At 69.6% G+C, this 47255-nt stretch carries 35 protein-coding genes and 1 pseudogene (1 of these 36 only partly in view); 18 read left to right on the top strand and 18 right to left on the bottom strand.

Annotated elements, in window-relative coordinates:
• The 4 genes and pseudogenes from ACFWV8_RS12090 to ACFWV8_RS12075 all read left to right on the top strand — a co-directional run.
• Positions 1 to 339 (top strand): annotated as a pseudogene (locus ACFWV8_RS12090) (hypothetical protein); the annotation flags it as partial.
• Between the two features lie 3 nt (positions 340 to 342).
• Complete coding sequence (locus tag ACFWV8_RS12085) at positions 343 to 1680, top strand: FtsX-like permease family protein (protein ID WP_384200136.1); 1338 nt, start codon at positions 343 to 345, stop codon at positions 1678 to 1680.
• Positions 1681 to 1915: 235 nt separating this feature from the next.
• Positions 1916 to 4531 carry a bifunctional FO biosynthesis protein CofGH gene (locus tag ACFWV8_RS12080; protein WP_384200134.1) on the top strand — a complete coding sequence of 872 codons (2616 nt, stop codon included), beginning with the start codon at positions 1916 to 1918 and terminating at the stop codon, positions 4529 to 4531.
• 153 nt (positions 4532 to 4684) lie between these two features.
• Positions 4685 to 5800 (top strand): ADP-ribosylglycohydrolase family protein, encoded by a 1116-nt coding sequence (locus ACFWV8_RS12075; protein ID WP_384200132.1) that lies wholly within the window; start codon positions 4685 to 4687, stop codon positions 5798 to 5800.
• A 196-nt stretch (positions 5801 to 5996) separates the two neighbouring features.
• Here the strand turns inward: ACFWV8_RS12075 and ACFWV8_RS12070 are convergent, their stop codons facing one another.
• A complete protein-coding gene (locus ACFWV8_RS12070) occupies positions 5997 to 7571 on the bottom strand; it encodes a sodium:solute symporter family protein (protein ID WP_384200130.1) in 1575 nt (524 codons plus the stop codon).
• Between the two features lie 821 nt (positions 7572 to 8392).
• Here ACFWV8_RS12070 and ACFWV8_RS12065 point away from each other — a divergent pair.
• Together ACFWV8_RS12065 and ACFWV8_RS12060 are read left to right on the top strand one after the other, a co-directional pair.
• Positions 8393 to 9199, top strand: a complete 807-nt coding sequence (locus tag ACFWV8_RS12065; protein ID WP_384200128.1) for an SDR family oxidoreductase — start codon at positions 8393 to 8395, stop codon at positions 9197 to 9199.
• Between the two features lie 36 nt (positions 9200 to 9235).
• Positions 9236 to 10120: a helix-turn-helix transcriptional regulator gene (locus ACFWV8_RS12060; protein ID WP_384200126.1), complete on the top strand. Its 885-nt coding sequence runs from the start codon at positions 9236 to 9238 to the stop codon at positions 10118 to 10120.
• 186 nt (positions 10121 to 10306) lie between these two features.
• Here ACFWV8_RS12060 and ACFWV8_RS12055 read toward each other — a convergent pair whose 3' ends face one another.
• From ACFWV8_RS12055 to ACFWV8_RS12045, 3 genes are all read right to left on the bottom strand, one after another.
• On the bottom strand, positions 10307 to 10498 hold the full coding sequence (locus ACFWV8_RS12055; RefSeq protein ID WP_384200124.1) for a DUF397 domain-containing protein: 192 nt from the start codon (positions 10496 to 10498) through the stop codon (positions 10307 to 10309).
• Between the two features lie 197 nt (positions 10499 to 10695).
• Complete coding sequence (locus tag ACFWV8_RS12050) at positions 10696 to 11553, bottom strand: helix-turn-helix transcriptional regulator (RefSeq protein WP_329386356.1); 858 nt, start codon at positions 11551 to 11553, stop codon at positions 10696 to 10698.
• A gap of 297 nt (positions 11554 to 11850) precedes the next feature.
• On the bottom strand, positions 11851 to 12570 hold the full coding sequence (locus tag ACFWV8_RS12045) for a GPP34 family phosphoprotein (RefSeq protein WP_329386358.1): 720 nt from the start codon (positions 12568 to 12570) through the stop codon (positions 11851 to 11853).
• A gap of 1269 nt (positions 12571 to 13839) precedes the next feature.
• Between ACFWV8_RS12045 and ACFWV8_RS12040 the strand changes: the two genes are divergently transcribed.
• Both ACFWV8_RS12040 and ACFWV8_RS12035 read left to right on the top strand, forming a co-directional pair.
• On the top strand, positions 13840 to 16134 hold the full coding sequence (locus ACFWV8_RS12040; RefSeq protein ID WP_384200121.1) for a hypothetical protein: 2295 nt from the start codon (positions 13840 to 13842) through the stop codon (positions 16132 to 16134).
• Positions 16135 to 16508: 374 nt separating this feature from the next.
• A complete protein-coding gene (locus ACFWV8_RS12035; RefSeq protein ID WP_384200119.1) occupies positions 16509 to 18335 on the top strand; it encodes an MFS transporter in 1827 nt (608 codons plus the stop codon).
• 42 nt (positions 18336 to 18377) lie between these two features.
• Here the strand turns inward: ACFWV8_RS12035 and ACFWV8_RS12030 are convergent, their stop codons facing one another.
• The 5 genes from ACFWV8_RS12030 to ACFWV8_RS12010 form a co-directional block, all read right to left on the bottom strand.
• Positions 18378 to 19460, bottom strand: coding sequence for a C40 family peptidase (locus ACFWV8_RS12030; protein ID WP_384200117.1), 1083 nt, complete (start codon positions 19458 to 19460; stop codon positions 18378 to 18380).
• Between the two features lie 73 nt (positions 19461 to 19533).
• Positions 19534 to 20016 (bottom strand): poly-gamma-glutamate biosynthesis protein PgsC/CapC, encoded by a 483-nt coding sequence (locus ACFWV8_RS12025; protein ID WP_329386365.1) that lies wholly within the window; start codon positions 20014 to 20016, stop codon positions 19534 to 19536.
• The gene (pgsB, locus tag ACFWV8_RS12020; protein ID WP_384200115.1) at positions 20013 to 21719 is read right to left on the bottom strand and encodes a poly-gamma-glutamate synthase PgsB; all 1707 of its coding nucleotides are present in this window, start codon (positions 21717 to 21719) and stop codon (positions 20013 to 20015) included. Before pgsB ends, ACFWV8_RS12025 begins: the two co-directional genes overlap by 4 nt.
• A 6-nt stretch (positions 21720 to 21725) precedes the next feature.
• The gene (locus ACFWV8_RS12015) at positions 21726 to 24152 is read right to left on the bottom strand and encodes a cache and HAMP domain-containing protein (protein WP_384200113.1); all 2427 of its coding nucleotides are present in this window, start codon (positions 24150 to 24152) and stop codon (positions 21726 to 21728) included.
• Between the two features lie 308 nt (positions 24153 to 24460).
• Positions 24461 to 25744: a CapA family protein gene (locus tag ACFWV8_RS12010; protein WP_384200146.1), complete on the bottom strand. Its 1284-nt coding sequence runs from the start codon at positions 25742 to 25744 to the stop codon at positions 24461 to 24463.
• A 38-nt stretch (positions 25745 to 25782) separates the two neighbouring features.
• Between ACFWV8_RS12010 and ACFWV8_RS12005 the strand changes: the two genes are divergently transcribed.
• The 9 genes from ACFWV8_RS12005 (at position 25783) to ACFWV8_RS11965 (ending at position 34072) form a co-directional block, all read left to right on the top strand.
• Entirely contained in the window at positions 25783 to 26775 is a 993-nt protein-coding gene (locus ACFWV8_RS12005) for a hypothetical protein (RefSeq protein ID WP_384200111.1), read from the top strand.
• Between the two features lie 322 nt (positions 26776 to 27097).
• Complete coding sequence (locus ACFWV8_RS12000) at positions 27098 to 27544, top strand: DUF6879 family protein (RefSeq protein WP_384200144.1); 447 nt, start codon at positions 27098 to 27100, stop codon at positions 27542 to 27544.
• Positions 27545 to 27575: 31 nt separating this feature from the next.
• A complete protein-coding gene (locus tag ACFWV8_RS11995; RefSeq protein WP_384200109.1) occupies positions 27576 to 28448 on the top strand; it encodes a helix-turn-helix domain-containing protein in 873 nt (290 codons plus the stop codon).
• Between the two features lie 84 nt (positions 28449 to 28532).
• On the top strand, positions 28533 to 28946 hold the full coding sequence (locus tag ACFWV8_RS11990; protein WP_384200107.1) for a hypothetical protein: 414 nt from the start codon (positions 28533 to 28535) through the stop codon (positions 28944 to 28946).
• A 475-nt stretch (positions 28947 to 29421) separates the two neighbouring features.
• The gene (locus ACFWV8_RS11985) at positions 29422 to 29595 is read left to right on the top strand and encodes a hypothetical protein (protein WP_384200105.1); all 174 of its coding nucleotides are present in this window, start codon (positions 29422 to 29424) and stop codon (positions 29593 to 29595) included.
• Positions 29559 to 30425, top strand: coding sequence for a hypothetical protein (locus tag ACFWV8_RS11980; RefSeq protein WP_384200103.1), 867 nt, complete (start codon positions 29559 to 29561; stop codon positions 30423 to 30425). The genes ACFWV8_RS11985 and ACFWV8_RS11980 overlap by 37 nt, the downstream gene beginning before the upstream one ends.
• Positions 30425 to 30961 carry a GNAT family N-acetyltransferase gene (locus tag ACFWV8_RS11975; RefSeq protein ID WP_384200101.1) on the top strand — a complete coding sequence of 179 codons (537 nt, stop codon included), beginning with the start codon at positions 30425 to 30427 and terminating at the stop codon, positions 30959 to 30961. The genes ACFWV8_RS11980 and ACFWV8_RS11975 overlap by 1 nt, the downstream gene beginning before the upstream one ends.
• 78 nt (positions 30962 to 31039) lie before the next feature.
• A complete protein-coding gene (locus ACFWV8_RS11970) occupies positions 31040 to 32269 on the top strand; it encodes a PQQ-binding-like beta-propeller repeat protein (RefSeq protein ID WP_384200099.1) in 1230 nt (409 codons plus the stop codon).
• Positions 32270 to 32869: 600 nt separating this feature from the next.
• On the top strand, positions 32870 to 34072 hold the full coding sequence (locus tag ACFWV8_RS11965) for an acyl-CoA dehydrogenase family protein (RefSeq protein ID WP_384200097.1): 1203 nt from the start codon (positions 32870 to 32872) through the stop codon (positions 34070 to 34072).
• A gap of 142 nt (positions 34073 to 34214) precedes the next feature.
• On the opposite strand, the gene ACFWV8_RS11960 is transcribed toward ACFWV8_RS11965, so the two are convergent.
• The 8 genes from ACFWV8_RS11960 to ACFWV8_RS11925 form a co-directional block, all read right to left on the bottom strand.
• On the bottom strand, positions 34215 to 34793 hold the full coding sequence (locus ACFWV8_RS11960) for a GAF domain-containing protein (protein ID WP_384200095.1): 579 nt from the start codon (positions 34791 to 34793) through the stop codon (positions 34215 to 34217).
• Positions 34790 to 35440, bottom strand: coding sequence for an ATP/GTP-binding protein (locus tag ACFWV8_RS11955; protein ID WP_329386409.1), 651 nt, complete (start codon positions 35438 to 35440; stop codon positions 34790 to 34792). The genes ACFWV8_RS11960 and ACFWV8_RS11955 overlap by 4 nt, the downstream gene beginning before the upstream one ends.
• Positions 35430 to 35804, bottom strand: a complete 375-nt coding sequence (locus ACFWV8_RS11950; protein WP_189109796.1) for a DUF742 domain-containing protein — start codon at positions 35802 to 35804, stop codon at positions 35430 to 35432. Before ACFWV8_RS11950 ends, ACFWV8_RS11955 begins: the two co-directional genes overlap by 11 nt.
• A gap of 1 nt (position 35805) precedes the next feature.
• Positions 35806 to 36195: a roadblock/LC7 domain-containing protein gene (locus ACFWV8_RS11945; protein WP_329386411.1), complete on the bottom strand. Its 390-nt coding sequence runs from the start codon at positions 36193 to 36195 to the stop codon at positions 35806 to 35808.
• 91 nt (positions 36196 to 36286) lie between these two features.
• On the bottom strand, positions 36287 to 38416 hold the full coding sequence (locus ACFWV8_RS11940; protein WP_384200093.1) for an ATP-binding protein: 2130 nt from the start codon (positions 38414 to 38416) through the stop codon (positions 36287 to 36289).
• Positions 38417 to 39203: 787 nt separating this feature from the next.
• On the bottom strand, positions 39204 to 40892 hold the full coding sequence (locus ACFWV8_RS11935) for a PT domain-containing protein (protein ID WP_384200091.1): 1689 nt from the start codon (positions 40890 to 40892) through the stop codon (positions 39204 to 39206).
• Between the two features lie 593 nt (positions 40893 to 41485).
• A complete protein-coding gene (locus tag ACFWV8_RS11930; protein WP_384200089.1) occupies positions 41486 to 42820 on the bottom strand; it encodes a phosphoribosyltransferase family protein in 1335 nt (444 codons plus the stop codon).
• A 176-nt stretch (positions 42821 to 42996) separates the two neighbouring features.
• Entirely contained in the window at positions 42997 to 45507 is a 2511-nt protein-coding gene (locus tag ACFWV8_RS11925; RefSeq protein WP_384200087.1) for an SdrD B-like domain-containing protein, read from the bottom strand.
• Positions 45508 to 45758: 251 nt separating this feature from the next.
• On the opposite strand from ACFWV8_RS11925, the gene ACFWV8_RS11920 reads away from it, so the two are divergent.
• On the top strand, positions 45759 to 46493 hold the full coding sequence (locus tag ACFWV8_RS11920; protein ID WP_384200085.1) for a hypothetical protein: 735 nt from the start codon (positions 45759 to 45761) through the stop codon (positions 46491 to 46493).
• A 41-nt stretch (positions 46494 to 46534) separates the two neighbouring features.
• On the opposite strand, the gene ACFWV8_RS11915 is transcribed toward ACFWV8_RS11920, so the two are convergent.
• Positions 46535 to 47255: the 3' portion of a nitrous oxide reductase family maturation protein NosD gene (locus ACFWV8_RS11915; protein WP_384200083.1), read on the bottom strand. Its footprint extends 623 nt past the window's final position; 721 of the gene's 1344 nt are visible here — the last part of the coding sequence; its start codon lies beyond the right edge, outside the window; it ends in the stop codon at positions 46535 to 46537.

Here is a 47255-nt window from a genome sequence, read left to right as displayed (position 1 = left end):
AGCGTGATCTTCGCCGACGAGCCCACCGGCGCGCTCGACATCCGCAGCGCACGAGGCGTGCTGCGGCTCCTCCAGGAGAGCGTACGGATCCACGGACGCACCGTCGTCATGGTCACCCACGACCCGGTCGCCGCCTCCTTCGCGGACTCCGTGATCTTCCTCGCCGACGGCCGTCTGGCCGGGCAGATCGACCGCCCGACCGTCGACGCGGTCGCCGAGCGCCTCGCGCACCTCGGGGACACCGTCAACCCGGCGGCACACCTGGGAGCCCACTCGGGAGCCCACTCCGCCGGCCGGCTCGCCGACCGGTCCGCCGACAACGCGTTCGCGGGGGTCTGACACATGTTCACTCTCGCCATGAGCTCGATCCGCCGGCGCCCCGGGCGCTTCATCGCCACCCTGCTCTCGACCTTCCTGGGCGCGGCGATCATCATGACCTTCAGCTCGATGCACGACACCGCGGCGACTCCGGGCATCGACAGTCTCAGCAAGGAGTCCATCACCACGGCGGCGAACGTGGTCGGCGGCTACGGCGCCCTTCTCGTCTTCTTCGCCATCGCCTCCACCCTCACCGTCAACGTCCGCCAGCGCGGCGAGGAGATCGCACTCCTGCGCCGGAGCGGCGCGACTCCCGCGCAGATCAAGCGGATGGTGGTCTTCGAGGCCGCCGTGGTCGGGATCGCCGGAACGCTGCTGGCCATCGTGCCCGCGATGATCGGCGGCGCGCAGCTGCTCGAAGTCTTCAAGGACACCGACCAGGTCGCCGCCGGTGTGGACCATGTCTTCGGCCCGATCGCGCTGACCTTCGGCGCGACGGTCACCCTGCTGACGTCCGTCGGCGCCGCGTTCCTCGCGGTCCGCCGGGCGACCAAGGAAGCGGCCGGCGGCCGTAAGTCCCGCGGCCGGGCGAAGACCTTCGCCGGCGTCGCCGCCCTGTTCCTGGGCGCCGGCACCGTCGGCTCCACCTTCGCCATGGACAAGACGGACGTCGCGCTGATGGCAGCCCCCGGTTACGGTGCCATCCTGCTCGCCGCGGGCTTCGCGATCCTCTCGCCCGCACTGCTGCGGATCCTGCTCGGTGCCCTGACCAAGCCGCTGACCCTGGTCTTCGGCGCGAGCGGTTACCTGACCATCCACAACATGCGGCAGCGCGCCGCGCAGCTCTCCAGCGTGCTCATGCCGCTCATCCTCTTCATCAGCATCGCCACGGCCATCTTCTACATGCAGGTCATCGAGAACGACGCGGCCGAGGCCGCCGGCCTCACCCGGTCCGGCGAGGACATGAGCGTCCAGACCCTCAACTTCGTGATCGCCGGCATCATCGTGGTCTTCGCCTGCATCATGCTGGTCAACAGCCTCTACGCGGCGACCACTTACCGCACCAGGGAGTTCGGCCAGCAGCGTCTCACCGGCGCCACGCCGGGTCAGGTCCTGGGCATGATCAGTCTCGAATCGCTGATCCTGACGGTCTTCGGGGTGTTCTTCGCGACGCTGTCGGCGCTCGCCGGGATCGTCTCGTTCAGCATCGTCCGCACCGACACGGCCGTCCCGGACCAGAGCCTCGGGATCTGGCTGGCCGTCGTGGGCATCGGCGCCGCCGCGACGATCGTCACCAGCGTGGGTACGGCCTACCGGGGCCTGCGCACCCCGGCTGTCGAGGCGGTGGCACTGGCCGCCTGACATGACGCACCGGACAGCACGGGCGCCGCGCCGGACGGCACCAGACCGGACAGCACCGCACCGACAGGAAAAGCCGCCGAGGGGCAGTCGCACACAGCGACTGCCCCTCCGGGCTTTCCGGCCCGGCCGGTTGGTGCCGTCGGCCGTTATTCCCCGTCGTCACCCGAATGTGGGCATCCGCTCACCTGCCCCTCGCCACCCCGGAATCGTCGGACCCCGCTCGTATGCTCGGAACATGACGACGAGCGCCACGTCCCCCTCCGGCTCCCCCTCCCCATCCGCCAACGCCATGCGCCGCGCCCTCAAACGCGCCAGGGACGGTGTCGCGCTCGACGTCGGTGAGGCCGCCGTTCTGCTCCAGGCGCGCGGCGACGACCTGAAGGACCTGGCCGCGTCCGCCGCGCGGGTCCGCGACGCCGGGCTCGAAGCCGTCGGACGCCCCGGGATCATCACGTACTCCCGCAAGGTCTTCATCCCGCTGACCCGCCTCTGCCGCGACAAGTGCCACTACTGCACGTTCGTCACCGTCCCCGGCAAGCTCCGCCGCGCCGGCCACGGCATGTTCCTGTCGCCCGACGAAGTCCTCGCCATCGCCCGCGAGGGCGCCGAAATGGGCTGCAAGGAGGCGCTGTTCACGCTCGGCGACCGCCCCGAGGACCGCTGGCCCGAGGCGAGGGAGTGGCTGGCGGCGGAGGGGTACGACGACACGCTCGCGTACGTACGGGCCATGGCCATCCGCGTACTGGAGGAGACCGGTCTTCTCCCGCACCTCAACCCCGGCGTGCTCGGCTGGACCGACTTCCAGCGGCTCAAGCCCGTCGCGCCCAGCATGGGCATGATGCTGGAGACCACCGCCACCCGGCTCTGGTCCGAGCCCGGCGGCCCGCACCACGGCTCGCCGGACAAGGAGCCGGCCGTACGGCTGCGGGTGCTCGAAGACGCGGGCCGGTCCAACGTTCCCTTCACCACCGGCATTCTGATCGGCATCGGCGAGAACCACGAGGAGCGCGCCGACTCCCTCTTCGAACTGCGCCGCACCGCCCGCGCCTACCACGGCATCCAGGAAGTCATCGTCCAGAACTTCCGCGCCAAGCCCGACACCGCGATGCGCGCCATGCCCGACGCCGAGTTGGAGGAGCTGGCCGCGACCATCGCCGTCGCCCGGCATCTCCTCGGCCCGGCCGCCCGGATCCAGGCCCCGCCGAACCTCGTCGACGAGGAGTACGCGCTCCTCATCGGCGCCGGCATCGACGACTGGGGCGGCGTCTCGCCGCTGACCCCCGACCATGTGAACCCCGAGCGCCCCTGGCCGCACATCGACCAACTCGCGGAGCGCACCGCAGCGGCCGGGTTCGAGCTGCGTGAACGGCTCACGATCTACCCGGAGTTCATCCGGCGTGGCGAGCCCTGGCTCGACCCGCGCGTGATGCCGCACGTACGCGCGCTCGCCGACCCGGCGACCGGGCTCGCCCGCGAAGACGTCAAGCCGGCCGGGCTGCCGTGGCAGGAGCCCGACGAGGGGTTCACCGCCACCGGCCGTACGGACCTGCACCGCACCATCGACACCGAGGGCCGCACCGGCGACCGGCGCGACGACTTCGACCATGTGTACGGCGACTGGGACGCGTTGAGGGAGGCCGCAGCGCCCGGCATGGTGCCCGAGCGCATCGACACCGATGTCAAGCAGGCGCTGAAGCAGGCCGCCGCGGACCCGACGAAGCTCACCGACGACGAGGCGCTCGCGCTGCTGCACGCGGACGGTCCCGCGCTCGACGCGCTGACCCGGATCGCCGACGAACTGCGCCGCGAGGTGGTCGGCGACGACGTCACGTACATCGTCACGCGCAACATCAACTTCACCAACGTCTGCTACACCGGCTGCCGTTTCTGCGCCTTCGCCCAGCGCCGTACGGACGCCGACGCGTACACCCTCTCCCTCGACCAGGTCGCCGACCGCGCCGAGCAGGCGTGGGACCTCGGCGCCGTCGAGGTGTGCATGCAGGGCGGTATCCACCCCGACCTGCCCGGGACGGCGTACTTCGACATCGCGCGCGCCGTGAAGAAGCGCGTGCCCGGTATGCATGTGCACGCCTTCTCACCCATGGAGGTCGTCAACGGGGCCTCGCGCACCGGGATGTCGATCCGCGAATGGCTCACGGCCGCGAAGGAGGCCGGGCTCGACTCGATCCCGGGCACCGCCGCCGAGATCCTGGACGACGAGGTGCGCTGGATCCTGACCAAGGGCAAGCTGCCGACGGCGACTTGGATCGAGGTCGTGGAGACCGCGCACTCGCTGGGCATCCGCTCCAGCTCGACGATGATGTACGGCCATGTGGACCAGCCCCGCCACTGGTTGGGGCACTTCCGCACGCTGGCCGGTATGCAGCGCAAGGCGCTGGAGGCGGGGCGCGAGGGCTTCACCGAGTTCGTCACGCTGCCCTTCATCCACACCAACGCGCCGGTCTATCTGGCCGGCATCGCCCGCCCGGGGCCGACGGCCCGGGACAACCGCGCGGTGATGGCGATGGCCCGCCTCCTCCTCCACCCGTACATCACCAACATCCAGACCAGTTGGGTCAAGCTCGGCACGGAAGGCGCCGCCGAGATGCTGCGCTCCGGCGCGAACGACGTCGGCGGCACGCTGATGGAGGAGACCATCTCCCGTATGGCGGGCTCCAGTTACGGCTCGTACCGCTCGGTCAAGGACCTGATCGCCATCGCCGAGGCCGCGGGCAGGCCGGCCAGGCCGCGGACCACGCTGTACGGGGAGGTGCCCGAGGAGCGTGTACGGGCGGCGACGGCGTCCGACGGGCACCTGCCGGAGCTGCTGCCGCTGCTGCCCGCGGAGTGACGGGGGCGGGTGACCGGGGCCGGTGTCCTGCCAGTCACCGGCCACTCGCCGGCCTGTCACCAGCCACCTGCCGCCCGTGCTCAACCGTCCGTTCCCGTTCGATTACAGTGCTGCGCCAGACGTGCGTTCCGTGGAACGGGAGGGAGGGGACGCGTGAACAGGCCGGCCACCGCCATATGGGGACGGGCGGAACAGCAGGACTTCCGCAGCCGCGTCCGTGGCTGCCTCCTCGGGGGAGCGATCGGCGACGCGCTGGGCGCGGGGGTCGACACGCTCACCCTCGACGAGACCCGCACGGCGCACGGCGCCGAGGGCGTCACCGACTTCGCCCCCGCGTACGGCAGACGCGGCGCGGTCGCCGCCGCCACCCAGCTGACCCTCTTCACCGTCGACGGCCTCATCCGCGCCCAGGTCCGGCGCGACACGGGCGCCTGGCACCCGCCGACCGACGTGCACCGCGCGTATCTGCGCTGGGCGGCCACCCAGAGCGACTGGGGACCCGACGAGCGCCGCAAGGACAACGGCTGGCTCGCGCAGGAGGAGTGGCTGTACGCGCGCCGGGACCCCACGCGGCCCTGTCTGACCGGGCTGGCGGACGACGTGATGGGCACGCTGGAGAAGCCCAAGAACCCGACGGCGCGCGACGCGGGCGCGCTCGTGCGCTCGGCGCCGTTCGGGCTGCTGGTGGGCTGGGAGCCACAGTTGGTGTGCCAGCTCGCCGTGGAGTGCGCGGCGCAGACGCACGGCCATCCCACCGCGTATCTGTCGGCCGGCGCGTTCGCGGTGATCGTGCACGCCGTCGCCCGCGGCGACAGCGTCGACGCGGCCGTGCAGCGGGCCCTGGCGCTGCTGACCCAGCGGCCCGGCCATCAGCCCGTCACCGACGCGCTGGGGCAGGCGCTCGGAGCCGTACGGCAGGGGATCCCGACCCCGGGCCGGGTGGCGGTGCTCGGGGAGGGCGGGGCGGCGGAGGACTCGCTGGCGGTGGCCGTGTACTGCGCGCTGGTCGGCGAGGACGTACGCCACGGTCTGCGGCTGGCGGTGAACCACGACGGGCCGTCGTCGGCGACGGGGGCGCTGTGCGGGGCCCTGCTCGGCGCGATGCACGGGGAGACGGCGCTGCCGCCCGCGTGGCTGGCCGAGCTGGAGGGACGGCCGACGCTGCTGGAGATCGCGGACGACTTCGCGATGGAGATGACGCAGGGGCCGGCGCTGCACAGCCCGGCGGTCACGGCGTCGGGCTGGCTGACGAGGTATCCGCGGGGCTGAGGGGTGTCCTGGGGCCAGGCCCGTTGGCGGGGTTGCGCCACTCGTGGCCCGCGTATGTCCTCGATCGCCGGACGGGCTTGATGCGCGGCCCGTCCGGCGGGCATCTCAAGCCGGTCCGGCGATCGAGGACGAACCGGCCACCGGCCGGGCCCGGTGGAGCGAGTCCGGGCCCGGCACCGCGCCGGACGCGGGTCCGTCAGCCGGACGCGCCCTCGCGGCCGGGCTGCTTCGCGTCGCCCGGCTCCGCCGGCACCGGCACCGCCGCGACGGCGTCCGAACCGTCGTCGTCGTTGTTGATCTTCTGGAGTACGGCGTCGCGCTCCGGTGTGTCCTCCGGCTTGACGAAGCCGATCAGGACGTAGAGGACGAGCGAGACGGCGAGCGGGATCGACACCTGGTACTGGAGCGGCACTCCGCCGTCCACGTTCCAGCTGATCGGATAGTTGACCAGCCAGAAGGTGACCAGACCGACGGCCCAGCTGATCAGCGCGGCCGTGGGACCGCTCCTGCGGAACCAGGGCAGCAGACCCAGCATCAGCGGGATCGCGATCGGCCCCATGAGTCCGGCGACCCACTTGATGACGACGGTGATGATGTCGCCGAAGAAGGGCGAGTTGACCTGCGTCGCGATGGCCATCGACAGACCGAGGAAGAGCAGCGTCGTCCAGCGGGCCGCGAGCAGCCCGACCCGGGTGTCCCACTCCCGTACGCGACGGGAGACGGCCGGCATGATGTCGCGGGTCACGACCGCGGCGATGGCGTTCGCGTCCGAGGAGCACATGGCCATCGTGTGCGAGAAGAAGCCGACGATGACCAGGCCCAACAGGCCGTGGGGCAGGAGCTGTTCGGCCATCAGCGCGTAGCTGTCGGCCGGTACGTCGGTGTCGATGAGCACCGGCGCGACCCACATGGGGAAGAACAGCACCAGCGGCCAGATCAGCCACAGCACGGCCGACAGGGCGGCGGAACGCGTCGCGGACTTGGCGGAGTCGGTCGCCATGTAGCGCTGTGCCTGGTTCCACATGCCGCCGTTGTACTCGAAGGTCTTGATGAAGAGATACGCGATCAGGAAGACCATCATGTACGGCCCGGCCAACGGCTCCGTGTGGCCCTGGAGTTCGGGCTCGTCCCAGACGTTCCACAGGCTGCTGAACCCGCCCAGCTCCGCCAGGACGGCGACGAGCATCGCGATACCGGCGACGAACTGGATGATGAACTGCCCCAGTTCGGTCAGCGCGTCGGCCCACAGTCCGCCCACCGTGCAGTAGACGGCGGTGACCGCGCCAGTGATCAGGATGCCCATGTTGAGCGAGACACCGGTGAAGACGGACAACAGGGTCGCGATGGCGGCCCACTTGGCGCCGACGTCCACGATCTTCAGCAGCACACCGGACCAGGCGAGCGCCTGCTGGGTCGGCAGGTTGTAGCGGTTCTTGAGATATTCGAGCGGCGAGGACACCCGCAACCGCGACCGCACTCGGTTGAGCCGGGGAGCGAAGAGCCTGGCCCCGATCGCGATGCCGATGGCGATGGGGAAGGACCAGGTGACGTACGACGTGACGCCGTAGGTGTACGCGATGGCCGCGTACCCGGTGAACATCACCGCGCTGTACCCGGACATGTGGTGCGAGATACCGGAGAGCCACCACGGCATCTTGCCGCCGGCGGTGAAGTAGTCATGGACGTCGCCCACGCGCCTGTGGGACCAGACGCCGATCGCCACCATCACACCGAAGTATCCGATGAGCACGGTCCAGTCGAGACTGTTCATGTGCCCCCTCCAGGGGTCCGCCTTGTGAACGTGGGTGCGCTTCGCCAGTACGTCCGATCAGCGGCGCCCCCGTGCGGGAGCGGGGACTTCGGGGATTGAACCGCTACTCGCGGTAGCGGGTCAAGAGTTTCTACGGTCAGAGATGTGAACGCAGATCAGAAAGCCGAACCATTTTGCCAGTTCTTGACCATGTGAGCCGTTGTCGTGCACGTGACATGGGCCACACGATGGGCTGGCACTTCGTCAGACTCCGGCCATCAGTGGAGAAGGCTGTACGGGATGCGGGTTCCGTACCGGCCGGAAGAGGGGGATGCACCGGACTCACGCCATGACCTTGCGAACCGCTTCTGGGGCTCAAGCAGGCGGACTCTTCCACTCTGTCCACAGGTCTCGGGCCCTTTCGGGCAGGTCGGTCAGGGAGCGTCAGAGGGCCGGCGCCCGCGGCCATGCCGCCCACCGGCGACATCACTTTCTCCGCAGGGAAGGCGCCGGTGCCGTCCTTCGAGGCGGGCCTGATGTGGTCCTAGAAAAACCCGATCATCGCAGGTCGCAAGGCACTTCTTCGTTTCTGGGTGAACCATCCACGGGCATCAAGCCGGGGTGATCCGGGCTCGGCGCACCAGGCAAGGGGGGGTTCTGACAGTACCTGTATCACCAGGGTCTCCCCGACGTCCCAAACGCCTGTCAACCTGCTTGAGTCGAAAGCGCCGACAACACTCCATGGAAACGCGCTGCAGCTTTACCTCCATCAGTTCAATTCAGCTGCCCAGAACGCGCGACCGTGTCGGCGCATTCTTTTACGACAGAAGGGACGGAGATCAATGGCGGACAACCAGTTCACCACTCACACAGAACTTTTCGATCTGAGGGGAAAGTACGCCCTTGTCACTGGAGGCACCAGAGGTATTGGGATGATGATAGCGCGCGGCCTTCTCCAGGCGGGCGCCCGCGTCGTCATCAGCTCACGCAACGCGGACACGTGCGCGGAGGCACAGCGTCTACTGTCCGAATTCGGCGACGTTCGAGCAATCCCCGCCGACCTGTCCAGGCACGACGAGTGTCAGCGCCTCGCTGATCTTGTCCAGGCCGACTCGGAACGCCTGGACATCCTTGTCAACAACGCGGGAGCGATGTGGCGCGAGCCGCTGGAGACGTTCCCGGACGAGGCCTGGGACGCAGTGCTCGACCTCAACCTCAAGTCGCCGTTCTGGCTGGTGCAGGCAGTGCTCCCGGCACTTCGTAAGGCGGGCACCGCCGATGATCCCGCACGGATCATCAACATCGGCAGCATCGCCGCCATCCACGTCGCCCCGTCGCCCAACTACTCGTACGCCAGCAGCAAAGCGGCACTCCATCAACTCACCAGGGTACTTGCCAGAGAGCTGGGCCCACAGCACATCACGGTGAACGCGGTAGCACCGGGAGTGTTCCCGTCGCAGATGATGGCGACCACTCTCGATGCCATCGGCGACACGATCGCGGCGGCGGCCCCTCTGCGCCGGCTCGGCCGCGACGACGACATGGCGGGTGCCGCCGTGTTTCTCGCCAGCCGGGCTGGGTCCTACCTCACGGGCGCCATCATCCCGGTGGACGGCGGCACCGCAACGACCGCAACGGGTATCCATTAGGCTGCGGGACGGGCTTACGGTGAGGAGATAACCGCGATGGATCTACGCACCGAGATCCGGGAGTTTCTCAGCTCACGTCGCGCCCGCATCGCACCCGAGCAGGCGGGCCTGCCCGCTTACGGCGGCAACCGCCGGGTCAAAGGTCTGCGCCGCGAGGAGGTAGCGCTCCTGGCGGGGGTATCCGTCGACTACTACGTGCGCATGGAGCGCGGCAGCCTCGCCGGTGCCTCCGACGGTGTGCTCGACGGGTTGGCCTCTGCCTTGCAACTCGACGAAGCCGAGCGCGACCACCTGTTCCACCTCGCGCGCCAATCCAGGGTGCCCCGCAGCCCACGCCGGCGCAGGCCTGCCGTGACGGTGCGCTCGACACTGCAGCAGGTGCTCGACGCCATCTCCGATGCGCCGGCCTGGATCGGTAACGGCCGCTATGACGTGCTCGCCATGAATCAACTCGCTCGCGCGCTGTATTCACCGGTGCTGGCCGACCCGCGACGGCCCGCGAACACAGCGCGGTTCGTCTATCTGAACGCCGAGGCGGCCAGAGATCTTTTTGTCGACTATGACCAGGTTGCCGGTGACGCGGCCGCGAAGCTGCGCATGGCAGCCGGCCGCAATCCGCACGACGAGGAACTGATCGCCCTGGTCGGCGAACTGTCAACGTGCAGTGAACTGTTCCGGCAGCGGTGGGCGTCTCAGGACGTGCGGCTGCACCGGTCCGGCCGCAAGCGGGTGCGCCACCCGATCGTGGGCCAGCTCGACTTGGACGTCGAGTCCATGGAACTGCCCGCCGAACCCGGCCTGCACCTCAACGTCTACACCGCACCCGCGGGCACACCGACCGCCGACAATTTGGCGCTCCTGGCGTCGTGGGCGGCCACCCAAAAGGCACTGGCGACCGAGCTCGAACCACACGACGGATAGTCCAACCCCTTCAGCCGTACTAGGGTCCGTCTTTGCATCTCGGGCATCAAGCCGGTGGATCCGGGCTCAGTGGCAATCGCTGTGCCTGAAAGCGAGGGGCCCCCTCGGCCGGGACGGCGAACCAGACGAGAGGGCTGGGCTCGGAATCACTCGGGCCGCTCACCAAAGGTGTTCGGAAATTGTGGCTTACAGATTGCCTGGATCGGCCACGAAGGCCTCCCAGGCTTTCGAGTCGAAATTCAGGACGGGGCCGCTGGGATTCTTGGAATCACGGACAGAGATGGCTGTTGCCGGATCTGTGCGCACCTCCACGCAATCCCCGTTCGCCGAGTACGTGGACTTCGTCCACTCGGCCAAAGAACCTCGCTGATGAACCATGATCACTCCGGTGGTCGTGCCATTTCGGCGCGGGTCGAATCGCTCGCGCGCCGCATTGCGCGCTGACTTGATCGACGCTACGCCGTGAGATCATGGGTTTCATTGCGTGTTCACTCAACAGGGTGGAAATTGCCCAAGTGAGCTACCCACTTCATCATTGCGTGTGTAGAATCCGCGCCACTTCTTCTGATGATCCGTCAGCCGCCGTAGTCCGCAGCGATTTTGTCGATGAACGCCCTTGAATGCTCGGCACTGAGGGCTTTTGCCCGAAGATGCTCATACATGACGGTGTAACTCTGCACGTCATTCGCCTTCTCCAGGTAGAGGTCGCTGGTCACTCCTTCCAGGTAGACGACGGTCGCGTCCGACGCCTCCTGGAACTCAAGAATCGCGAACTTGCCGTACATACCCGGATGAGCGCCGGCGTCGTAGGGAACCACCTGCAAGGTCACGTGGGGTTGGGCACTCAATTGCGAAAGGTGCTTCAACTGGTCGGCCATGATCTGGGGACCGCCCACCACGCGCCGCAGAAGCGCCTCGTCGATGACCGCCCAGAAGCGCAGCGGGTCGTGGGGGTCCGTGAGCCGGTCCTGGCGCTTGAGCCGGATCTGGATCCGCTTCTCGACATCACCGGCCGATTCCTCGGGCCACATGCCTTCGATGACCGCCTGGGCGTACTCGCGTGTCTGGAGCAGGCCGGGGACGATGAGTGACTCGTACACGCGCAGCGAGGCCGCGTCCGTCTCCAGGCCGATGTAGACGCTGTACGGGATATCGCCGAAGGCGTGCCACCAGCCCTGCTGGCGCGAGTCCTTGGCCATTTGCATCAGCGACTCGACAATGCGTTTGTCTTCGACCTCGTACACACCGCACAGGTCGCGGACATCGCGCTGACTGATGGAACGGCGACCGTTCTCCAGACGGCTGATCTTCGACTGGGAGACCAGCAGGCGCTCCGCCACCTCCTCGGCCGTCATGCCTTTGACCTCGCGGAGCCGGCGCAACTCCTGGCCCAACCGGCGTCGCCTGACGGTGGGATTGACACTGGACGCCACGGAACGGCACCTCCTGCTGAGAAACTGCGTAGCTCTGAGTGTCTACGTCTCAGCAGACTGCCACCGATAGGGCCAATCGCGCTGGAAAACAGGCACACAGGAGAAAGCGCGGTCGATTAAGTGGACACACCGCCGCCGGACCTGTATCAGGGCGCGCGCGACGCGCGGGGGCAGCCGTTTGTACGGCTGGACCCCGCGCGTCTCTTGCGGCTCCCGAACCGGGTCTCTGGGGACGTCGGCGCGGCGGATTCGGATACCCGCGTGCTGTCGTGTCCGTGCTTTGTCGTCCGTGTTGTCTCAGTGCGCCGCGACGCGGGCCATGCCGCCGCGCTGCGGTTGCATCGGTACGGCCGGCGGTCGGCCTCCCGGTGCGGGGTTACGGCGCGGCTGAGCGGCCACACCGTTCTGGACGTCCATCACGGCATGCGCCACGAGACCGCCCATGGGGTCGTGTCTGATCAGATCCCGGAGCCGGGAGCGCGACGAGCGCCCCTCGTTACCGGGGTACAGGTGCTTGCCCAGTCCGACCGCGTGGGCCAGGGCGGCGAGCGCCGCGGTCCGCGGGTCCGGCGGTACGCCGGTGCGGATCGCACTGTCCAGCCGTGACCTGATGTCGCGGCTGATCGCCGTCTCCGTCGCCTGGTAGCGCGTCGTCGGCAGCACGCCGCACATCTGGCCCGCCACGGCATGAACCATGCCGCACCGCTCCAGATGCGCGAGGTAAATCTGACGGAGCCCCAATCGGGGCCCGCCGATCCAGTGAACTGCGCGAACCGGACTGCCACGTCTGCGCAGCAGTTCCAGCGCGGAGTCCAGAGTCGGATCTCCGGTCGGCCGTGGCATCACCACGGCGATACGATCCCCGTCAGGGGCTATCCGTCCTGCCAGAGCCAGCTCCACTAGCTGTGCTCCGGCCAGGCCGAGGTCGAGCGACTGCGGCTGCGCTGTGGTACCCGTGGCCGGGTCCAGAGCGAGCAACAGAAGCTCCTCCGGAATTGTTCTGCGGCTCCTGCCCATCCATGCCTCCCCGCGTGGATGAATGACAGGGTGACCCCTCTCACATTGGTCTGTCGAGAGTGCCTGGTTGCTTTGTGCGGGAACCGTTATGTATGTCGTTCTCGTCTTGCGCTTGGGCTGTGGTTTCCCACAGGACACTGATAATCGGTTCGGAGAGTGCGGCGGAGTGCGCGACGCGCCGCACACGCATGAGGAGGCACGGTGGCGGGCGAGTCCCCCGACAAGTCGGAGCAGCGGAAGTCGTCGGGGGAGGCGACGGCGGAACAGGACCCGAGGTTCGCGGTCTTCCGGGAGTCGGCCGCGGACGCCACTGCCGGGGAGGCGAAGGACGGCGCCGACACGTCCAAGGACGCGACACCGGCCCGCGACGGTTCCGCGGCGGACACGACGAAGCCCTCTGTCGACCCTGCGAAGGCCGTTTCCCCGGCCCGGGGCGAGAGGGGGGCCTCTGGGGCTCCTGAGGCTGCTGGGGCGCCTGTGACGGCTTCTGAGGGCCCTTCGGCGGAGGCGGAGTTGGTGGGTGGCGGGGCGCCTGCCGCGCCTGGGGCCGATTCGGCCGAGCCCGGCACCGACCGGGGGACGGCCGTTTTCCGGGTACCGGCCGAACTGGAATCCACGGCTGAACGCAAGTCAGTCGCGGATACGGGGTCGGAGGCTGGCGTTGCCCCGGCGAAGCCGGAAACGCGGGGTGGCGCGGCGTCTGAGGCGGAGGTCGACCGGGGGACTGCCGTCTTCCGGGTGCCGGAGGCCGAACGGGGCGCGTCTGCCCCGCCGAAGGCGAGGTCCGAGTCGGCGGCTGATGCCACGGCCGGCAAGCCGGATGCCGGCGGCGCGGAGCCGAAGGCCGGGGCCGGGCTGGGTGCTGGCGGTGCCGTGACGCCTCAGGCCGCGTCGGCCGACGCCGAGCCGGAGGCTGCAAAGCCGGGTGGTGCGGTGTCTGCCTCACCGAAGGTGACGTCCGAGTTGGCGGCTGATGCCGCGTCTGGCAAGCCGGAAGCCGGCGGTGCCGAGCCGAAGGCGGGGCCCGGCCCGGCCGCCGGGCCGGGGGTCGATGCCGGGGCCGTCAGGCCTGGAGCTGGCGGTGCCGTGACGCCTCGGGCTGCGTCCGCCGAGCCGAAGACCGAAGTCGGCTCGGCAGATGGGCCCCCGTCCGCTGGGCCGGCGTCCGATGCCAAGGCCGGAGTCGGCGGTGGTGCGACGCCGCAGACTGCGTCTGCCGAGCCGAAGGCCGGGGCCGACCCGGCCGCAAAGCCTGGAGCCGCGCCTACCGTGCCTGGGCCGACGCCCCACCCCACGGCCGCCAGGCCCGGGGCCGAGCCGGAAACCGGCGGGGGCCCGAAGCCCTACCCGACGGCCTCCAACGCCGAAACGAGCGGCGCCGTAAGGCCCGCAGCCGGGCGGGAAGGCAGTGGCGGCGCGCAGACCGCTGCCGCGTCTGCCGCATCGGCGCCTGCTCCTACGGGCGCCAGGCCCGGGGCCGAGCGGGAAACCGGCCTCGCGAAGGCCACCGCCGGGCCGGCGGGCGCCAGGCCCGACGGCCAGTCGGACGCCGGCGGCGCCGTAAAGCCCGCAGCCGCGTCTGCCAAGACCGACGCTCAGTCGGACCCCAGCAGCGCCGTAAAGCCCGCTGCCGGGCGGGAAGGTGGCCACGGCGCGAAGGCCGCCGCCGCGCCCGCCGGGCCGACGTCCGCCAAGCCCGACAGCCAGTCGGACGCCGGCGGTGCCGCAAAGCCCGCTGCCGCGCGGGAAGGCGGTGGCGGCGCGCAAACCGCTGCCGCGTCTGCCGCATCGACGCCTCCCCCTACGGGCGCCAGGCCTGGTGCCGAGCCGGAAACCGGAGGTGCGAAGGCCGCCGCCGGGGCCGCCAGGCCCGGCGCTCAGCCGGACACCAGCAGCGCCGCAAAGCCCGCAGCCGGGCGAGAAGGTGGCGACGGCGCCAAGGCCGCAGCCGCGCCCGACAGCCAGTCGGACGCAGGCGGCGGCTCGAAGCCCGCAGCTGCTCAGTCGGACACCGGCACCGCCGTAAAACCCGCCGCCGCCCAGCCGGGCGCCGGTACCGACCACGAGCCCGGCGTCGATCGGAAGACCGCCGTCTTCAGAGCCGTCAAGCGGCCCGAGGTCGATCAGCCCACCGCCATGCTCAAGCTTCCGCCGCAGGCGCCGGGTGAGCTTCCCTCCGAGCGCGGCAGCACATTCGTGCCCCTGCGGGGCGAAGACCAGCGGGCGCCAGGCGCGCAGGCCGTCGCCGAGGCCGAGCGGACGCGGCAGCAGCCCCTGCCGCCCCTGCCGCCGCTCGATCTGCTCGCCGAGCTCACCAACAAGCCCGCGCCGCCCGAGACCCCCGCCCGTACCGTCGTACGGCGGGTCAAGATCTGGACGCCGTTGCTGGTGCTCGTGCTGATCATCTTTGCGGTCGTACAGGCCGTGCGTCCGCTCCCCGCGCCCACGTTGAACCTGACCGCCAAGTCCACGTACACCTTCGAGGGTGACAAGCCCTCGCTCCCGTGGCCCGGCGAGGGGCAGGGCTACATGGCCGCGACCGGGCTCGGGACCGTCGGGTCGTTCGGGGAGCAGAAGGCCGTTCCCATCGGCAGTGTCGCCAAGGCGATGACCGCGTACGTCGTTCTCAAGGACAAGCCCCTGAAGCGGGGCGACGAGGGCCCGTCGATCGAGGTCGACGCCAAGGCCGAGGAGGACGGCGGGCTCGACGCACAGGGTGAGTCGACCCTCAACACCGTCAAGGAGGGCGACACCCTCACCCAGCACGACGCGCTCGCCGCCATCATGATCCCGTCCGCGAACAACATCGCGCGCCTGCTTGCCCGTTGGGACGCGAACGGCTCCGAGGAGGCGTTCGTCAAGAAGATGAACGACACCGCCGAGGAGCTCGGCATGAAGAACACCACGTACACCGACCCGTCAGGGCTGGACGCGACCACGGTGAGCTCCGCCGAGGACCAGGTGAAGCTCGGGCAGAAGCTCGTCGAGATCCCCGCCCTGATGGACATCACCAAGCTGCCCGAGTGGACGGACCCGTCGGGCAAGAGCTGGCGGAACTACAACACCCTCGTCCCGTACGACGGCGCCCTCGGCATCAAGACCGGCTCCACCACCAAGGCCGGCGGCAATCTCCTCTTCGCCGCGCACAAGATGGTCGGTGACACCGACCAGTTGATCGTCGGAGCCGTCCTCGGTCAGCACGAGGCGCCCATCATCGACACCGTCAACGCCGTGAGCAAGGACGTCATGCTCGCGACGCAGGACGAGCTGGAGGGCGCGACGATAGTGAAGAAGGGCGACGTCGTCGGCGAGGTCGACAACGGCATGGGCACGACGACCCCGGTCGTCGCCACCGAGGACGTGAAGGCCGTCGGCTGGTCCGGCCTCACCGTCAAGCTCGAACTGACCGACGGCGGCAAGACCCTGCCGCACTCGGCAGCCGCCGGAACCCACGTCGGCACGCTCACCGTGGGCGAGGGCAGAAGCCAGGTCGAGGTGGCCGTCGCCCTTCAGAGCGACGTTTCCGAGCCGACGTTCACCGACAAGCTGACGCGGGTGAGCTGACCCGGTCGGCCGATTCCGGCCACGACCGCACGGGAGGGCGCCGGTTCCGGCGCCCTCCCCCCGGCCTGACGCGTGCTAGCGTCCGAGAAAGGGCAGCCAGGCAACTCAGGACGCGGGGACGGCGTCCTTACACCTGGGGCGCGTTCGCGAAGTGGCGTCGTCCGCCCTCAGGGCGGGGCTCACGGCGTCTGGTGCGTGCGATCGCAAGGCGGAGGATCGCTCTTGTACTGGACGTACTTGAGCGACTCCGACAACGCGGCGAGCGTGCGTGCCAGACGCCGTGAGCCAGACGGGACTTCGCGGACACGCCCCAGGGCCGGACGAAACCCGGAGGGCCGGCACACCGGGCCGACGGTGAGACGGGGAGAGTCGCAGTGACCACCGCTGAGCCGACGCGCGCCGACGGCAACTCCACCACGCCCGAGGGGGCGGAGGGGGAGCGGACAGGGGCCTCGGGCCAGGCCGCACCGGACCCCGCACCCGCCAAAGACCTCCGCAGCCGCCTGCTCCGCCACCCCGTCCTGCTCACCGGTTCCGTCGCCGGAATCGTCCACCTGCTCTGGTTCTTCTTCCTCGCCAACAGCGGCGGCGACATCGCCGCGCAGGACGCCTGGGCCGAGTTCGTCGGCCGCCACCCGGACTCCGCGTACAACCTCGCCTGGTACGGCGGGATGCACCCCGTCTCGTACAGCGTCGTCTCGCCCTACCTGATGTCGCTGTTCGGCGTCCGTACGACGATGATGATCGTCGGCACGGTCTCGGCCGCCCTCACCTCGCTGATCCTCTACCGCGTCAAGGCCGTCCGGAATCCGCTCGCCTGCTCCTTCGCCGGCGTCTTCGCCTTTTTCTGCAACGCGCTCTCCGGCCGCGTGACGTTCGGTCTCGGCACGATGTTCGCGCTCGGCGCCGTCGCCGCCGTCTTCTGCTGGCCGCACCGCTGGCGCTACAAGCGCTGGGCCAAGGCCGTGGTCGCCGCGCCGCTCGCCGGTCTCGCCACGGCGGCGAGCCCGGTGGCCGGGCTCTTCCTCGGTGTGGTCGCCGCCGCGCTCTTCCTCAACAAGCGGCGTCCGGGGGCGTACGCGGTCGGCCTCGCCCCGGTCGCGGTCGTCGCGCTCTCCGCCTGGCTGTTCCCGTTCTCCGGCACCCAGCCGATGTCGCTGGGGACCGCGTCGCTGCCCTTCCTCTTCTCCGTCGTCGCCTTCTTCCTGGTCCCGCGCGACTGGCACACGGTCCGCACCGCAGCCGCCGTCTACGGCATCGGAACGCTCCTGACCTGGGCGATCGACTCGCAGATCGGCTCCAACGTGTCGCGGCTCGCGATGATCGTCGGCGGTGTGGTGCTGCTGGCCGCGCTGCCGTACACGGCGCCGCGCACACGCAAGTGGTACGCGCTCCTGCTCGCGTTCGCCGCGGTCAACTTCTGGGTCGGCTTCAAGGGCGTCGACGACATCATCCGTACCGCGCCCACCGCGTCCTGGGCCCGGGAACTGGCGCCGCTGGTGAACGAGTTGCAGGAGGTCGGCGCCGAGCGCGGCCGGGTGGAGGTCGTCCCGGCCAGCAGCCACCGCGAGGCCTCCGCGCTCGCGCCGTACGTCAACCTGGCCCGCGGCTGGAACCGCCAGGCCGACATGGAGCGCAACCCGCTCTTCTACGACGACAGCCTCACCGACGACACCTACCGTGCCTGGCTGGACCGCTGGGCCGTCCGTTACGTGGTGCTGCCCAAGGGCCGTCCCGACAACGGCGCGGACCAGGAGGCGGAGCTCGTACAGCGCGGTCTGCCCTATCTCAACCACCTGTGGGGCGACGCCAACTGGCAGCTCTACGAGGTCCAGGACCCGATGCCGCTGGCCGACCCGCCCGCGGACGTGCGGCGGGCGTCCCCCGACGAGCTGACGATAGAGGTGAAGTCCGCCGGGCGGGTGCTGATCCGTATCCCGTACTCGCGCTGGCTCGCCGTCGTGGACGAGAAGGGCGAGAGCCTGGACCGGCCGGAGGAGACGGCGGCGTCCAAGGCTGACGAGGACGGTCCGAAGAAGTACACCAACCCCAACGGCTGTCTGTTCCGGGCCGAGAAGAACACCGACGGCGACGAGTGGACGGAGCTGCTGGCCCCGCGCCCGGGGACGTATCGCATCGCGGCGCCGTACCAGCTCCGTCCGGGCACGCCCTGCCCGGAGGAGCTGCGCGACGAGCTCTGACGGCGCGACGAGGGCCGACAGCGCCCGCCCACGAGAACCGGGTCAGAGGCGCTTCGCGCTGCGCATCGTCTTCGCGTAGTAGCCGTTGCCGTCCAGGCGTGACGTGCCGCCCGTGTCGCCGATCGTCGGCCCGTTGACCTCCTCGCGGCTGGAGACGAACATCTGGTGCCCGTCGGTGTCCACACCCATGTAGATGCCGACATGGTCCAGCCGCTCCTTGGTCCGCGCGTCGAGCTTGAAGAAGACCAGGTCGCCCGGCTGGAGCACGCTGATCGACTTCGGCCGCTCGTACGGCGCGTTCCCCGTCAGCTTGATGATGTCCGTGCCGGTACCCGAGCGGGCCATGCCGTTCGCCGTACGCGGCAGTCCGTCACCGGTCTTGTCGTCGGCCATCAGCGGGAAGCGGCCCCGGTAGCCGAAGACCGTCCGGATGAAGCCCGAGCAGTCGATGGAGCGGTAGCGCATCTGCTCCGGCTGGATGGTGGTGCCGTCGCGGAAGGTGTACGGAATGCCCAGGTAGTCGTAGAAGTCCGACTCTTCCAGCCGGTAGTCGGCGCCCAGGCTGCCCTCGGGGTTGATCGGGCCGAAGTCCGCGTCACCCGCGTACGGGGTGCCCTCGCCGTCCTCCTTGACCGGGGCGCCCTGGACGTACTGGAAGGCGTACGCGAACAGGTCGTCCTCCTCGCTGCCGTAGAACTCCTCGAACCAGTCCTTGAACCACTGCTCCTTCTCGGCGTCCTTCTTCCACGGCTCGGGCATCAGCCGCACCCAGTTCTCGGTCACCACCCGGGACTTGGTGCTCGTGGGCTCGGAGAACGTACGGCTCGGCCCGGTCAGCGTCGCGGTGCGCGCCCCGTCGGTGAAGGTGGCGAGCACGGCTCCCTTGCCGGAGCGCAGCACCGAGCGCTCCGGGTTCTTCAGCCGCTCCCACTTCTGTTCGCCGTTGCGCGCGTCCCCGGCCGACGTCAGGTCCGGGGTGTCCGTGATCGCCTGGACGGCGGGGGCCTTCGCCTGCTCGTCCTTGCGCAGTTCGACGGTGAGGTACGCGCTGCCGGCGAGCAGCGCGATGACGGTGGCGGCGTGCAGGAAACGGCGGGTACCGCGTTTGTTGGCCTTGGCACTCATGAGAGGTCAGCTCCGGAGGGTCCAGGTATCTCGGGCACGTGGGCGGTCCTGGGGGGTGTCATTCCAGGGCCGCTCATGTGGTGGGCAGGGCGCCGAGCAGGATGCCGGCGGTGAGGACGACGTACGCCATGAGCGTGACCGTGCCGGTCGCGAGGATGGTCGCGCCCTTGGGCTGGCGGACGAGCTGGTACGCGATGAGGCCCGGCACGATGAAGCCGAGCGTCTGGTTCGCGTACAGCAGGGGGAACTCCAGCGACAGCACGATCATCACGGTCGCCTGGAGGAGCACACCGATGAGGACGACGGCGGAAAAGAGCCGCTTTCCGTAGAGGATCACGAAGCGCTGGACGAGGAGCGTGGTCACGTACGTCAGCACGGTCACACCGACGACCATGGCGGCACGCTGGAGGTCCTCGACGAGGGTCAGCGCGAGCCAGCCCGGCGTGATCATGCCGCCGGGGGAGAGATTGGTCGTCAGGTAGCAGATCAGGGAGAACATCAGGCCCAGGCCGATGCCTATGGCGGCGATCTCGGGCGTGAGGACTGCGGGGATCAACGGGGTTCTCCAGGATTCTGCGGGGTCTGCGGCGGCTGCGGACCGTGGCCGTACGGGGGCTGCTGGGGCTGCCGACCGGGGTCGGGCTCACGGTCGTCCGCCGCGTCGGCCGGCAGCCGTACCGGCTCGAAGGGGCCGCGGGGACGGGCCGGCCGCTGGTAGCGCTGTTCGTAGGCCTCGGGGTAGGGCTGGAACGGGTCGATGTGGGGTGAGTAGCGGGGGAGCGCCAACGTGTCCTCGTGGCGCGGGTGCTGAGCTCCCGCGGCGGGTGCGGGAGCTGGTGCGGCGGGTGCGGGCGGCTGCTGACCGGTCAGGCGGGCCACCAGCTCGGTGGCAGGCTCGGCCGACCGCGGGGGGGCCTGCGTGGGTACGACCACCGGCAGCGCGGCCGTCGCGGCGGGGTCACCGGCCGGGTCCGCCGCCGAAGCCACCGACGCCGATGAAGGTACGGGGGCGGGGGCGGGCGCGGACGCTGCCGCAGGGACGGCGCCCTGCCCCGGAACCGGGTCCGGGTCCGGCGTCTCGTCCGCCGGCAGCTCCGCCAGGTGCTCAAGCAGCAGCTCGCCCTGCCCGTGGATGTTGCCGATCGCGACCAGCGACGAGTCCGGCCCGAGCCGCTCCAGCAGCTCCCGCATGAACTCCTCCGGGTCGCGCTTGTCACCGCCCAGGTCCACTGCGCGCGAGCGCCACTCCGCCGGGATCGCGTCGATCGCGCTCTTCGCCGGGTGCCCGATCACGAACACCTGGTCCGGCTGGAGGTCGGGGACGATCTCGCCCATCTGGCCGTTGCGCTCGACGCGGTCGGGGCGGCAGTTGATGACGACGTTCAGCGGGCGGGCGATCGCGCCCAGGTCGAGGAGCTGGTTGATGTTCATCAGCGTCGACTCGGGGTCGTTCGCCGCGAAGACGTTCGCGAACCGCAGCCGCTTCCCGTCCGGCGTGAGATACCGCTCGACCGACAGGACACCCGGGTCCGGCGGGGCGTCGTACATGCCCTGGAGCGCCGTCTCGCGCTCCACGCCCATCAGTTCGGCGACCTTGAGCGCGATCGACACGTTCTCCTTGAACGTGAACCAGCTGAAACCGCGCAGCTCCTCGTCGCTGACCGTCTCCGGATCCGCGTAGATCAGTTGGCAGTTCCGCGCGTCCGCCTCCTCCTTGAGGATGTCGAAGCGCTCCTTCTCCGCCGTCACACAGATGCCGTCCTCCGGCATCGAGCGCGACAGCGAGCGCGCCACGTCGTCCAGCGTCGGGCCCATTTCGGCGAGATGGTCCTCACGGACGTTGCACAGCACGCCGATCGTGGAGCGGATCAGCTTGGACTGGTTGATCTCCTGGAGAGCAGGCATGACGGCCATGCACTCGATGACCAGCGCGTCCGGGTTGTACGCCGCGGCGCGCCGTACGATCCCGATCTGCTCCACCACGTTCGCGATGCCGAACTTCCGGTAGACCGGCTCCTCGGTCGCGTCCGGGTGGATGAACCGGGCCGCGGTGCCGGTGGTCTTGGCGACCGTGATCAGGTCGCCGCCGCGCAGCGCGCCCGCGCAGAGGCGGGTGATGGAGGACTTGCCGCGGATGCCGTTGACCAGCACCCGGGCGGGGATGCGGTTGAGGTTGGTGAAGTGGCGGCGCTGCTCCACGACGCCGGCGACCAGCAGGATCGCGCCGCACACCAGCAGCACGGTGTAAAGGAAGAGCACGGTCGGTCAGTTCCTTCCGGCGGGTGCCTGCGCGGGGGCCGCGGCGGGGGCCGTCGCCCCCGCGCTGTCCCGCTTGCGTTGTTCGAGCACCTGCTGGCGCAGCAGTTCCAGGGAGCGGGCGATGGCGCCGACCTCGTCGTGGTGGCGCGGGTAGAGCACGGTGCGGCGGTCGCCGCCCGCGAGCGATTCGGCCTGCTTGGCCACCTCGCGCAGCGGCCGTACGACGATGATGTGCAGCCAGCCCAGACACGCGGCGGCGGCGGTGATGCCGAGGAGGCCAGCGAGCACGGTGCGGTTCTGAAGGCTGTACTCGGGGATCGCGAGGCCCGCGGCCGGCTGCCAGCTCACCACGCTCCAGTTGAGCGAACTGGCGGCGCCGCCGCCGACGAACGGGGCCGCGCCGGCCACCTGTACGCCGCCGCCGTCGCGGTAGACGACGGCGCCCGCGCGGGCGCTGACGCCGGTCTTCTGGCTGGTGCCCGCGACGAGTTCCGTCAGGCGTGCCGACGGCAGGTCCTCGAAGGCGAGATAGCCCGAATTGCCGCCCAGGACGCGCCTTTCGGCGTCGACGACACGGATCTCGCCGAGGCCGGGCCGCTTGAGGAGCGAGTTGATGAAGTCGATGCGGAACTCGCCGATGACCGAACTGCCGTCACGGCCGGGCAGTTCGGCGTAGCTCGCGATGACCGGTTCGGTGCCGGAGTCGTTGAGGACGGTGATCGGGTCGGCGAACGGCCTGCCGTCGGCGGCGGCGTCCTTCGCCCCGTCCTTGCTTCCTTCCCCGTCCCCGTTCTTGCCCGCGCCCTCGCTCCCGCTCTCGTCCTTCGGGTTGTCGGGCAGCCGGGGGGACTCGCCGGACCGCGCCACGATGGTGCCGTCGGCGTCGCGTACGTACAGCGAGCGGTAGCGCGAGTGGTCGGTACGCGTGCGCTCCAGGACCTTCGTCATGTCCTCGGGCGAGGTGCGCTCGCCGAGCAGACCGGCGACGGACAGCAGGTCGGCGTGGCCCTCGTTGAGCGAACGGCGGACGCGGTCGGAGAGGGTGTCGGTGCGCTCGCGCTGGTCGTTGGTGATCTGTTCCGGTACGACGGCGGTGGCGTCGGCCCGGTTGAGCAGGAGCAGCATCGGGGCGGACCAGACGAGCAGCAGGATGCCGCAGACCGCGAGCAGGGCGCGGGCGCCGAACCGACCCCGGCGCGGCCGTGCGGCGGAGCCGCCGGACGTACCGTCCGCGGCCCCGTCCGCCTCGGAGCGCTCCCCGAGCAGCTGGCGGCGCAGCCGCTCCAGCGCGTCGCCGATCCGGGCGGCTTCGCCGAAGCGGGGCGCGAGGACAGGACGGGTCAGATCGCCGCGGGTCAGGCGCCGGCTCTCCAGGAAGAGCCGCAGCAGCGGCCGTTGGACCGTACCGAGCAGGACGCCCACGGCGAGCGCGCCGATCAGCAGCAGTGCGCCGGCGGCGAGCAGCCCGAACAGCGGGTCGGTCACCCGGGTCGGGTCCTCGGCGACGTCCACCATGGCGACGACCGTCAGTCCGAGCGAGGTGGCGACCGTGCCCTTGCCGGGCTCCGGGCCGGTGAGGGCCGCGTAACCGGCGATGGCGCGGTCGCCCTCGAAGAGGTCGCCGCGCAGGCTGCCGCTGACTCCCGTGTAGCCGCCCTGGCCGGGCTCGTTGGCCTTGAGGGGGTGCTCCTTGGCGCGCTTGGCCGCGACCTTGGCGAACGCCTTGAGCTGCTTCTCGGAGCGTGCGACGCCGGTGCGCTCGTCCTCGGTGAGGACCTGCTCGCTCTCCGGGATGCCGTCGCTGCTGAGGATGCGCCCGGTGCTGTCGATGACCGCGATGGAGCGGAACTTGCCGAGGCTGATGCCGGGGAAGCGCAGGCTGCTGGAGGCGATGAGCAGTTGCTGGTGCTGTCCCTTCCAGGACAGCACCTGGAGGGAGAGCAGCCGGGTCTCGCCGTTGGCGAGGCGCACCATACGGGGGCTGAGCCCGTCCTCCTCGGAGAGCTTGGAGGTGTCGATCGCGGCCACGGGCACGTTCTCGCCGCGGGCCGCGAGCATCCGGCCGGAGGATATCTCCACGACGGCGGTGCCGACCCACTTCTGGTAGACGCTGCCGATCTTGTCGACCACGGCGTCCGGCTGGGCGGGGTCACCCGCGTTGAACAGTCCGGCGGTTCTGGCCAGGTCCGCCGCGCTCTCGTCGATGGAGGCGCGCATCGCGACGGCGCCGTCCTCGGCGAAGTGCGCCTGTGAGGTCATGACGGCCTTCGGGACGGAGTCCTCGCTCGCGCGGCCGAAGCCGAGGGCCGTGATTCCCGCGAGGGAGAGCAGGAGCGCGGACAGGACCGCGATGGGCGGGCGAATGCCGCCCAATAGGGACATGTCGGCCCGTCTGCGGACCTTGTGCCGTCGCTTCGCGGGCGAAGCGGCCATGAGCGTTCCCTTTCGGATGTTCGTGATCGGCGGGTGCTGTGCGTGCGTGCGGGCGCGCGGGGATCCACCCGACAGGACCTAGCCGCAAGAGTCCGACTCGCAAGCCTTGGGGATGGTTGCACAAAGAGTGACCGGTGTGACTTACGCGACGTTTGGACCGGGGGATTCCGCCCACGCGCGCGTGGGCGTGCTCCAGCGGTTCGGATGCTGGGCCCTGAGCGTGTCCGAGGGCTTACGTACCGAGGGGCACCCGCTCAATTCTCGATGGCGGACAGGGCCTGCCCGGCGGTGTTGTCGGCACCCCCGGCTCAGTCCGGCAGCTCGTTCAACGGCCGCAGACCGTCCTTCGCCGCGCCCCTGTTGAGCATCGTGCCCCGGGTGCGTTCGAAAGCGAGCCGGTACTGGGCCCGTTGCTCGGCCGACAGACCCTTGTCGTCGCGCAGCGCCCCCGCGATGTCCAGCAGCCGGTGGTCCTTCGCCGCGCCCTTCACGGGGTCGGGGGACTGCTCGACTACCACGCCGTCCGTGCCCGCGTCCGCCTCGCCCTCCTCCTCCGGCGGGATCGTGACGAAGGTCGGCGCGTACCGCGCCTGCACGTCCCACCCGCCGCCGGACTTCTTGCGGAACTCGAACCAGCCGATCGCGCCTTCCTCGGTCAGCCCGGACGGTACGTCGTGCCGTGCGAGCTGGTTCCCGAGGCCGTACGCGATCCACGTACCGTCCACCTTCTCCATCGGCTGCACCACATGCGCGTGGTGGCCGACGATCAGGTCGATCCCGGTCTCCTTCGCGATCCGCCGGCCCAGTTCGAGCTGCGTGGAATGGGGGTCGGGGTGGTGCTCCCGCCCCCAGTGGATGCTCAGGATCACCACATCGGCGCCCGCCTCGCGCGCGGCCTTCTCGGCGGCGGCGATCGTGTCGAGCGAGTTCTTGTTGCTGAGCCAGGGCTTGTCCGCCGGTACCTCACGGCCGTTGAACCCGAGGGCGGACGAAATCTGCGCCACACGCACGCCCTTGACGTCCATGATCAGCGGCTTGGCCGCCTCGGCCGCGCTGCGCGCGGAACCGGTGTGCTTCAGCCCGGCCGCGTCCAGCGCGTCCAGGGTGCGTTTCACACCGGCGGGGCCGTCGTCCAGCGTGTGGTTGGAGGCGGTCGAGCAGGTGTCGTATCCGGTGTCCTTGATCGCCTCGGTGATCTGCGGCGGCACGAGGAAGTCGGGGAAGCCGCGGAAGGGGCCCTTCGGTCCCGCGACCACCGGCTCGAAGTGGCAGATGGCCAGATCGGCTTTGCTGATGACGGGCTTCACCCCGGCCATGATCTTGTGGAAGTCGGGGTCGGGAACGTCCGCGCCGACTTTCTCGCCGACCGGCTCGGGGACTTCGGTGACACCGGCGTCCCGGTACGCCTGTTGCGTCAGCTGCGGGTGGATCAGGATGTCGCCGGCCGCGGCGACGGTGAACGCGGGGTCGCCCTTCGGCTCCGCGGCGTCGCTTTCGCCGCCGACGAGGGAGCAGCCGGCCGCCGTCGTCGCGAGGAGCGCGAACGCCAGCGCGACGGTACTCCTGGGCAGGCGGTCGCGTATGACGGACATGTTTCTTTGTGGTGTCACGCTGATATTTTCACTCGACAATGAGCCCTGTTCCGACCAAAAAGATAACGGTAGCGACAAACCTGCCGCGTACCGCCGTACTTCTGGCGCTCCTGGTGGCAGCGGTCGCGGTGGTCGTCCCGGCTCTCGACAGCGCCCTCACCGACACCCCGTCCCCCGGCCCCGGCCCCGCCGAAGGCCCGTCGTCAGGACTGGAGCGCAGGCTCTCCGCGTACGCCACGGAGGTCGTCGCGGACTCCCGCTTCCGGCCCCCGGACCGCGCCGAACGCGAGGCTCTCGCCGAGGGCGTGGCGCTGTACGTGGACGGTGAGCACGCGAAGGCCGAGCGCAGGCTGGCCGACGCGGACTTCGGCGTACGGATCGTGCGGGACACCCCGCGCGACGGGGACGGCCCCGGCCGCCGGTACGCGGAGATCGCCGACCGGGGCGACGAGTCGCGGCGCGGCTGGGGACGGGTCTACGTCGACCTGGACACCGCGCCGCGCTACAGCGTGCAGGTCCCGCACCCGGTCGCCGACGCGTACACCGACCGCCTCGGCGCGGGCGTACTGCGCGGCGCCCCCGGCGGCATCCTGGTCATCGCGGGCGCCCACCGCAGGGCGGGCGAGGGCGACGCGGCGGATGTCGCCCACCGCCGGGACACGGTCTTCCACGCGATCACCGCCGAACTCGTGGACCGGTCCATCCCCGGCATCCAGGTCCACGGCTACGCCGACAGCACCCTCCCCGGCCGCGATCTCGTCATCTCCACGGGCGCGGGCGACCACGCGCGCCCCCAGGCCCGCACGCTCGCTGGCGCGTTGGACGACTCCGGGTTCCGCGTCTGCCGGGCCTGGGAGGAGAAGTGCCCGCTCGAAGGCCGTAACAACAAACAGGGCAGAGTCGCCGCCGACGAGGGGGTGCCCTTCCTGCACGTCGAGGTGAACCGGACGGTACGGGGCGACGCGGCGCACACGGACAGCGCGGTCGCGGCGATGGCGGCGGCGGTACGGGAGTGGGGCGGCGGAAATTGACCTGCGCCGCCGTGCCCATCCGTACCCGAGTTCTGCGTGGAACGCAGCAGGGGCGAACGTGCGGCGGGCGTGGGGGTGGACGGGGCGGGGGCGGCGTAGGCGGGTCGGCCCGTTCACGGTGGCAAGTTCAGGCAAGTTCCTGGCCCCTGGAGCGGACGCACGGCAACATCAGCCGTACAGAAAGTCACCGGTGGTGGAGGTGGGCAGCATGGCCCTGCGTAAACTCGGCAAGGATCCCGAGAGCCCCAACGGCGGCTCTCCCACGGTGTATCTGGACGACACCACGGACAGCTACCTCGTCCAGGGCTTGAGGGTTCTGGAGATGCGCGACGGCTACATGAAGTCGGACCCTGCCTTCATCGACTGGCGCGCCGGGCAGCGTATCGACGCGGCCGAGCGCTGGCCGGACTGGTATGAGCTGGTGCGCAAAGCAACTGCTCGCGGGGTGGATGTACGCCGGGCCCGTATCGTTTCGGAGCCCGTCAGCGAATACATCCGCTTCGAGCACGAGGTGACGCAAGAACTGAACATCGCGGCCGGAGAGAAGGTCCGTTGGCTCTCCCGTCGTCACGTGACAGGCATCGCTCTTCCCGGCAATGACTTCTGGCTGTTCGATGAGAGTCTCGTCCTCATCAACCACTTCGACGGGGACGGCGACTCCCTGGAGCACGATGTGACGACCGACCCCGAGGTGGCGAAGCTCTGCGCCTCAGCTTTCGAGACCGTGTGGGAACTCGGAACGGAGCACGAGGAATACCGGCCGAGCTGACCCCGTCCCAACCGCACGGACAACTCAGATCATGCGATCCTCACGGAACCCGCCACCACCGCCATCCTCGTCAAGCGTCCAGGAGGCCACAAAGGCTCTGGGGCTGCGTCTTCGCGAGATCAGGAAGAACGCCGGGCTCACCGCTCGCGCGTTGGCCGGGCAAGCCGGCTGGCATGAATCGAAGTGCTCCCGCTTCGAGAGCGGGGGCCGACGCCCTTCAGAGGCGGACCTGCGTGCGTGGGCACTTCACTGCGGAGTTCCGCAGCTCGCCGAAGAATTGGTGACCACCGCGCGCGGTATCGAGGGGATGTATGTCGAGTGGCGTCGAATGGAGCAGACCGGGCTCAAACGCGCCCAGGAATCCGTACTTCCCCTCTGGGAACGGACTCGGCGGTTTCGCATCTACTCGTCCTGGCTCATCCCGGGCCCCGTGCAGACCGCGCCGTACATCGAGGCGCTGTTGAAGTCCATCCGCGATCGGCGGGGGCTTGTCGACGATGTGGAGGATGCCGTCCGGGTACGCGTGGACAAGCAGCGTGTTCTTCATGAGGGCGATCATCGCTTCGCCCTGCTTCTGGAGGAGAGTGTCCTGCGCCACCGCATCGGCGGCCCGGAGGTCATGGCGGGCCAGCTGAGACACCTTCTCGTGGCTGCGTCCCTTCCTTCGGTGAGTCTCGGCATCATCCCCGTGACCGCTGATCGCACCAGCCTCTGGCCGGTTGAGGGATTCTTCCTCTTCGATGAGGCAGAGGTGAATGTCGAGCTGGTCTCCGCGCATCTCAGCGTCAAGCATTCCCACGAGATCGGAATGTACGTTCAGATGTTCTCCGATCTGTCGGAACTCGCCGTTTACGGTTCAGCGGCAAGAGAATTGATCAGTGCGGCCGTTGAATCTCTCCGGTGATCGCAGGCAAGTTCCGGCAAGCTCATTGATGAACCCATTTCCCCGCCTTTAGCGTCGGACTCCGCCAATCTGTTGGAGGAGCACATGAGTACCGCCACCAAGAGCACAGTGGAACTGGTCGAGTTGGGCAAGTTCTTCACCATCACCGCACGTCGGCTCGACGTCGGCCACGCCGCACCGGAGATGTTCTCAACGGCGATCGACGCCGTGTGGCACCAGTTGGCCGACGCATCCCGGGCTCACGCGGCGTTCACCACCGAGCACGCTGGTCGAGAGCTGGCCCATGTCGAGACGGCAGGACGCGGGCCCATCGCCTGGGTGGCCGCGTACGAGGAGATGTACGGCCCCCTGCCGGAGATCTGGTTCACCCACGCCGACGGCACGATCAACGAGCGGTCCCTGGCCTTCTACCGCAAGACCGGCACGGTAGTGGCCGAGTGGGACTGCTCACCCACGCCCAGCGACGGCGACATGGCGCCGAAAGCGGCCACACGGTGATCACCGCACCGACCGACGGAGCGTCCCGGCCGACCGCCGGGGCGCTCCGCCTCGTTGAGCACCGGTCGGAGAATCCCGCGAGAGTGGACGTGTCCGGTTACGTCGAGGCGATGTACGGGCACTGCCCGTTCCTCGAAGCGTCCGTCGCTCGGGGTATGACGGGCTGGACGGTGTACGGATCGCGACGGGCGCCGAACGGTACTCGGTCGAGGCGGAGTTGTTCCACGCCGCCGTCCACGCCGCTGAGCGGGTACGTCCGTCGGCGAATCGGAATGGCGCACTCGGCTGCGAGAACATCGTCCTTCTGGCAGGTGCGTCGGACGCGGACCACCGGAAACTGATGGCATGGCCCCACTGGGCGCTGAAGCACCTTTACGGGCCCGTGGGGATCATGTTCGGCAAGTTCGCCCAAGGAGCCCACGAACGTGACAGGTCCGGCCGGAACATTCCACCGGCCCCGTTCTCGTTTCTCCCCGTGCGTGCCTCGATACGACGGCTCGACCCTGACTTCCTGAAGGACACCCCCGAGCTGTCGACAGCGCTGGCCATGGCCGACGACGACGGCCGCGACGTATTCGAGAAGATCCCCTGCGACTGGAAGACGGTACGAGAATGGGCGAGTTCGCTCCCTGCCCCGCGGAAGCGCTGAAGGCCGCCGAGACCGTCTGTGGCCGCCCTGTCGAGTTGACGGAGATCACCGACCGGCGCGGCTCCGCCGTGTGGAGGGCAACGGGTGCCGTCACCACCGTTGCTGTCAAGTACGGCTACGGAGAAGGCGAGGAGAACACCGCGCGGGAAGTCGCGGTCCTTGACCAGCTCTCCGGCTGCACCGTCACGGCAGGGCGAGCCGCCGGTGGCACCTGGTATGTCACGCCGTGGCTGGAAGGGCCATCAACCTGGAAGGTCTTCGCACCAGTTCGGGACGGCGGGGAGGGCCAGGGCCGTCAGGACGACCGTAATCCGGTCCTCGCGGAGGCTGTCCGGCTGTGCCGCGCCGTCGACGATCTCCACGCCGAGGGATGGGTACATGGGGACCTCCAGCCCTCCCACGGCATCCACACGGATACCGGCGTCAAACTCATCGACTTCGCGTGGTCGTGGCACGAAGGTACGGGTACGCCCCTCTGGCCGACCTTCCACGGCGGCATCACGCACCTGGTCGCACCGGAGTTGGCCGCGTGGATCACCGACGGGCCGCAACCCGTAGTGCCATCCGCGCGGTCCGACGTCTATGCCCTCGCCGGAGTGCTCTGGACCTGTGCGACCGGCAGGTGGCCGCTGGACTACACGGCGGCCGGCATCCGGCCGGACGTAGGACCGGCCAAGCGACGGGCGGCCATCGCCACCGGCAGGATCCCGCTGGATTCCGCCACCCCGTGGCCGGAGTTCCAGGACGTGCTGCGCCCCGTCCTGTTGTCCGGCCCTGAGGACCGGCTCACAGCGGCCGAACTCGGCGACGCACTGGCGTCACTGCCGTGATGGAGCTGCGGGAGCTTACATCGGACGATGCGCCGGAAGTCCAGAGAATCTACAGCGGCCGGTCGTTGCGATTCCTGGGCCGTGGCCCGATGGGTGCCGATGAGGCAGCGGCGTACGTCGCCGCGGCGACGGCCCGGCCCCGTCTCCGGTTCATCCTCGGCATCGACATCGAAGGCGACTTGGTCGGCGCCATCAAGCTGAACGTGACCAACACCGAGGGCCGAGTCAGCTACATCCTGCGCCACGACAGGTGGGGACGCGGCTTCGCCACCGGCGCCGTGACCGAACTGCTGGCGCTCGCCTTCGGCGCACTGTCCCTGTCCACCGTGCGCGCCAAGCACCAGGTGGAGAACGGAGCTTCCGGAAGAGTCCTGGTGAAAGCGGGCTTTACGCACACAGGAACGGCGGACGGCTTCTCGCAGTACGTCGCGAAGCGCACACAGCCTGGTGACCAGAGGCCTCTCAATGTTGCGGTTGGTTCACGGCGTTGTCCCGGCCGGGTCCTGGAGCCACCGTTGCCGGGGCGGCGGCGTTAACGTACCTGGTCGCAGGACCGCGCGCCTTTGCGTGAGCGGACTGCTCATGCTCATACGACTTCACGGGGGTACGGCGACATGTTCACGGGGTACGGCACAGCGGGCGCCAGGTCTTCCCGGCGGCGGATACTTCGGCTGGCCGGGGGCGGTCTCATGGTGACAGCCCTGGGGGCCGGGACGGCCGGCTGCCGCGAGGAAGTGACTGAGGACGAGGGCTCCGGGGGCGCCGGGGGCGCCGAGACGTCGGAGGGCGCCACCCCCCAGGACGGGCAGGCGCCCAAGCCGCTGTGGACGAAGCCGATTTCGGCCCAGACATACGGGGACAACGACGAACTCGTCGCCGTGGACGGCGTGGTGGTGGCGACCGGTGACCCGCTTGCCGCCCTCGACGGGGCGACCGGCAAGCCGAAGTGGTCGCTGGAGGGCGGCGCGATCCCCGGTGCACCGCTGCTGCTCGGCGACGGCACCCTGTATTTGGCCAGTGGCCAGTACGACGGCACTCTCGCCGGGTACGACCCCGCTTCAGGCAAGGAGACCTGGCGCAGCCACCTGGGCAAGGAGTACCGGCAGCCGAGGCCGATCGCGGTGGACGAGAAGCAGGTGTACGTCATCGCCGAGATCCTTGAGGCAGACGGCTCCTCCTACACCAACGTGATCGCCGCGTTGGACAGCGCCACCGGCAGGGTGGTGTGGAAGGAGCAGCGCGACGTCGGTACCGAGCAGAGCGGAGTTCACGCCGTCGTACAGGGACGCCACCTCGTCTACACGGACTTCAAGAAGAACCTCACCGTTCGCGACACGGCCACCGGCAAGCAGGTGTGGACGCAGAAGACGACGAAGACGAGCTTCAGTGTCTTCGCCGTCCACCAGGAGCTGGTGATCGTCCCGCAGGGGCAGAAGCTCCAGGCGTTCAACCTGTCCGACGGCGTTGAGAAGTGGTCCTTGCAGACCGAGAAGTTCGACTCGTTCAAGGAGCCGACCGTCCTGGAGGACGTACTCCTTGTCGCGGACAGTGGCAGGACGCTCTGGTCCATCGAGCCGCAGACCGGAAAGAAGATCTGGCAGTCCAAGGCCCTCGCGAAGGCGAACGCGCAGGTGCCCCGGCAGTTCGTCCAGGCGGGCGGCACGCTCTACGGAGCCACCGACCTCGACAAGCAGGGCGGCATCCACGCCTTCGACGCGAAGACCGGTGCCCTGCGCTGGACGTTCAACGACAAGTCCGGCGACTACCACGCGTGGATCGTGGCCACCGACGGCAAGCACGTCTTCGCCCTGCACGGCAAGCAGTTGCACGCGCTTCCCGTGTAGCGGGTACGGCTTCTGAGACATCTGTGGGCTGCCTCCGGGAGGGAGGCAGCCCACAGACGCGACCGGTGAACACCGGCCCGGCCGCGGCAGTTTCGGGCTGACCGTCAGCGAAGCCGGGGGAGTATGCCTGGCTCGACGATCCTGGCGGGTTCTGGATCCTCCGTTCCGCCGTCACTGGCTGATTACTCACCGCCCCAACCGTCTCTCACGGTGCCCGAACCGGTCCGGAGAGTGCCCGAGGCATGCCCGAATAGCCCGCAAACGTCTCTTGGCGCGTTTCATACCGTCGATCGTGATCGTTCGTGGGCCGCGCCGGGGTCGTTTGCGGTTCGGATCGTAGGGGGCGCCGGATCGGCCAAAACGTGAGAAAGGCCGGATTGGCACAGAGTCAGGCGGACACGGGGTGTAGTCATCGCAGCAAACGACCCACAAACGACCCCTGTGCGGTGCTGCAACGAGAGCGGGAAATCGTCACTGTGTAGGGGCGCCTGCCGCCGGTAGGGCGAGTTCCGGTTCCGCTGACCGATCTGAGAGCACCCGATCAGTTCTAACCATGTTGACAGTTGACAGATGTCTCATTCGAGAGGGCTGTACAGGCGCATGAGTGGCTATTTCACCACGGAATTCCATGAACGTCTCAGGGCGCAGGTCCGCGCATTCGCCGAGGCCGAAGTCCGCCCTCGGATCCCCGAGATGGAGGCATCCAAGGCCGTCCAGCACGAGCTGTCCCAGTTGATCGCCTGGCAGGGCTGGCTGGGCGTCACCATCGATCCCATGTACGGCGGCATGGGAGCCGGCCATGTCGCGAAGACCATCATCATCGAGGAACTGGCCCGGGTCAGCGGTGCCATGGGTGCCATGGTGCAGGCATCCCAGCTCGGTGTCGCGAAGATCATTCACTTCGGCAACGACACCCAGAAGAAGACCTGGCTCCCCGAGATCGCGGCCGGCGCCTGCCTGCCGACCATCGCCGTGACGGAGACCGGCTCGGGCGGTCATGTCCTCGGCATGGAGGCCACCGCCCACCGCGACGGTGACGACTACGTACTCAACGGCGCCAAGGTGTTCGTCGGCAATTCACACGTCGGCGATCTGCACGGTGTCGTCGTGCGCACCGGACCGGGCAGCAAGGGCCTCTCCGCCTTCCTGGTGGAGTCGGACCGCCCCGGCTTCTCGCTGGCCCCGCACCGGCCCGCCATGGGCCTGCACGGCTTCTCGTTCGGTGAGCTGATCTTCGACAACTGCCGGGTGCCCGCGGCCAATCTGCTGGGCAACGAGGGCGACGGGCTCCCCGTCGCGTACTCCTCCAGCATCCTCTACGGCCGTGCCAACCTCACCGCCGTCGCCCTCGGCATCCACCGGGCGATCCTGGAGGAGACGATCGCGTTCGCGAGCTCACGCCAGCGTTACGGCGCGCCCCTCGCCGAACTCCCCACCATCAAGCAGAAGCTGGGGAAGATGCAGTCGGCGTTCATGACCGCCCGGCTGACGGCGTATCACGCCGTGCACCTGCTGGACCAAGGGCTGCCGTGCGACGCCGAGTTGATGAACGCCAAACTCGTCAACGTCGAGTCGGCGATGGACTCCGCCCGTGCCGCCATGGAGATCCACGCGGGCATCGGCCTCTCCGCCGACCTGCCCATCGAGCGCTTCACGCGCGACGCGTTCCACATCTTCGCACCGGCCGGCACGTCCGACATCCAGCTCCAGCGGCTGGCCGAGACGGCGCTGGGCACCTCGAAGGGCGACTGGTCACGACGACTGGCCGCCCACGCCGGAGCGGGGGCGGCTGTCACCGTCTGAGATTGTGATCCGTTGAAGCTCTAACTCGCCGGCCGGAGCCGGCTGTTGCCGGCCGTTGTACGTCGAAGTGCCGTGAGGCCCGCATTCCGGTGCGGGCCTCCGCCGCTTTCCGGCGCCGGCCTCCATCCGTCCCGCACGCGTTCTAGCGCGGGCCTCCACCGGTGCGCTGGTAGATCATGCGCATCAGCTCGTCGCGGCTCTCCTTGATGAGCTGGAGCGTGTCGCGGCCCGTCTCCTTGCCGCGCGGGTCCGTACCCACGAAGCAGACCGTGCCCAGCACCGTGTCCGTACGCTCGTCAATGAGCGGAGCGCCCGCGTACGTACGGATACCGATCAGGTCCACCACCTCGTTCGAGGCGAACCGCGGATACGCGTACACGTCCGGAAGCACCAGCGCCTTACGGCGGTTGAGGACGTCCGGGCAGTACCCGTGGTCACGGGACATGATCCGGCTCACCTCGGGCGCGGCGTTCGCGCCCGCCTCGCCCGACGGAGCCGCCGCCGCGCCCGGCGTGTGCAGACCGGCGAAGAACTGGTGGCCGGTGATGAAGTTGACCATCGCGTACGGCGCGCCCGCCGCCTGCGCCAGCTGCGTCGCGAAGGCGTCGAACTGCGCGTCGGGCATGTCACCCAGACCCAGCTCACGCAGCCGGGCCTCGCGCTGCGCCAGTTCCATGTCGGGCGCGGGCAGATGCAGTCCCGCTTCGGTGTCGTACGTCATGAGGTGGCTCCCAAGTCGCTGGAGTGCTGAAGGGGGGGTGCGGCGGGCGGGGCCTGGACGGCCCGCTCCCGCGCGCGGCGGAGCGAGACCGCGTGCGCGTACGAGACGAGTGAGACCAGTACGTGCTTGGCCGACGCCGGATCGCGTGCGTCGCAGAGCAACACCGGTACGTCAGCCCTGAGTTCGAGCGCCTCGCGGACCTCTTCCGAGCTGTAGCGGTAGGCGTCGTCGGCGTCGAACTCGTTGACGGCGACGACGAAGGGCACGTCGCGGCTCTCGAAGTACTCGACGGCGGCGAAACAGTCCAGCAGCCGGCGGGTGTCGGCCAGGACGACGGCCCCGATGGCACCCAGCGACAGATCGTCCCAGGTGAACCAGAACCGCTGCTGTCCCGGAGTGCCGAACAGAAGCAGCACCATGTTCTGCTTCTGGAGGGTGATACGGCCGAAGTCCAGGGCGACCGTGGTGGTCGCCTTGTTCTCGATGCCCTCCAGCCGGTCGGTGCCCGTCCCGCTGCTCGCGGAGGTCAGTGTCTCCTCGGTCGACAGCGGCTTGATCTCGCTGACCGCGCCGATCATGGTGGTCTTGCCGACGCCGAAGCCGCCGCCGACCACGATTTTCAAGGCGATGGGATCGTCAGACGACATAGGTTCGTAGCCCCTCAAGCACTGCCTCCAGCAGATTCGGATCTTTCGGGTCGGCCGTTCTCGTGGGCATCGCCATGATCAGTGCCCCCGCGTCCAGCAGGTCGGAGAGCAGGATCTTGGCCACCTGGACCGGCTGGCCCAGCGTGGCGGCGACCTCCGCGACCGACCGTGCCTCACCGCGGCAGAGCGCGAGACAGTGGGCCGCCTCCGGGCTGAGGTAGCCCTCCGGCGCCGTGGCGCGTGCCTTGAGGAGCGACGACAGACTCATCTCGTTCGTGGGCCGGGTTCGCCCACCCGTCAGGGCGTAAGGACGGACCTCGTGCTCGTCGTCGTCCACCCAGGGGGTGCCGTCTAAAGCCGCCATGTCAGTGCACCCGGTCGTCGGCGGAGGGCTGGCGGAGCCGCGGCGGTGTACTCAGGTGCTCGGGCACGCTCTTGACCAGCTGCCCCATCTCGAAACCGACGGCGCCGAGGTCCGCGCTGTCGGATGCCAGTACACCCAGTACCGCCCCGGGGCCGGCCATGGACACGAAGAGCAGCCCGTTGTCGTGTTCGACCACCACCTGCCTGACCCTGCCGTCGGCCGGACCCTTGATGTCACGGACGCCGCCGGCCAGGGAGCACAGCGCGGTGCTGATCGCGCTCAGCTTGTCCGCCGAGTCGATGCTCAGACCGTACGAGTGCTTGCGCACTCCGTCACTGGAAGCCAGGACGGCGCCCTCCGTACCGGGGACGCGCCTGATGAAATCAGCCATCAACCAGTCCAGATCGGGCTGCTGGGCCGAAAAAACTTCGTTTGGCAAGAGAGTGACTCCGTAAGTGGTTGGGCGACCGCCGAAGGCAGCGTCAGCTCGTCTGGTCGGAGGGCCCCTGGGGGCCGTCTTCCGAACTGGCGAGCCTGATGCCGGAGGCGAAACGAGCCATCAGATCCGGATTCGGTGCGACGACCTCTCGGTCGGCGTCGGCGAGCCGCGGGAACTCAGGTCCGCGGTACGTCTCGCTCCGCCGGGGCAAGGTGGGCCGACGGCCGGGGGGAGTGTTGGCGTCGCTGGGGGGTGAGGCCTGGGTGGATCGGGGGACCTCGGGGGGTGTGACGTCGGCAGAGCCGGTGGTGGAGCGGCCGGCACTGGATTGGCCGGAGTTCGGGTGGGCGGTGGCGGAGGGCCGGCCGCCACCGGTGTGTCCGGAGCCGTACGGGGACTCTCCGTGGACGCCGTTGAGGGTGCCGGGGGTGTGGGCACCCCCGTGGCCGCCGGTGCCGTTGGTGCCGCCCGTCTGGCCGTTGCTCGCGCTGTAGGGGGCGGGTTTCCGCTGGGGGAGCGGGACTTCGCCGTTGGAGCCGGGGCCGGCCGTCGCCGTCGCCGCCGCGGCGACGTGGGCCGAGGGCGAGCCGATGCGGCGTACGGACGGCGTCTCGCCGTGCGTGCCGCGACCGCCGCGCGAGCTGCGGGAGCCGGCCTCGGCGGGCAGCGGGCTGCGGTGGTCGGAGGACGAACCGTACGACGGCTGGGGGGCCTGGTACGGCGAGTCCTGGGACGCCTGCTGGGGTATGTACGCGGTGTGCGCGGGCGTCTGCGGTGACGCCTGCTGTGCGGCGGGTTGTTGGTGCGACCAGGCGGCGCCCGACGAGGGCTCGTGCGACGGCTCCGTACGCTGCGCGTGCTCGGCGGCCTGGTCGGGCTGCCGGCGCTGCTCGTGGTCCGTCTCACGCTGCACGGGCTGCGGGGGAGCCGCGTCGAGGAGCGCGTTCGGCAGTACGACGACGGCCTGGGTGCCGCCGTATATGTTGCGGCGCAGCGCGACCTCGATGTCGTGTCTGCGCGCGATCTGCGCGACCACGAACAGCCCGATCCGGCCGTCCTCCAGCTGCTCGCGGATGTCGAACTGGTCCGGCCTGGTGAGCAGCCGGTTCATCCGGTCCAGCTTCTCGGGCGCCATCGGCAGCCCGCGGTCGTCGATCTCGATCGCGAGACCCGCCGGTACGCGCTCGGCGCGCAGCGTCACCTGGGTCTCCGGGGCGGAGAACCGGGCGGCGTTCTCGACGAGTTCGGCCAGCAGGTGGATGACCTCGGCCGCGGCGTACCCGGGCAGCGTGCCCTCGGGCGGCTGGATCACACGTACACGGGCGTACTGCTCGATCTCGGCGACACCCTGGCGCAGCACGGTCGGCAGCGGGACGGGCTTGTTGATACGGCGGGGGACCGCACCGCCCATCACGGCCAGGCTCTCCACCTGGCGGCGGAACTGGGTGACGAGGTGGTCGACGCCGAACAGACCGCCGAGCAGGTCCGGGTCCTCGACCTCGCTCTCCAGGTCGTCCAGCCGGGCCAGCGCGCGGTTGACCAGCGCGTGCAGACGCTGGGCGATGTTGACGAACACGTCCACCTGCTGGCGCGCGCCCGCCTCGGCGACGGCGGCCAGCGCCTGGTGCTGGGCGAGCCGCAGGGTCTGTTCGAGATCCGCGAACGGGTTGCCCTGGCTGACGGCGTGGGGCGCCGGCTCCATGAGCTGGGGCCGCTCGCCACGGCTGATCTGCTCCAGCAGCTGGGCGATGCTCTTCTGCCCCTCCGCCGTCACGGCCTCGAAGCGCTCGACCCACTGGCGGGCGGAGGTGGCGTTGGTGACCCGCTGCTCGTGTACGGCCGTGGAGATGGCCGTGGCCTTACGGGTGGTGGCGACCAAGGTGCCCACACCGATGACGGCGGCGGCGCCGGCGGCGGACCAGGTCGCCACGGCGTTCCCGACGAAGTACCAGGTGGACCACGTGCCGGCGGCCAGCACCGAGACCGTGGTCACCGGCGTCACGACGAGAAGACGGATCCGCGAACGGAGTCCCTTCTCGGTGGCCAGATTGCGCTTGGCCTTGGCGGGGACCTGGGTGGCGTTCCCGGTGTTCCCGGTGTTCCGAGCGGAACGTCCGCGCCGCCGGCCGCTGCGGCGGTCGGCGGGGGCGGCGTGCGGGGAGAGTTCAGGCATAAATGTCCTCGGTACGACGGGGACCGGCGGATGAAGGTGAAGGGGCCGCGATTCCGTGCCGGCTTCGGGCTCCGGTTGGGGCACCGGGCGCGTGTGCCGGACGTCGCAGGCCGGACGGGACTTCGAAGACGCCCCCTGGCTCACTGTCCCGTCCGCCGCCCTCGGGAGCTGCCGCGTCAGCCGGCCGGTACATCCGGGCCGGCGACGCGAGCCTGAGGGAGCGGACCATGGGGATAAGGAGCCTTCACAGACGGGCAGTTGGACGGGACAGGCACATGCCAGCGTCATTAAGAGCCATAACAAGCTTGGTATGTATGCGCGTTCGCCGCCACGGGCGGAAGGGATCGTTCAGCGGTCGCTTCATCCCAGGGGCTTCACAATGTGAAGCAGGCAAAAGCGGCCATTGGTGCGAACACCAAGACGCCGTCGGCAGGGCACGACGACGATGCGACCGCCAAACGATCGATTTCGCGGGTCGCGTCGATCGGTGTGGGGGCCGCGTTCGCACGGAACTTGAGGTGGGACTGAGGAAGAATCACTCAAACCGTGCATCGCAATCCTCCACTCAACTCTGCCCAACGGCAAGGCACTTCAATCATGCTTGACCTCCACAACGCGGAGAATTCGTGATTCCCGCCGGGTGAATCGGTCAGCGGCGCTTGGTTTGTGGGGGGTTGGGTGTGATGGGGGTCACCGGTGGTGTCGGGGGCGGAGGCGACCCCGGGGCGAGCCGGTCGCGGGTCCGGGCCGCCCTCGCCCCGTTCACCTCCGCCCGCCCGGCCCCGGCCTACTTCGGGTCGAGTTCGCCCACGAAGCGCAGGACCTCGTCCAGCTGGTCCATGCTCAGCAGCCGGCTGCGCGGCCGGAGCATCCCGGAACTCCCGTACGCGCCCAACTCCTGGCAACGCCGCAGCAGCCAGGGCCAGTCGATCGCCAAATAGTCTGCCAGGGCACGCAATCGGTGTGCGGAGGTGGGTCCGTCGATCACGCTGTGTGCGCGTGCATGGTCGATCGCCTGGGTGTACGTACGGACCTGGGACCGCTGATCCGTAATGCCGACACGCCAAATCCCGTCCGAACGCAGCCAGTTGGCCACGATCACCCGGTCGTCGGGTGCCAGGACGAACTCATCTATCTGCGAGTACTCCTCCTCGGCGCAGACCCACACCGCCAGCCCGTGCATCTCCATCAGGGCGACGGCGAGGAACAGCAGGATGCGCTCGTACGGCTCGCTCTCCTTGACGGACCTCTCCGGAATGCAGAAGGCATGGCCGGGCCGCTGCGACGTGTCGGTCCGCCGGGCCATCGCACGGGCGAGGTGCTCGTGCTTGTGCCGGAAGAACAGCCATCCCGCGCCCTCCTCGCCCGTCTGCTCACGTGTCCAGAAGAAGGGCGGTTCGGTCACGTCGCCGAGGTGCCGCTCGATGTGCAGCGTGCAGAAGTACGAGCCCAGCCAGGCGGCTCCCACACGGGACAGCTCGGGCACGGCCGAACGCGCCACGGCCGAGCGGGGCATCGCTAAATGGCTCTCCAGCTCCCGCCGTTCACTGTCGAGAATGTGGTCGTCCGCGAGGAGGCTGTCCTCCAGGTTGAGCATCGCCCACACGATCCCGAAGGTCAGATCGTCCAGCCGGTACGGCTTCGGAATCGGCAGGGTCCCGCGCGGATCGGCGTCCAACTGGTAGCGCGCGCGGGCGGAATCGAGCACGAACAGCCCCTCGCCGCCGCTCCCGCCGAGGGAGGCGATCAGCAGGGCCCGGCGCGCGGGCTGAACGAACGCGCGCAGATGGGGATTCTCCTCAACCGCGATCGCCACGACGTCGTCCTGCGACGTCGCTTCGTACATCTGGGCGGGCACCGCCGTACCGTCGAAGATCCGCAGACCGTCCAGATACCAGAGCCCGCCGGTGCCGGCCGCCGCCTCCGACGGGGAGAGCGAGGAGCTGGACCACAGGGCGTCCATCGAGCGGGCGGTGGCGAGCGACGAACCGTGCGGCAGCCGGGCGGGGACCACCTCGCGGCTGGGCACCCGCTGGAGCAGCAGGTCCACCTCGACGCCGAGCATGTACGCGAGGACGGTGGCCGCGTCGCCCTGGGGGGACTGCGTTCCGGCCAGCCAGCGCTTGAAGGTGATCCGGGAGACGGAGACGTTGCCGACGCGGCTGTTGCCGTACTCCTTGGCGGCCCGGCGGGCGGCGAGGCTGAACTGCACGTCGAATACGGCGAACTTGGCCCAGTTCAGCCGTTCGAGCAGGACTCGCAGGAGGGTCGGCGGGCGCTGTTCGGGGTGGCCGGGGGCCCGGTCGGCGGTTCGGCCGGCCGGTTGCGCGACCGGCTGCGCGACCGGTTGCGTGGCGGGCTGCGCGACCGGTTGCGTGGCCGGCCGTGGGACATCTTCCCCGGCCCGCGCATCGACCGCTCTCTCGGCTGTGTTCTCGACCGGGTACTCGTCGCGCTCGTTCTCGTCAGGGGTCACCGGCCGCGCCCCCCTCGGGAAACCGGAGCGGTACGGTCGGACAGTCGAAGCGGAAATGCCATCCAGCTGACTCATCCTCACGGTGTCGTACGCACGGTCACGAATGCCAAATCTGGCGTCACAGCAGACACATGATCACTCCGAGTCCGCACCCCTGTCCAGCAGAACCCTGGGCAGAGCATCCACGGATAGTCAACACCCCTCACTCATAGCGCTGTTGGGCGCCCAAGCCCCCTTGAGCGCCACGGCCGGCCGGGCCCCGACCCGGGCCAACGATTCCGTTTCAGGCCTGCTTCCGCGTGAACTGCGCCGGAAGATCCGGCTCCGGACCGATGCGCAGCATGAACAAACAGCGGGGAGGAAGGCAGAGATCCCCAGTATCAGCACGTTGTGCACACCGAACCTGCCCATCAGTGCACCGAGTCGGGCGGGTAGCGGCATGAGCGCCGTGTGTCACCGCCGATGCCGATATTGACCGTCACCGGATTCCGGTTACGGAAGATCCCCGGCTCGGCCGACGGCCCCCGCATATCCGCTCGACCATGAGGACCCCGGCCGGCAGGAGGACAGAAAGGACGAAACGCGCGGGCGGGTCAGAAGCCCGCCGCCGTGTGAGCGGCCGGGGTCATATGGTCCGTGAACCAGGCACCGGCCAGTTCGGTGACTCTCTCCAGGGCGCCGGTCTCCTCGAAGAGATGAGTGGCGCCGGAAACGAGCGCGAGCCGGTTCTCGCAGTGCAGCCGATGCTGGGCCGTGCGATTGAGATCGATCACCCCGAGGTCGTCGCCACCGACGATCAGCAGCGTGGGCGCGGTCACCTCGGCCAGCCGGGGGCCGGCCAGATCGGGCCTGCCGCCCCGGGAGACCACGGCGGCGATACGGGCGTCCGGCTCGGCGGCCGACCACAGCGCGGCGGCGGCACCGGTGCTGGCGCCGAAGTACCCCACGGCCAGCCCCTCGCACGCGGGCTGTTCGCGCAGCCAGCCGGTGGCGCCGGTGAGCCGCCGGGCCAGCAGCCCGGTGTCGAAGACGTTGGCCCGGTCCGCCTCTTCCTCCTCGGTGAGCAGGTCGAACAGCAGGGTGCCAAGGCCGGCCCGGTTCAGGCCGTCCGCGACGAAACGGTTGCGCGGGCTGTGTCGGCTGCTGCCGCTGCCGTGCGCGAACACGACGACCCCGGCCGCGCCCGCGGGCACCGTCAACCGCCCGCGCAGCGTCGCCCCGCCGACCGGTATGTACGCCTCCCGCTCCTCGTCGACGGCCGGGCCCGACCGAGTCCGGCCGCCGCTCGCCGGGCGGCCGGCGGCCTCTTCCAGGCAGGCGACCACCTCGTCGTCCTCGGTCTGGGCGAAGTCGGTGTAGAACTGTCCGATCGCGTAGAAGTCGTGGGGGGTGTACGGAGAGACGAGTTCGTCGGCGTCACCGCCCATCCGCTCGGTCCAGTTCCACGGCGCCACGGGGACGGCCAGCACGATCCGTGCCGCTCCCCGGGCGCGGGCGATCCGGCAGGCCGCGCGCGCCGTCGATCCTGTGGCCACCCCGTCGTCGACCACCACCACCGTGCGCCCCTCCTGGCTGATCGGCGCGCGTCCGCCCCGGTACCGGCGGGCGCGGCTCTCCAGCACCTCCCGCTCACGCGCCTCGACCCGGGCCAGCTCCTCCTCGGTAACGCCCGTCATGCGCGCCACCTCGTCGTTGATCACGCGGACGCCGCCCTCGCCGATCGCCCCCATCGCCAGCTCCGAATGGAACGGCACGCCCAGCTTGCGTACCAGACAGACGTCCAGGGGCGCGTCCAGTGCCTCGGCCACGGCCGCGGCGACCGGCACCCCTCCGCGGGGGAGACCCAGCACCACGACCCCGGCGCCCCTGAGGTGTCTCAGCGAACCGGCCAGCTGCTGGCCGGCATCCTGGCGATCCATGAACAACACGGCTCGACCTCCTTGCCCCGAGAGGAACGCGAAACGAGCGGTGCGCCTAATGCCCTGTACATCCATTATTGGTCATCCGGAGCGGGGATGCGCGCCGCCGGCTCGGTCGTACGCCTCTGGTCCGTACATGCCGACGGGCCGGTGCGATCGCACCCGCCCCTCGGGTGGTTCGGGTGTCAGTGGTGCCTGGCGCGCCGCTGACGGCTGACGAGGACGACTGCCGCACCCGCCCCGAGCAGCAGGGCGACGAGGGCGAGGGCCTCTCTCAGGTCGGACACACCGGTGCTCGCGAGTGAACCACCCGGTTTCCGGTCGCCGGCCGGGGCCGGGGTGTTGGGCGCCGGGTCCGCCGGGTCTGTCGGGGGTGCCGGTGACGGTGCCGGTGGCTCGGTTGTCGGCGGCGTGGTTGTCGGCGGTGCCTCCTTCGGAATGTACACACCGGCGTCGATCGTGTGATCGACCCCTCCTGGCTTCGCCGGCGCGGTGACCGGGGCGTACCCGTTGCACAGCCGGCCATCGGTCGGCGGGGTCACATTGGAGTCGTGAACCCGGTCGTCACCGGCCCGCGGCAGGGTGAACCGCAGGTCGTCGGCGGCCGGCCGGCCCGGCACCTCGCCGGTGTCCGCCGTGCACACATCGAACTGCACGGTGTACTTGGCGCCCGGAGTCAGCTCGTACTCCGCTCCGGCACCACCGAAGTAGTACTCACCGGCGGCATCGGTCGTGGTCGTGGCGACCTGCTTGCCGTCGGCGTCCAGCAGGTTGATCGTCGCGTCCGGCAGCAGCACGTGCCCGGCGTCCTGGACGCCGTTGTGGTCGCCGTCGAACCACACCACGTTGCCGATCTGGATCGGTGCGTTCGCCGCGGCGTACGCGATGTCGCCGAGGCCGCCGGCCTTGCCGAACCCGTTCTGGTTCGGACCGACGAACTGGTAGGCGTTGTTGGCCGGATCGTTGCCGGGGCCGAGGCCCGTGGCGATGTCGTAGTAGCCGGTTCCGCTGGTGATGACCTGGCCGGTCGGGTCCATCTGCGTGCTGACGACCCACTGCTGCTGCGGGATGTAGGCGACCGATCCCAGGGAGGACTCCTGGTGCGGACCGGGTTGGGTCGCGGAGCCGCCGTTCGGGAAGTAGTCACCGGGGAAGTACTCGACGACGCCGCTGGGCTGGACCCCGTCCAGGGTCGGGTCCGTGGCGTGGTCGGCGCAGTTTCCGGTGCCTTCCCACTCGTACCCGCCGGTGGGCGTGGCGCAGGCCATGTTGATGTCGCCGCCGGACATGCCGTTCTGCGGGGTGTCGTTGCCCGGCCTCGGGTCCAGCCCGCCCCAGCTCACGACATCCATGAACCGGTCACGGAAGCCGAGGATCAGCGAGCCGTCGCGGGCGAAGGCCAGACTGGCCAGCTCCGGCTGCGGATCGATCATCGGGCCGTCCACGTTGCGGTCGTCCCACTCCGCCAGGTCCGTGTTCCACGGGTTCCAGTGCTTGACCTGGTCGTAGTTGGACTTGCCGGTGAGCACGCTCCCGCGCTCGAAGGTCAGCGGCTGGGACAGCACGGTGGTGAACTTCTCGCCGTCATAGGTGGCGACGACGGCTTTCAGGTCCGCGCGTTCCTGTGTGCTCTCCGCGCTGCACACGCCCCCGACGTACAGGGTGTTGTTGTGGGTGGCCACGCTGAACGGGCGCCAGTCGCCGGCCGACGCACAGCCCGGATCGGGGATCGGCACGGTCGCCTTGGGCGCCGATGCCGTGGGCCTGGTCGCGTCGAAGCTGACGAGGCTGCGGGTGAGCAGGTTCACCGCGTACAGGGTCGAGCCGTCTTCCGACAGGTCCAGGCTGCCGATGCTCTCCTTGCCCGGTGCGTCGGTGAACCCGGCGTCCTTGATCAGGTTGCCGGTGTCGTGCGGCGTCTCCGTGGCGCCCGGCACCTTCGCGAACAGCTTCGGGGCGCCCCCGCCGTCGGACGGCACGGTGTAGATCGCGTCACCGCCGTCAGGGCCGTACTCGGTGTACCGCCGGGCGAACGCCGACTGGAAGAGCTGCTCGCGGTGCTTGTCGTAGGCCAGCCCGTAAGTCGTGCCCACCTGGTCCTGGGTGCTGAGCACCTCCGGGCACGGCTTCTGGTCCGGACAGTTGCCCCGGACGTCCGTCCCGAACGCCACCAGCGCCCGGGTGTCCGTCCCGCCGGCGCCGCTCTGGATCGGCACGAAATAGCGGGAGTCGGGCAGTGCGTAGTCGGCCGGGTCCCAGACCCCGGTGACCACCGAGTCGTCCTTGCCGTCCGAGACGTCCACGTACGTGGTGAAGCTGTCGAAGTGGTTCGGCGCGGTCGAGGCGGGCGCCGCCCGCAGATAGTCGCTGTACGGTGCCGGGACGGTGACATCGACGCGGTACCGGCCGCCGGTCAGCTCGTTCGACGGCGGCACGACGACCTTTCCGGTGGCATCCGTGACACCGGTGACGTGATGGCCGGCGGGGTCGGCGACATCGACCTTCATGCCCCGCTGCGGCACGTCCATCGCCGAGTTGATCACGCCGGTGCCGAAGAAGTCCCGCAGTACTTGGACGGTCAGGGTGCCGTCGGAGGCAGCGGCGCTGGCCTGCCCGGCACCGGTCAAGATCGTGCCTGTGCCGCCCACCAGTAAGAGGCCGGACAGCCCCAACCGCACCATTCCACGTAAGGGCATGGCACTCCTTTGCTCAGTCATTCAGTCCGACGCCGACGCCAACTCGGCAAATTCCGAGCCGAGTTTACAAGTTACGGAACGTCATGTTCGGCAAACGCAGAGTTTGCTCGTGCCTCGGCGAAGACCTGTTACAGTCGCGCCGCGTGCGGAGGATTCGAACGCGGAGTGACAGAACGCGGAGCATCGACATCAAGCGGGGCCTCAAGGGGCGCGAGGCAGGCCGGCGGCGCCGGTGGCCAAAGTCGCGCTGGGTGGCAGCCGCCGCCCTCGGCATCACGGCTGCCGCCGTCACCGCCTTCGTCCTCCTCGGCGACAGCGGTGGCCCCACCGCCCCACGGGCGTTGACCTCGGACGAGGCGAACCGGCTGGCGGTCACGCGGTTCCTCAACTACCAGGCGGGGGGCCGGGCGGTGACGATCACCGTGCCGAACGCCACCGGTGGACTGGTGATCACCGGGTCCGTCGACTACCGCACCCACACCGGTTACGGGGTGGTGCGCGGGACCGGGCGCGACACGTCCAGCGACGGGCTGATCCAGTGGACGTCCACCACCGTCCTCGTCCACCCCATGACGGACCCCCCGAAGGCCGCACCGGCGTCACCGCCCGCGTCCGGCTGGCACAGCCGTCCGCTGCGGACGTCCGGCATGGCTCTGGACACCTCGCTGGGCATCGCGCTCGGCCTCGGCAGCGACCGGCCGGAGAACGCCGCGCTGCTGCCGCAGAACGGCGCGGCGTGGGTCGGACGGGACAAGGTGCACGGCCGTCGGACGGACATCATGAACGGGCCGGACGCCAATACGAAGGCTGGCTCGTCCGACAAGGCCGGTACCTCACAGACCGTGCGCTACTGGATCGGCTCGGACGGCACCATGCACCGGGTCCGGGTCGGCATCGCCTCCGAGTCGCGGCCGGTGGTCTTCGACTTCGACAACCGGACGTACGTCCCCGTCAAGCCGGTACCCGGCCTGACACCGGCGCCGTAGCGGCCCCTCGGTTGTAGCCGCCGCTCAGCCGTAGCCGCCCCTCACGAGGTCCGCACCCGCGCACGGGCGGCGAGCAGCGACTCGGACGGCAGCGCGATGTCCGCGATGTCCGGCAGCGCCGGAACGTCCGGCACTACGGTGGCGCCTGTGGTGGTGGCACGCGGGAACTCCGGCTGCGGGCCGGGCGCGGCCACGTCGGTGAACGGGATGCCCGCGGGCCCCTTCGGATTCGGCCAACTGCCGTAGGGCGTACGGGACGTGGCGGGAACCGGGCAGGACGCGCTGTCCACGAGCCCTGCGGGCACGGTCCTTCGAAGCGCGTTCCCTCGCAGGCAGTTGCCCTGTCCGCGGGTGGCGGTGGGGAACGTCCAGCCGACGTCGACGCCGTTGGCGGTGAAGGTGTTGTCCGTGATCCTGTTGCGGTCCGCCGTCAGGTCGGCCGTCGCGGTGATCACGAGCCCGGCGTTGGTGTTGCCGGTGATCCGGTTGCGGATGAACTGGTTGTCGCTGCCGCCGTCGACGCCGATACCGATGCCCCAGCCGCCGTCGGCCTGTTCGGGGGTCCGCGCGTGCTGATTGTCCGCGATCAGGTTGCCGGCGACGACGGCGTCGCGCTGCGGGAGCAGTTTCTCCTGGTGGTCGGAGCTGGTGGTCAGTCCGACGCGGTTGCCGACCAGACGATTGCCGGTCACATACATCTCGCCGCTGGCGTTGGTGCCTTCGTAACCGACCGCGTTGAGTTCGGAGACGTTGTCCCGTACG

It is taken from the genome of Streptomyces sp. NPDC058665, from assembly GCF_042714995.1.
GTDB lineage: Bacteria > Actinomycetota > Actinomycetes > Streptomycetales > Streptomycetaceae > Streptomyces.
This window is presented reverse-complemented; position numbering and strand designations above follow the sequence as displayed.

Bases quoted from the DNA above. Each gene is read 5' to 3' on its own strand.
- ACFWV8_RS12030 (WP_384200117.1), bottom strand. From the start codon at position 19,460: ATGAGTGCCAAGGCCAACAAACGCGGTACCCGCCGTTTCCTGCACGCC.
- ACFWV8_RS12065 (WP_384200128.1), top strand. From the start codon at position 8,393: ATGGCGGACAACCAGTTCACCACTCACACAGAACTTTTCGATCTGAGG.
- ACFWV8_RS12015 (WP_384200113.1), bottom strand. From the start codon at position 24,152: ATGGCCGCTTCGCCCGCGAAGCGACGGCACAAGGTCCGCAGACGGGCC.
- ACFWV8_RS12005 (WP_384200111.1), top strand. From the start codon at position 25,783: ATGAGCCCTGTTCCGACCAAAAAGATAACGGTAGCGACAAACCTGCCG.
- ACFWV8_RS11945 (WP_329386411.1), bottom strand. From the start codon at position 36,195: ATGGCTGATTTCATCAGGCGCGTCCCCGGTACGGAGGGCGCCGTCCTG.
- ACFWV8_RS11925 (WP_384200087.1), bottom strand. From the start codon at position 45,507: ATGCCCTTACGTGGAATGGTGCGGTTGGGGCTGTCCGGCCTCTTACTG.
- ACFWV8_RS12000 (WP_384200144.1), top strand. From the start codon at position 27,098: ATGCGCGACGGCTACATGAAGTCGGACCCTGCCTTCATCGACTGGCGC.
- ACFWV8_RS11980 (WP_384200103.1), top strand. From the start codon at position 29,559: ATGGGCGAGTTCGCTCCCTGCCCCGCGGAAGCGCTGAAGGCCGCCGAG.
- ACFWV8_RS12045 (WP_329386358.1), bottom strand. From the start codon at position 12,570: ATGGGCAGGAGCCGCAGAACAATTCCGGAGGAGCTTCTGTTGCTCGCT.
- ACFWV8_RS12010 (WP_384200146.1), bottom strand. From the start codon at position 25,744: ATGTCCGTCATACGCGACCGCCTGCCCAGGAGTACCGTCGCGCTGGCG.
- ACFWV8_RS11955 (WP_329386409.1), bottom strand. From the start codon at position 35,440: ATGTCGTCTGACGATCCCATCGCCTTGAAAATCGTGGTCGGCGGCGGC.
- ACFWV8_RS12070 (WP_384200130.1), bottom strand. From the start codon at position 7,571: ATGAACAGTCTCGACTGGACCGTGCTCATCGGATACTTCGGTGTGATG.
- ACFWV8_RS11960 (WP_384200095.1), bottom strand. From the start codon at position 34,793: ATGACGTACGACACCGAAGCGGGACTGCATCTGCCCGCGCCCGACATG.
- ACFWV8_RS12080 (WP_384200134.1), top strand. From the start codon at position 1,916: ATGACGACGAGCGCCACGTCCCCCTCCGGCTCCCCCTCCCCATCCGCC.
- ACFWV8_RS12060 (WP_384200126.1), top strand. From the start codon at position 9,236: ATGGATCTACGCACCGAGATCCGGGAGTTTCTCAGCTCACGTCGCGCC.
- ACFWV8_RS11995 (WP_384200109.1), top strand. From the start codon at position 27,576: ATGCGATCCTCACGGAACCCGCCACCACCGCCATCCTCGTCAAGCGTC.
- ACFWV8_RS12085 (WP_384200136.1), top strand. From the start codon at position 343: ATGTTCACTCTCGCCATGAGCTCGATCCGCCGGCGCCCCGGGCGCTTC.
- ACFWV8_RS11975 (WP_384200101.1), top strand. From the start codon at position 30,425: ATGGAGCTGCGGGAGCTTACATCGGACGATGCGCCGGAAGTCCAGAGA.
- ACFWV8_RS11970 (WP_384200099.1), top strand. From the start codon at position 31,040: ATGTTCACGGGGTACGGCACAGCGGGCGCCAGGTCTTCCCGGCGGCGG.
- ACFWV8_RS11965 (WP_384200097.1), top strand. From the start codon at position 32,870: ATGAGTGGCTATTTCACCACGGAATTCCATGAACGTCTCAGGGCGCAG.
- ACFWV8_RS11950 (WP_189109796.1), bottom strand. From the start codon at position 35,804: ATGGCGGCTTTAGACGGCACCCCCTGGGTGGACGACGACGAGCACGAG.
- ACFWV8_RS12055 (WP_384200124.1), bottom strand. From the start codon at position 10,498: ATGGTTCATCAGCGAGGTTCTTTGGCCGAGTGGACGAAGTCCACGTAC.
- ACFWV8_RS11990 (WP_384200107.1), top strand. From the start codon at position 28,533: ATGAGTACCGCCACCAAGAGCACAGTGGAACTGGTCGAGTTGGGCAAG.
- ACFWV8_RS11940 (WP_384200093.1), bottom strand. From the start codon at position 38,416: ATGCCTGAACTCTCCCCGCACGCCGCCCCCGCCGACCGCCGCAGCGGC.